This is a genomic window from Agarivorans albus, from assembly GCF_019670105.1.
Taxonomy (GTDB): Bacteria; Pseudomonadota; Gammaproteobacteria; order Enterobacterales; family Celerinatantimonadaceae; genus Agarivorans; species Agarivorans albus.
The window spans coordinates 3,953,530-4,011,200 of record NZ_AP023032.1 but is presented as its reverse complement, the minus strand read 5'-3'; the positions used below and the strand labels follow the sequence as shown (position 1 = coordinate 4,011,200).

55 protein-coding genes (2 of these 55 only partly in view) are annotated in these 57,671 nt (G+C 44.8%); 25 read left to right on the top strand and 30 right to left on the bottom strand.

The features are described 5' to 3' along the window. On the top strand, positions 1–936 hold the 3' portion of the coding sequence (locus K5620_RS18165) for an oligosaccharide MFS transporter (protein WP_016403593.1). 327 nt of this gene lie to the left of the window's left edge; only the last 936 of its 1,263 coding nucleotides appear in the window; its start codon lies off the left edge, out of view; its stop codon occupies positions 934–936. 252 nt (positions 937–1,188) lie between these two features. Continuing rightward, positions 1,189–3,552 (top strand): glycoside hydrolase family 2 protein, encoded by a 2,364-nt coding sequence (locus K5620_RS18160; RefSeq protein ID WP_016403594.1) that lies wholly within the window; start codon positions 1,189–1,191, stop codon positions 3,550–3,552. A gap of 114 nt (positions 3,553–3,666) precedes the next feature. Here the strand turns inward: K5620_RS18160 and K5620_RS18155 are convergent, their stop codons facing one another. Continuing rightward, entirely contained in the window at positions 3,667–4,446 is a 780-nt protein-coding gene (locus tag K5620_RS18155) for an IclR family transcriptional regulator (protein WP_016403595.1), read from the bottom strand. A gap of 314 nt (positions 4,447–4,760) precedes the next feature. Here K5620_RS18155 and mrcB point away from each other — a divergent pair, with 314 nt between their 5' ends. The 5 genes from mrcB to K5620_RS18130 all read left to right on the top strand — a co-directional run bounded on the left by mrcB (position 4,761) and on the right by K5620_RS18130 (position 9,058). Beyond that, positions 4,761–7,160 carry a penicillin-binding protein 1B gene (gene mrcB / locus K5620_RS18150; RefSeq protein WP_084682004.1) on the top strand — a complete coding sequence of 800 codons (2,400 nt, stop codon included), beginning with the start codon at positions 4,761–4,763 and terminating at the stop codon, positions 7,158–7,160. Positions 7,161–7,169: 9 nt separating this feature from the next. Then, entirely contained in the window at positions 7,170–7,823 is a 654-nt protein-coding gene (locus tag K5620_RS18145; protein WP_016403598.1) for a dUTP diphosphatase, read from the top strand. A 612-nt stretch (positions 7,824–8,435) separates the two neighbouring features. After that, positions 8,436–8,627, top strand: a complete 192-nt coding sequence (locus tag K5620_RS18140) for a hypothetical protein (RefSeq protein ID WP_016403600.1) — start codon at positions 8,436–8,438, stop codon at positions 8,625–8,627. A gap of 22 nt (positions 8,628–8,649) precedes the next feature. Next, complete coding sequence (locus K5620_RS18135; protein WP_152784127.1) at positions 8,650–8,844, top strand: hypothetical protein; 195 nt, start codon at positions 8,650–8,652, stop codon at positions 8,842–8,844. 19 nt (positions 8,845–8,863) lie between these two features. Further along, positions 8,864–9,058 carry a hypothetical protein gene (locus K5620_RS18130; protein ID WP_016403602.1) on the top strand — a complete coding sequence of 65 codons (195 nt, stop codon included), beginning with the start codon at positions 8,864–8,866 and terminating at the stop codon, positions 9,056–9,058. A gap of 203 nt (positions 9,059–9,261) precedes the next feature. Here the strand turns inward: K5620_RS18130 and K5620_RS18125 are convergent, their stop codons facing one another. Beyond that, positions 9,262–9,465 carry a hypothetical protein gene (locus tag K5620_RS18125; RefSeq protein ID WP_016403555.1) on the bottom strand — a complete coding sequence of 68 codons (204 nt, stop codon included), beginning with the start codon at positions 9,463–9,465 and terminating at the stop codon, positions 9,262–9,264. Between the two features lie 208 nt (positions 9,466–9,673). On the opposite strand from K5620_RS18125, the gene K5620_RS18120 reads away from it, so the two are divergent. Together K5620_RS18120 and K5620_RS18115 are read left to right on the top strand one after the other, a co-directional pair. Beyond that, the gene (locus K5620_RS18120; RefSeq protein ID WP_016403554.1) at positions 9,674–10,045 is read left to right on the top strand and encodes a YbaN family protein; all 372 of its coding nucleotides are present in this window, start codon (positions 9,674–9,676) and stop codon (positions 10,043–10,045) included. A 57-nt stretch (positions 10,046–10,102) separates the two neighbouring features. Next, positions 10,103–10,381, top strand: coding sequence for a hypothetical protein (locus K5620_RS18115; RefSeq protein WP_016403553.1), 279 nt, complete (start codon positions 10,103–10,105; stop codon positions 10,379–10,381). 33 nt (positions 10,382–10,414) lie between these two features. Here the strand turns inward: K5620_RS18115 and hemL are convergent, their stop codons facing one another. Next, complete coding sequence (hemL, locus tag K5620_RS18110) at positions 10,415–11,698, bottom strand: glutamate-1-semialdehyde 2,1-aminomutase (RefSeq protein ID WP_016403552.1); 1,284 nt, start codon at positions 11,696–11,698, stop codon at positions 10,415–10,417. Positions 11,699–11,972: 274 nt separating this feature from the next. On the opposite strand from hemL, the gene K5620_RS18105 reads away from it, so the two are divergent. The 4 genes from K5620_RS18105 to K5620_RS18090 all read left to right on the top strand — a co-directional run bounded on the left by K5620_RS18105 (position 11,973) and on the right by K5620_RS18090 (position 17,528). Continuing rightward, the gene (locus tag K5620_RS18105) at positions 11,973–12,635 is read left to right on the top strand and encodes a DUF6776 family protein (protein WP_016403551.1); all 663 of its coding nucleotides are present in this window, start codon (positions 11,973–11,975) and stop codon (positions 12,633–12,635) included. A 110-nt stretch (positions 12,636–12,745) separates the two neighbouring features. Next, complete coding sequence (gene erpA, locus K5620_RS18100) at positions 12,746–13,105, top strand: iron-sulfur cluster insertion protein ErpA (protein ID WP_016403550.1); 360 nt, start codon at positions 12,746–12,748, stop codon at positions 13,103–13,105. Between the two features lie 188 nt (positions 13,106–13,293). Beyond that, positions 13,294–14,400 (top strand): efflux RND transporter periplasmic adaptor subunit, encoded by a 1,107-nt coding sequence (locus tag K5620_RS18095; protein WP_016403549.1) that lies wholly within the window; start codon positions 13,294–13,296, stop codon positions 14,398–14,400. Further along, positions 14,400–17,528, top strand: coding sequence for an efflux RND transporter permease subunit (locus tag K5620_RS18090; RefSeq protein WP_016403548.1), 3,129 nt, complete (start codon positions 14,400–14,402; stop codon positions 17,526–17,528). Before K5620_RS18095 ends, K5620_RS18090 begins: the two co-directional genes overlap by 1 nt. Positions 17,529–17,597: 69 nt before the next feature. On the opposite strand, the gene K5620_RS18085 is transcribed toward K5620_RS18090, so the two are convergent. The 11 genes from K5620_RS18085 to K5620_RS18035 form a co-directional block, all read right to left on the bottom strand. Next, positions 17,598–18,704 carry an anhydro-N-acetylmuramic acid kinase gene (locus tag K5620_RS18085; RefSeq protein ID WP_016403547.1) on the bottom strand — a complete coding sequence of 369 codons (1,107 nt, stop codon included), beginning with the start codon at positions 18,702–18,704 and terminating at the stop codon, positions 17,598–17,600. Positions 18,705–18,712: 8 nt separating this feature from the next. After that, a complete protein-coding gene (locus K5620_RS18080; protein WP_016403546.1) occupies positions 18,713–20,368 on the bottom strand; it encodes a peptidoglycan DD-metalloendopeptidase family protein in 1,656 nt (551 codons plus the stop codon). A gap of 338 nt (positions 20,369–20,706) precedes the next feature. Further along, positions 20,707–21,558, bottom strand: a complete 852-nt coding sequence (locus K5620_RS18075; RefSeq protein ID WP_016403545.1) for a cobalamin-binding protein — start codon at positions 21,556–21,558, stop codon at positions 20,707–20,709. Positions 21,559–21,592: 34 nt separating this feature from the next. Then, a complete protein-coding gene (locus K5620_RS18070) occupies positions 21,593–22,540 on the bottom strand; it encodes a cobalamin biosynthesis protein CobD/CbiB (RefSeq protein WP_016403544.1) in 948 nt (315 codons plus the stop codon). After that, positions 22,540–23,238, bottom strand: coding sequence for a 5'-methylthioadenosine/S-adenosylhomocysteine nucleosidase (gene mtnN / locus K5620_RS18065; RefSeq protein WP_016403543.1), 699 nt, complete (start codon positions 23,236–23,238; stop codon positions 22,540–22,542). The genes K5620_RS18070 and mtnN overlap by 1 nt, the downstream gene beginning before the upstream one ends. Positions 23,239–23,301: 63 nt before the next feature. After that, positions 23,302–23,730: a GNAT family N-acetyltransferase gene (locus K5620_RS18060; protein ID WP_016403542.1), complete on the bottom strand. Its 429-nt coding sequence runs from the start codon at positions 23,728–23,730 to the stop codon at positions 23,302–23,304. A 184-nt stretch (positions 23,731–23,914) separates the two neighbouring features. Continuing rightward, positions 23,915–24,661, bottom strand: a complete 747-nt coding sequence (locus K5620_RS18055) for a hypothetical protein (RefSeq protein ID WP_016403541.1) — start codon at positions 24,659–24,661, stop codon at positions 23,915–23,917. A 406-nt stretch (positions 24,662–25,067) separates the two neighbouring features. After that, the gene (gene aldA / locus K5620_RS18050) at positions 25,068–26,513 is read right to left on the bottom strand and encodes an aldehyde dehydrogenase (protein ID WP_016403540.1); all 1,446 of its coding nucleotides are present in this window, start codon (positions 26,511–26,513) and stop codon (positions 25,068–25,070) included. 55 nt (positions 26,514–26,568) lie between these two features. Further along, a complete protein-coding gene (locus K5620_RS18045; RefSeq protein ID WP_016403539.1) occupies positions 26,569–27,900 on the bottom strand; it encodes an RICIN domain-containing protein in 1,332 nt (443 codons plus the stop codon). Between the two features lie 309 nt (positions 27,901–28,209). Next, positions 28,210–29,496: a tyrosine--tRNA ligase gene (gene tyrS, locus K5620_RS18040; protein ID WP_016403538.1), complete on the bottom strand. Its 1,287-nt coding sequence runs from the start codon at positions 29,494–29,496 to the stop codon at positions 28,210–28,212. A 123-nt stretch (positions 29,497–29,619) separates the two neighbouring features. Further along, positions 29,620–29,997 carry a DUF2750 domain-containing protein gene (locus K5620_RS18035; RefSeq protein WP_016403537.1) on the bottom strand — a complete coding sequence of 126 codons (378 nt, stop codon included), beginning with the start codon at positions 29,995–29,997 and terminating at the stop codon, positions 29,620–29,622. A 215-nt stretch (positions 29,998–30,212) separates the two neighbouring features. Here K5620_RS18035 and mnmL point away from each other — a divergent pair, with 215 nt between their 5' ends. Then, entirely contained in the window at positions 30,213–31,121 is a 909-nt protein-coding gene (gene mnmL, locus K5620_RS18030) for a tRNA modification radical SAM protein MnmL/YtqA (protein WP_016403536.1), read from the top strand. A 107-nt stretch (positions 31,122–31,228) separates the two neighbouring features. Next, positions 31,229–33,046: a sensor domain-containing diguanylate cyclase gene (locus tag K5620_RS18025; protein ID WP_084681997.1), complete on the top strand. Its 1,818-nt coding sequence runs from the start codon at positions 31,229–31,231 to the stop codon at positions 33,044–33,046. Here K5620_RS18025 and folE2 read toward each other — a convergent pair whose 3' ends face one another. Then, positions 33,047–33,970: a GTP cyclohydrolase FolE2 gene (gene folE2, locus K5620_RS18020; protein WP_016403534.1), complete on the bottom strand. Its 924-nt coding sequence runs from the start codon at positions 33,968–33,970 to the stop codon at positions 33,047–33,049. A gap of 435 nt (positions 33,971–34,405) precedes the next feature. Between folE2 and arcB the strand changes: the two genes are divergently transcribed. After that, a complete protein-coding gene (arcB, locus tag K5620_RS18015; protein ID WP_016403532.1) occupies positions 34,406–36,748 on the top strand; it encodes an aerobic respiration two-component sensor histidine kinase ArcB in 2,343 nt (780 codons plus the stop codon). Between the two features lie 269 nt (positions 36,749–37,017). Here arcB and K5620_RS18010 read toward each other — a convergent pair whose 3' ends face one another. Both K5620_RS18010 and K5620_RS18005 read right to left on the bottom strand, forming a co-directional pair. Then, entirely contained in the window at positions 37,018–37,926 is a 909-nt protein-coding gene (locus tag K5620_RS18010) for a LysO family transporter (RefSeq protein WP_221077409.1), read from the bottom strand. Between the two features lie 149 nt (positions 37,927–38,075). Continuing rightward, positions 38,076–38,873 carry a sterol desaturase family protein gene (locus tag K5620_RS18005; protein ID WP_016403528.1) on the bottom strand — a complete coding sequence of 266 codons (798 nt, stop codon included), beginning with the start codon at positions 38,871–38,873 and terminating at the stop codon, positions 38,076–38,078. A gap of 99 nt (positions 38,874–38,972) precedes the next feature. On the opposite strand from K5620_RS18005, the gene K5620_RS18000 reads away from it, so the two are divergent. Then, positions 38,973–39,395 carry a GAF domain-containing protein gene (locus K5620_RS18000; RefSeq protein WP_016403527.1) on the top strand — a complete coding sequence of 141 codons (423 nt, stop codon included), beginning with the start codon at positions 38,973–38,975 and terminating at the stop codon, positions 39,393–39,395. 153 nt (positions 39,396–39,548) lie between these two features. Then, positions 39,549–40,742 (top strand): cyclic di-GMP phosphodiesterase, encoded by a 1,194-nt coding sequence (locus K5620_RS17995; RefSeq protein WP_040307596.1) that lies wholly within the window; start codon positions 39,549–39,551, stop codon positions 40,740–40,742. 63 nt (positions 40,743–40,805) lie between these two features. Here K5620_RS17995 and K5620_RS17990 read toward each other — a convergent pair whose 3' ends face one another. The 3 genes from K5620_RS17990 to K5620_RS17980 are packed head-to-tail and all read right to left on the bottom strand — an operon-like array spanning position 40,806 to position 42,330. Beyond that, complete coding sequence (locus tag K5620_RS17990) at positions 40,806–41,252, bottom strand: copper chaperone PCu(A)C (RefSeq protein ID WP_016403525.1); 447 nt, start codon at positions 41,250–41,252, stop codon at positions 40,806–40,808. A gap of 14 nt (positions 41,253–41,266) precedes the next feature. Next, positions 41,267–41,878 (bottom strand): SCO family protein, encoded by a 612-nt coding sequence (locus K5620_RS17985; protein ID WP_016403524.1) that lies wholly within the window; start codon positions 41,876–41,878, stop codon positions 41,267–41,269. Beyond that, positions 41,875–42,330: a hypothetical protein gene (locus tag K5620_RS17980; protein WP_016403523.1), complete on the bottom strand. Its 456-nt coding sequence runs from the start codon at positions 42,328–42,330 to the stop codon at positions 41,875–41,877. The genes K5620_RS17985 and K5620_RS17980 overlap by 4 nt, the downstream gene beginning before the upstream one ends. A 152-nt stretch (positions 42,331–42,482) precedes the next feature. Between K5620_RS17980 and K5620_RS17975 the strand changes: the two genes are divergently transcribed. Further along, positions 42,483–43,433 carry a DUF6279 family lipoprotein gene (locus K5620_RS17975; RefSeq protein ID WP_040307595.1) on the top strand — a complete coding sequence of 317 codons (951 nt, stop codon included), beginning with the start codon at positions 42,483–42,485 and terminating at the stop codon, positions 43,431–43,433. Here the strand turns inward: K5620_RS17975 and K5620_RS17970 are convergent. Beyond that, positions 43,366–43,971 (bottom strand): acetate uptake transporter, encoded by a 606-nt coding sequence (locus K5620_RS17970; protein WP_040307594.1) that lies wholly within the window; start codon positions 43,969–43,971, stop codon positions 43,366–43,368. The two genes, K5620_RS17975 and K5620_RS17970, sit on opposite strands and share 68 nt — an antisense overlap. A 183-nt stretch (positions 43,972–44,154) precedes the next feature. Here K5620_RS17970 and K5620_RS17965 point away from each other — a divergent pair, with 183 nt between their 5' ends. Beyond that, positions 44,155–44,496 (top strand): 5-carboxymethyl-2-hydroxymuconate Delta-isomerase, encoded by a 342-nt coding sequence (locus K5620_RS17965; protein ID WP_040307593.1) that lies wholly within the window; start codon positions 44,155–44,157, stop codon positions 44,494–44,496. A gap of 4 nt (positions 44,497–44,500) precedes the next feature. Here the strand turns inward: K5620_RS17965 and K5620_RS17960 are convergent, their stop codons facing one another. The 5 genes from K5620_RS17960 to K5620_RS17940 form a co-directional block, all read right to left on the bottom strand. Next, positions 44,501–45,487, bottom strand: a complete 987-nt coding sequence (locus K5620_RS17960; protein WP_016403520.1) for a carboxylesterase family protein — start codon at positions 45,485–45,487, stop codon at positions 44,501–44,503. 54 nt (positions 45,488–45,541) lie between these two features. Next, complete coding sequence (locus K5620_RS17955; RefSeq protein WP_016403519.1) at positions 45,542–46,222, bottom strand: MaoC family dehydratase; 681 nt, start codon at positions 46,220–46,222, stop codon at positions 45,542–45,544. A gap of 169 nt (positions 46,223–46,391) precedes the next feature. Next, positions 46,392–47,606 (bottom strand): hypothetical protein, encoded by a 1,215-nt coding sequence (locus K5620_RS17950; protein ID WP_016403518.1) that lies wholly within the window; start codon positions 47,604–47,606, stop codon positions 46,392–46,394. Beyond that, positions 47,603–48,262, bottom strand: coding sequence for a condensin complex protein MksE (locus K5620_RS17945; RefSeq protein ID WP_016403517.1), 660 nt, complete (start codon positions 48,260–48,262; stop codon positions 47,603–47,605). Before K5620_RS17945 ends, K5620_RS17950 begins: the two co-directional genes overlap by 4 nt. After that, positions 48,259–51,978, bottom strand: coding sequence for an ATP-binding protein (locus tag K5620_RS17940; RefSeq protein WP_016403516.1), 3,720 nt, complete (start codon positions 51,976–51,978; stop codon positions 48,259–48,261). The genes K5620_RS17945 and K5620_RS17940 overlap by 4 nt, the downstream gene beginning before the upstream one ends. A gap of 311 nt (positions 51,979–52,289) precedes the next feature. Here K5620_RS17940 and K5620_RS17935 point away from each other — a divergent pair, with 311 nt between their 5' ends. Beyond that, complete coding sequence (locus tag K5620_RS17935) at positions 52,290–52,943, top strand: 7-cyano-7-deazaguanine/7-aminomethyl-7-deazaguanine transporter (RefSeq protein WP_016403515.1); 654 nt, start codon at positions 52,290–52,292, stop codon at positions 52,941–52,943. Positions 52,944–53,002: 59 nt separating this feature from the next. Here K5620_RS17935 and K5620_RS17930 read toward each other — a convergent pair whose 3' ends face one another. Further along, positions 53,003–53,446, bottom strand: a complete 444-nt coding sequence (locus K5620_RS17930) for a DUF2059 domain-containing protein (RefSeq protein ID WP_016403514.1) — start codon at positions 53,444–53,446, stop codon at positions 53,003–53,005. 171 nt (positions 53,447–53,617) lie between these two features. On the opposite strand from K5620_RS17930, the gene K5620_RS17925 reads away from it, so the two are divergent. Continuing rightward, on the top strand, positions 53,618–54,049 hold the full coding sequence (locus K5620_RS17925) for a DUF3859 domain-containing protein (RefSeq protein ID WP_016403513.1): 432 nt from the start codon (positions 53,618–53,620) through the stop codon (positions 54,047–54,049). Between the two features lie 17 nt (positions 54,050–54,066). Here the strand turns inward: K5620_RS17925 and K5620_RS17920 are convergent, their stop codons facing one another. Together K5620_RS17920 and K5620_RS17915 are read right to left on the bottom strand one after the other, a co-directional pair. Continuing rightward, positions 54,067–54,480 carry a VOC family protein gene (locus K5620_RS17920; RefSeq protein WP_016403512.1) on the bottom strand — a complete coding sequence of 138 codons (414 nt, stop codon included), beginning with the start codon at positions 54,478–54,480 and terminating at the stop codon, positions 54,067–54,069. A gap of 73 nt (positions 54,481–54,553) precedes the next feature. Continuing rightward, entirely contained in the window at positions 54,554–54,721 is a 168-nt protein-coding gene (locus K5620_RS17915; RefSeq protein WP_016403511.1) for a PA3496 family putative envelope integrity protein, read from the bottom strand. Positions 54,722–55,170: 449 nt separating this feature from the next. Here K5620_RS17915 and K5620_RS17910 point away from each other — a divergent pair, with 449 nt between their 5' ends. The 3 genes from K5620_RS17910 to K5620_RS17900 all read left to right on the top strand — a co-directional run bounded on the left by K5620_RS17910 (position 55,171) and on the right by K5620_RS17900 (position 56,989). After that, a complete protein-coding gene (locus tag K5620_RS17910; RefSeq protein WP_016403510.1) occupies positions 55,171–55,722 on the top strand; it encodes a cytochrome b in 552 nt (183 codons plus the stop codon). Positions 55,723–55,738: 16 nt separating this feature from the next. Further along, positions 55,739–56,317: a YceI family protein gene (locus K5620_RS17905; RefSeq protein WP_016403509.1), complete on the top strand. Its 579-nt coding sequence runs from the start codon at positions 55,739–55,741 to the stop codon at positions 56,315–56,317. A gap of 336 nt (positions 56,318–56,653) precedes the next feature. Continuing rightward, positions 56,654–56,989 (top strand): DUF3634 family protein, encoded by a 336-nt coding sequence (locus K5620_RS17900; protein ID WP_016403508.1) that lies wholly within the window; start codon positions 56,654–56,656, stop codon positions 56,987–56,989. 45 nt (positions 56,990–57,034) lie between these two features. Here the strand turns inward: K5620_RS17900 and K5620_RS17895 are convergent, their stop codons facing one another. Further along, positions 57,035–57,671: the 3' portion of a glycosyltransferase family protein gene (locus K5620_RS17895; RefSeq protein ID WP_152784182.1), read on the bottom strand. It continues 368 nt past the right edge of the window; only the last 637 of its 1,005 coding nucleotides appear in the window; its start codon lies beyond the right edge, outside the window; it ends in the stop codon at positions 57,035–57,037.

Here is a 57,671-nt window from a genome sequence, read left to right as displayed (position 1 = left end):
GGTATTGTGGTTGGCTCTGTGTATTTGGGAATGCTGTTTCAGGCAGGAAGTGGTGTGATTGCTTCTTACAGTGACCGCTTTGCTCGCTGCCACGCCAGTGACTTTGGCATTGTGAATGGTTTTGGCATTGCAGCTTGGGGCGTGTCGGCAGTGTTAGCTGGCTTTTTGTATAACATTAATCCAGATCTTATTTTCCACGCGTGCAGCGTTTCTGCAGTACTCATGCTGTTGTGTACCTTGCTGCTTAAAGTGCGCCACTTAGACGGCTTAGATAATGAGGTTATTTCCCAAGAGAAGATCCAGAAAGCCGATGTGATTGCTTTACTTAAGCAGCCAAAAATGTGGGCCTTTATGACCTATGCAGGCACCATCTCAGTGGTGTTTTGGACGTCGATGACCCAGTTTACTCGTTACTTTATAAGCTTCTTTCCCACCCAAGAAGAAGGCATTTCATTTAGTTCTAGCATGGATGGCATAACCGCGATCTTTTTGTTTTTCTTCAGTATGGCGGTGCCATTGATCATTAAAAAGGTGGGGGCAAAAGGCAGTTTAGTATTAACTGCTGCGGGCATTTCTGCGGTGTTATTAATGATTGGTTACGCTGGCTTAGGCGAGAAGAATTTTTACTTAGCGCTGGTGGCTAAATTGCTATTTGGTATTGTGAATCCAATGCTCATTATTTCGGTATTTGCGTACACCGCCGAACAGTTCGACAGAAAAGTTAACTCCTTTACTTATATGTTTGGTTTTCAAGTAGTTAACAATGTAATGACCGCCATTGCGTCACCGGTTATGGGCAGCATGTACGACCAATATGGCTTCCCTTGGAGTTATATCTATTTTGGTTTGTTTGCCGCCGCTGCCACGGTGTTAGCCATGTTTACGCTTAGCACAAAGTCACAAGCGCCCGCAGCCAATAGCGCTATAGCTAATTAAATCTATCTGTTTTTGTTCTCCTTGTTTGGGGCCAGCTTTTGCTGAGCCCTTTTTTTGTAGCTGCTAGCTGGCGCACTCCCCTTTAATTTTCACTTGAAGCCAAGCCTTTGAAGAGGCTTATACGTTTGCTTAAGACCCGCTATTTATTTAGAGCAGGATCATATTTGGCGCTTTTTTCAATTGATCTTATTGCTTGGTGAATAATATATTTATATATAAATGTATTGTTTCTATTTGAAGCTTGAGGGCGAAATGACTAGAGAAGTGATTGAATTGAGCGGCTGCCGTTGGCAGATGGAGCGAATGCGGCCCGGTCAAGGTATAAAAGAAGGCTTACATTTGTTACCTGCTGAGTATCAAGGTACGCACTTTAGCTGGAATTTTGCGACCGTTCCTGGCGATGTTTATACCGATCTTTGGCGTGCTAATGAAATTGCCGATCCGTATTTCGGCCGCAATATGCATCGGGCTAAATGGGTGGCCGAGTATGAGTGGTGGTACTGCCATCGTTTTGCGGTTACTGAATCGATGCAAGGTAAAAAGATTGTACTGCAGTTTGAGGGTGTAGATTACAGCTGTGATGTGTGGCTAAACGGCACGCACCTTGGGCGCCACGAAGGCATGTTTTCTGCCTTTGAGTTTGACGTAAGTGATGTGGTTAGCTTTGAAGATTGGCGTGGTGGTGCCAATATGCTGATGATTAAGCTTGATCCTCCACCTAAAAATTACCGAAATTGTGGCGGTAAAAAGGTTAACTTTTCGGGCGACTATTTCTCTGGATTAGTGCCATTTGGCATTTGGCGCCCGGTGCGAGTGGTAGCATCTGAACAGCTTAAAATATCAAGCATCCGTAGTGATGTTCGACTTGAGAATAGCAACACTGCGCTTGTTAATGCCAGCTACGAAGTTACTAATTACAGCTCGGAGCCTAAGCAAGTTACTTTGCTTTCACAGTTGTCGGGCAAAAATTGTCAAACCGAAACAATATACCAACAGTCTGTTCATCAGTTGGCTCCCGGTATAAACACTTGTAGCCACACCATCAAAGTTGAAGATGCCAAGTTATGGTGGCCTTGGGATATGGGACAGCAACACCTTTATAACTTGCAGGTGGAAGTCCAACTTGACGACTCTTCCGTCGATAGCTGCGCAGAGGTGATCGGCTTACGTGAGGTTAGCATGGCGTTTAATCCGGGCTATTCGCGCGAGCAGGCCGAGTTTCCATGGACCTTTGTTATCAACGGCAAAAAGCATTTCTTACGTTCGGCTTGTTGGGGAGGCCAGCCTTCGTTTCTATACGGTCAAAACAGTCTAAGCAAATATGAAGACCGCTTAGCCATGGTTAAACAGGCTAACATCAACAACTTGCGTATCTTTGGTTGGCACCCACCAGAAGTACCGGATTTTTACCGCATTTGTGATGAACTAGGTATCACCGTTTGGACTAACTTTACTTTGGCGACTCAGGCTTACCCTAAAGATCCTGAGTTTATTGGTGGGGTATTACACGAGTGTATCGAAACGGTTAAGCAGCGCCGTAATCATCCGTCGCAAATCTTTTGGATGGGCGGAGAAGAGGTCTTTTTCTCAGGGGCTCACGAAGAAAGTGGTAATAAAGCTTTAATGGAGCGTATTGGCGAAGCGGTAGCAGACCAAACTAACGTTCCTTATGGTTTGGCATCACCACTTAGCTCAGAGTCGGCAGTGAATATGGGCTTTAAGCCGAATGAATCCATCCATGCTAACGAACACTACTATCAAGGTGGGGCAGAGTTTATGGAGGAATATTACCCGGCCTTAGATTGCGCGATTATTCCAGAGCTAACTGCTGCTTCTGCGCCGTCTATTCCAAGCCTTAAAAAGTTTATCCCTGAAGATGAACTGTGGCCGATGGGTCCTAGCTGGGCTTACCATTGGGCAGATATAGATATCCTTAAAAATCTGAATTTTGAAGTGTTTAATGACTACAAAATGGGCTCTTTGGAAGAGTTTGTCGAAGCCACTCAAATTGCCCAAGGTACAGTGATTCAATTTGCGCTAGAAACCTATCGCCGCCGAAAACCTAAAATGAGCGGGGTAGCAATTTGTCACTTTATTACCCATGTGCCAGATATTAAGTGGGGAGTGGTCGATTTTTATGGTGAAAAGAAAATTAGTTTTGATTACCTAAAACGAACCTACCAACCGTTGCTACCAAGTTTGCAGTTTGAAAAGCGCCGTTGGCAAGCGGGTGAAGTATTTTCGGCCAGTTTGTGGGTAGTGAATGACTACCAACATGCCTACCAGCAGTTAAGTTATGAGTGGCAAGTTGTCTATCAAGGGCAGGTTTGTGCCAGCAACTGTATTAACTTGGATGTGCTGGCTGACAGCTCGGCTAAATTTTCTGAGCTGGAATGGCGCTTACCGAACGATGCAAGCGGCGAATTTGAAGTGAGATTGGCGCTAAAAAATCAACAGGGAGAAAGTTTAGCAAGCAATGCTTACCGCTTGTTAGTGGGTGAACAGCTTGCCGCCAAACAGCAAAGTTTGGCCTATTTAGCCGAGGCACAAGCGCGCCTAGATAAATATGGCCACAGTGTTTACCGCTACTGGCCAGAGATGTGGGAGTTTAAATAAGCTCGGATATGGCATGGGCTTAAATTAGCTGTTCTTAGTGAGAGAGATGCGGCTTTTTAAGCCTAAGTTACAACCACAGCGGTGAGCGTTCATCGCTGTGGTTTTAGCGAGCGACTAACAACCCAATTGCTGAGTAATCTGCTTGGCAGTTGCTTGGGCTTTGCTTATTAGCTCTGAACTTTCCGAGTGCTCATCTGTAGCAGTCGAGTTGAGCGTCGTAATGGCTAAAGAGGCGATCACTAAGCCTTCTGGCTCTCCCACCAATACTGCAGATTCATATACCCCTTTTGTGAGCTCATTGGCAGCAGAATAGGTTCCGTTTTGCTTGATTAAAGCGAGTTGCTGAATGAACAGCTTGCGTTGCGCGGCTTTCATTTGTTGGTAGTGCTGGTCGCGCTCCAAAATCATTGCTTGTACATCGGGCTTACTGTTCGCCAGCAATACGCGTCCAGAGGCAGTGGCGCTGGTAGGAAAAAGTGAACCTTCAGCAATATTAATCGACACTGGGTCGTGGCTTTGAGCATGCACTATCACCATGGCTTGGCTTTGATACAACATGCTTAGGTGGCAAGAGTGACCAGATGAAAAAGCCAGGTCTTCCATGTGCGGCAGGGCGCACTGGCGCATTTTATCTATTGGAGAAATGCGGCGAGACAGGTTGTAAATTTTTAACGAGGCGCGATATTTACCTGATACTTCATCTCTAATTAAGTAGCCTCTTGCTTCTAAACCAACCAATACGCGATAGATTTCGTTGGCGCCTCTAGCAAGTGCTGTGGCTATCTCGGTTTGAGATTTTGGCAATTCTTGGCTAACCATGTATTCCAAAATATCTAAGCCTTTATCTAGCGCAGGCACAGCGTATTTGTTAGCAGCAGGCGATTTCTTATCCATTCGTCGTTTAACTTTTACAACCCAAAGTTTGCCTATGTTAACAGCGAGCTGATTTAAAGAAAATAATCGCAGCTTTAGTCATTGAGCTGATTTTTGTTGTGTAACAGCGAGTTGTTTAAACAGCCTTATAAGGCGCGTTTAATTAATAGCTTCGTTTTTGTTTATCCAGAAATAAGTATCTGCGCAGCATGCTTATATTTGTGCTTAAAAAATTGGGCTAGTGGGAGTATCCTAACAGCACTTTTGGCCTGCCTTTTTTCTCGCATTATCTATTGCAGGCCATCCCCTAAGGTTTGATTAAGCAGTAAGGCAGTATGAGTCCTAAGAAGCCCGATAGCTCGGCCAAAAAGCCAAGCCCCAAAAAAGCCTCGGCAAAGAAGCCGGCTAGCAAAAGTAAACGTACTCCAGCTAAAAAGACCACTAAACCGCGCTCAAGCGCTAAAAAAAATACCAAGCCTTCATGGGGAAAACGCTTGTGGGGCATTAGTTGGAAGCTAGCATTAGTTGGCATTGTCATTATGGTTGCCTGGGGTGTGGTACTAGACAGCAAAATTCAGCAGCGTTTTACTGGTGATAAGTGGCAACTGCCGGCAGCGGTGTATGGCCGAGAGCTACAGCTCTATCCTGGTTTACGCCTAAGCAGAAAAGAGCTGCAAGATGAGTTGGCGTTACTAAATTATCGCAAAGTAAAACGTGCTAAACGTGGTGGTGAATATGCGGTATCGGAAACCAAAATTGAGGTAGTACGCCGCCAATTTGAGTTTGCCGATGGGGTAGAGCCCGAGTTGCCGATGCTGCTCACTTTTAGCCCTTCACGTTTGGCCAAAATTCAGCACCGTGATACCGGTGAAGAGATTGCTCAAACCCGACTTGACCCAGTATTGCTTGAACGCCTGAATGTGACAGAGCAGGAAGACCGGTTGTTTGTGCCTTTAAATGATATTCCAGCAAGCTTAAAGCAGGCCTTGATACTTACCGAAGATCGCCAGTTTTATGAGCATGACGGAGTGTCACCCATGGCGATTGCTCGCGCCTTAGTAGTGAATTTACGTGCCGGACGCACGGTACAAGGCGGCAGCACGATTACTCAACAGTTGGCTAAAAACTTCTTTTTAACGCGCGAACGTACCTTATGGCGTAAGTTGCAAGAAGCCTACATGGCGCTATTAATAGACTTTCGCTACAGCAAAGATGAAATTTTAGAGAGCTATTTTAACGAAGTGTATCTTGGGCAAAATGGAAGTAATGCGGTGCATGGCATTGGCCTCGCTAGTTATTTCTATTTTGGTCGCCCAGTGAATGATTTATCGGTGGAGCAAGTGGCTTTGTTAGTGGCCATTATTAAAGGCCCTTCATATTACGATCCATGGCGCCATGAACAGCGCGCGATAAATCGTCGTGACTTGGTTTTACGTATATTAGCCGAAGAAGGTGAATTGTCGGCCGAGCGTTATCAGCTGGCTGTGAAAAAACCATTAGGCTTGAGCAAGCGTGGCAGTATGGGCTATCAGAAAACGCCAGGCTTTGTATCGCTGGTTCGCCGAGAGCTGCAGCAGCATGCTAACAACTGGCGTAATTACAACGGTGTGAAGGTATTTACTACGCTGGATCCGCTATCACAACGTCATGCTCAAAGCGCCGCGCAAAATGTTTTAGAACAGTTAGACAAGGGCGCGAAAAAGCAATTGCAAACTGCCATGGTGATTAGTGAGCGCCATACGGGCGCGATTCGCGCGCTAATTGGCGGCAGGGAAAAGAATAACCAAGGGTTTAACCGGGCATTGGATGCGCGCCGCCAAATTGGCTCCTTAGTTAAACCCTTTGTCTACCTCACCGCGATAGAGCAAGGGCATCAGTTAGGCGAGTTGTTGGAAAACAGCCCCTTGGCGGTGCCTTTAGATGATGGCACCAATTGGCAGCCTAATAACTACGATAAGAGCTTTAGTGAGCCTGTGATGTTAGTGCGAGCCTTGGCTGAGTCACTTAACGTACCCACGGTGCGCTTAGGCCTTGAAGTGGGGGTCGATTCGGTAGTTGATACCTTAAAGTTGGCTGGCTTGGAGGAGAATACTCGCCCTTATCCGTCGATACTTTTAGGAAGCTTGAGCCTGTCGCCATTTCAAATGGCACAGCTTTATCAAACCCTAGGTGGGGACGGTGAATATCGCCCACTTTATGCCGTGCACCAAGTGAACGACGGTCAAGGCAATGTATTGTATAAAGCTGATAATGACGCAGAGCGCCGCTGGTCTGAAATGGCCAACTTCCTCACTCTGTATGGCATGAGCCAAGTGACTCGCAGTGGCACTGCGCGCTCGCTCAAGTGGCGTATTCCCAAGGTTGATTTGGCGGGCAAAACGGGCACCACTAACGATTTACGCGACAGTTGGTATGTGGGTATAGACCAGCGAGAGATTGTTACGGTTTGGGTTGGGCGAGACGACAACAAGCCGGCAGCAGTTACCGGTTCTTCTGCGGCATTACCTGTGTATGCGGCATATCTCAAAACCTCGTATCCACAGTCGCTACGAGCCATGCAACCCGATAACCTTAGCTGGGTACATTTTGCCAAAGCGAATGGGCATCCAACTTCTGCCGGCTGTGGTGAAACAAGCTTACTGCCTGCACCTAGCAGCCAAGCTGAATTAGCCGAAGGCTGTGTGCAACAAAGTGCAACTAAGGCCAAAACGTGGCTACAAAGTTTATTTAATTAAGGATCTGGAATGTTACAAGCAAACCAAGCGCAAATTATGTTGCAGCTACAAGACAACATGAACGCCAAAGTGAACCCAGAGTGGCTAACTACTCGTTCGCCATTTTTGCGTGCGGTAGTTATTGAAGGCGCAGAAGCCATTGAGCATCACGGTTGGAAGTGGTGGAAGAAACAAGACTGCGACCTAGAACAGCTACAAATGGAGCTAGTGGATATTTGGCACTTTGTATTGTCTGAGTTACTGCTGCAATCAGATGGCGAACATGCACCCGCTCAGGCTTACATTTTTGAGAATATTGAGCAAAGTACTGTGCAGTTTGATGGCAAACAATGGCAGTTTAGCCAACTTAACTTATTAGAAAAGCTTGAATTGCTTATTGGTTTAGCTGCCGCTAAGCGCACCAGTATTGGCTTGTTCTCGGCTTTGTTGGTGGATTGTAAGATGAGCTGGCTGGATCTTTATCAGCAATACGTGAGCAAAAACGTGCTTAATTTCTTCCGCCAAGATAATGGATACAAACAAGGTACTTACCGCAAAGTGTGGGATGGCAGAGAAGATAACGAGCATTTAGTTGAACTAATGGCTAACTTAGATGCTTCGGCATTAAGTTTTCAAGACGACTTGTATCAAGCCTTACATCAACGCTACGGCCAATCTAAATAATGTAGCATTTGCTGCAATGTGGCGCAGTTTTGCGCCACATGTGAGTGCATTTGCATTGTGCAACAACTTCTCACTCTTCTGACTTCCTTATAAAAAACTAAATTCATGCGCGATTTCTAGATTATTTCGCTATTGGTAGGCTTTTCATTAGCTTGAAACTGGAATTTTTAGTCTAATCAAAAAAGATATCAAAATTGGCCTCGTTATTGCTCCTTAGTATTTGTGTGGTTAACAGATGAACTTCACATTCACAATTTAAGTAGTAGAGGTAAATATTATGGCTGTTTCAAGTTTTAGAGGTGCATCAGGTGCGAGTTTTTGTCCAAGTAAGTCGAGCGATAAACGAACCCGCAATAATGCTAAATAATCTTTCATTCAGTGATTGTTTAGTTGTTTAAAAGCGCTTAATCATCTTAAGCGCTTAATCTTTACCCCGCATTTAAATCTCACGCGTCTCATTTTTCTGTATCTAACTGCCAGAAAAACCGTAACTTTTCCTTTTTCTCTCACTTTTTTCTAAAAAAATTTAAATTTCTTTGAAATAACCTAGTAGACAGCTAGGTCTTCTTGGTCATGGCTATACAGAGTTAAGCCATTACTAGGAGAAATAAAATGAAAGCCGTTATGTCAGCAATGTTAAGCGTAGTTTTTGGTTCGTTCTTAATGTTTAGCGCTGCGAGTCAGGCGGCGGTTGGTCCCCTAAATGGGGCGCAAGGAAGCACTAATATCGGTACCAGTGGAATAGACCGTCATACCTGTCAACGCGAAGCATTACGTGGCGAAGTACAGTCGCCGTTTTGTTAAGTAGATAAGTTTTAGGAGAATGATGATGAAAGCGTTAACCACCAGTTTAGTTAGTGTAGTGTTTGGTTCAGCCTTAATGTTTAGTGCAGCAAGCCAAGCTTCTTTTACCCCAGCAAATAGCGCGCAAGGTAGTGTGCAAATAGGTACTAGCGGTATCGACCGTCATACCTGTCAGCGTGAAGCGCTGCGCGGCGAAGTTCAATCGCCGTTTTGTTAATCATTAGGGAAGGAGAAGAATGATGAAAGCATTAAGTTCAGCAATATTGAGTGTAGTATTTGGTTCTGCTTTGATGTTTAGCGCAGCTAGCCAAGCCTCATTTACCCCTGCAAGTAGTTTGCAAGGTAGTGTGCAAATAGGCACTAGCGGTAATGACCGCCATACCTGCCAGCGTGAAGCCTTGCGTGGCGAAGTGCAATCACCTTTTTGTTAAGCACTGAGAATACTAAAAAAGGCGATGTAGATTTACATCGCCTTTTTTAATGGGGAGTTTAATACCAATCACACCAAGTAAGTGATCAGAAATAACGCAGGAAAAATACTCGAGAATAAGGCAGGGTTTTTCGATAAGTCGCTATTCTACAATCAAAAATTCTAACGCAGTTATCGAGTATTTTAACCAGATAGAATGAACAGTTACCTAGTGCGATTAGCATAAGCACCAGGTCGACAGCGATCGCTAAACTGGGTTTGCTCAAAGTACTCTACAGGGAGGCTTAGTTCAGCATGATGGTGATTTAGCTGGTTATTGCGCTTGCTGGTAAACCGATAAACGTTATTGCTTGTGCTGCTGGCAGTGTTACCTTGAAAAACAGTTTCTTTTTGGACGGCTTCAAACATGACGAACTCCTAATTAATAGTTCGCGCCCTTAGGCGCTTTAGCGGTATTTGTTAGCCGCCCGCAAGTTGGCGATTAAATCGGCGGCAGAGTTAATTTATTCTTTAGCCGTCTAGATGTCCAATTTTATTTTGATACAAGTCATAACTAACAGTTATTTATCGCGCCACAGGGTAAACTATCTGCTTACTTATTAAAGGTGCTTGTTTAATGCTGAAAGTGTTCTACCTGTTAATTGCGTGGCTAGCGGTATTGCTGGGCACGGTAGGTATTTTTTTGCCTTTGCTGCCTACTACGCCTTTCATCTTATTAGCCGCGATTCTATTTTCTAAAAGCTCTCCTCGGTTTGCTGCTTGGCTTGAGCAGCATCGCACTTTTGGTCCTTTATTAAATGATTGGCAGCAACATGGTGTGGTAAGCCTTAAAGCAAAGTGCAGTGCTACCCTTATGGTGGCTATTTCGGCGGGTTTAATGTTGTGGATGGAGGTCCCTTGGTTGGCCCGTATTGCCGCAGGTACATGCCTGTTAGCAGTGATGGTTTTTCTTTGGACTCGACCTTCAGTAAAAAACTCTTCCCGCTAAGTTATTGCTTACTATACTCATTTTGTGAATTTTAAAATCATCAATAAGAGTCTGGATATGAAAAAACATATTTGTTTGTTGTTAGGCTTTATTGCTGCAGGGGTACAAGCTGGTAATGGCACCGAAGTGGCGAATATAAATTGTAATGGCACTTGGATACGCTCGGGTACCGATAAGCTGGAGTTAATTAGTGCTTGTGGCAAGCCTGAATATGAAGAAGTAGTAAGCGGTGATAACTTCAATAAGTTAGAAGGCGTGCTCTATAACATTAAAGGCAAGAAATACGTGGTGTATCTAAAAACCGGCCAGGTGGTGAAAATTGAATGGCTAAGGTAAAGCCGCACTCTTGGGCAAGTGCGGCAATCCAGCTTATTTTAACTTGGCAAAACAACGCTCTGCTGCAGCAATAGTTGCATCAATATCTGCTTCGCTGTGAGCAAAAGAAGTGAATGATGCTTCAAACGCTGACGGGGCTAAGTAAACGCCTTCTTCCAGCATTAAGTGGAAGAACTTTTTGAAACGTTCTGCATCACAGGCGCAAGCTTGGGCGAAGTTAGTCACGCTGCTTTCTTCGGTGAAGAAGAAGCCTAGCATTGCACCTACTTGATTAACGGTTAATGGAATGCCTTGGCGGTCTGCAGCCGCTTTGAGGCCTTTGGCCAAGCGCTCGGTGATTACATTTAGGTGTTGATGAACCGCAGGATCTTTTAGGGCATTAAGTGCCGCTAAACCAGCCGCCATAGCAATAGGGTTACCCGATAAAGTACCCGCTTGATACACCGGACCAACAGGCGCTAAGTGATCCATAATTTTTTGGCTGCCACCAAAAGCGCCTACAGGCATGCCGCCGCCAATCACTTTTCCTAAACAAGTTAGGTCGGGCTTTACCCCATAATGAGCTTGTGCTCCGCCTAATGAAACTCGAAAGCCCGTCATTACTTCATCAATAATAAATACCGCTTGGTATTTATCACAAATGGCGCGTAGCCCTTGTAAGAAACCATCTACAGGAGGGATACAGTTCATGTTGCCTGCCACTGGCTCAACAATGATACAAGCAATGTCTTCTGGGTACTCGGCAAATAAAGCTTCAACCGAGGCTAAATCATTATAGGTGGCAGTAAGCGTATGTTGAGCAAAGTCGGCGGGAATACCCGGCGAGCTTGGTTGGCCAAGGGTTAATGCACCAGAGCCTGCTTTAACCAGCAATGAGTCGGCATGGCCGTGGTAGCAACCTTCAAACTTAAGAATTTTGTTACGGCCGGTGTAGCCACGAGCAAGGCGAATCGCGCTCATGGTGGCTTCGGTGCCCGAGTTAACCATACGCACTTGGTCCATTGATGGCACCAACTCGCACACTAGATTAGCCATATCGATTTCAGCAGCGGTAGGCGCACCAAAACTCAAGCCTTTAGCGGCTGCATCAACTACAGCTTGGTGAATCGCAGGGTGGTTATGACCCAAAATCATTGGGCCCCATGAGCCCACGTAATCGATGTAGCTGTTGCCATCGGCATCGTAGATGCGCGCGCCGTCGGCTCGTTCAATAAAAACCGGTGTTCCACCTACGCCATTAAAGGCACGAACTGGTGAATTAACGCCACCAGGAATAGTTTGCTGGGCTTGGCTAAAAAGTTGTTCTGAACGAGACATAAAGCATCCTTTAAAATCTGAGTCACGCGCCACAAAGGCAGTAAATTGCGCTCACTATAACAAATAATCTATAGCCAAGTAATAACGCGTAGAAGCTGCATTTAGGCGCTGGTTCAGCTTGCGGGCTGTAGCTATTTAAACTCGATAATTGGGCTGCGTTATCTAACTCGTTTCACCGGCAGAAAGTTAGTGGTATCGCAGAGAGCTAACTGTAGTTTGTTGCCGAGGGGAAATCTGGGTAAACTGTCGTCTTTTCGCGACAGGTGTATACAAAGTGGCAAAGCCAAAGTTGTTAGTTGTAAGTTTAATCGGTGCCTTGGCTTTAACCAGTGTGTATGGTTTATCGGTTGTTGTTGAAGAAAAAGATCAACTAATTAGCCAATTAAAACAGCAGCTTAGTAACTCTCTTGAAAGCCAGTCGGTATTACAACAACGTTTATCGATGGTTCGCCTAGAGCAAGACACCAGCTTGGCAGAGTTAGCTCAGTTAAAACAAAGCATTAATCAACTGACCGAGCAAAAGCTTGCCTTAACTGAAGAGCTGTTGGTGTATAGAAAAATCATGGCCCCAGAACAACAAGCTGGTGGCATGAAAATTGAGCAACTAAACATTGAACCCATGCTTAGCCCCAACTATTACCGAATGCAGGTATTGTTGATGCAAGTAGCGCGCAATAAACGCTGGTTAAGTGGGGAGCTGCAGTTAGTGGTAGTGGGTAGTCAGAACCAAGAACCAGCGCAATATAATTTGGCAGATTTACAAAGTGAGGCCACTCCTCTAGCGTTTAAGTTCCGTTATTTTCAAGAAGTGAATACCGACATTAAGTTGCCCGAAGGCTTTAAAGCAGAGCGGATTGAGCTTACCGCTAAAGTTAAGGGCAATAAATGGAACAAAAAAGCCGAGATTATTTACAAACAAAATTGGCCTGTAGAATAAACACTTAGTGATGGCTTAGGGCTATGGATAAACCCTCTTAGGATAATACTTGAACAAATTACTCGGGTATTAGATAATCTGCGCCAGTTAACATTTTTAAGGAATAGATTGTGTCAGAACAAGCTGTAACTGAACAAGCCGCATTTCCAATTCAATTTACCGACGCCGCAGCGTCGCGAGTAAAAGAGCTAGTTGCTGAAGAAGAGAACCCAGCGCTAATGTTGCGTGTCTATGTCACAGGCGGTGGTTGTTCTGGTTTTTCTTACGGATTTACCTTCGATGAAAAAGTAAATGAAGGTGATACCTTAGTAGAAAAACAAGGTGTATCGATGGTTGTAGATTCAATGAGTTTGCAATATCTAGTGGGTGGTATCGTAGATTTCACCTCCGGCCTAGAAGGCTCACGCTTCCTAGTGAACAACCCTAATGCTAGTACAACTTGTGGTTGTGGTTCATCATTTAGCATCTAAGCTGGTTAGCAAAACACCATACAATTGTATCTTTTTGTAAGCCACCGTCTGGTGGCTTCGTTATTTTTCATACTTAGCTAACGCTTTGTAGCAAATTTGTCAGTAGTCTTCGGCAAAGCATATAGATTGTTTGCACTAACTTGTATACTGATTCACTTACTTGAATCATCGACAGGGAGTGTTTGATTGTGTCTGTTGCCGTAAAACAGTTTTTTGCTGCTCGCCCATATATCCTTTCTATTTTTATTGTTGCTGTAGTGGTGTTTTGGATGCTCTCTGGTCAAATGACTAATGCAGATGAAGCCAAGGCTGAACCTGAGAAAGCCGCTCACAAGCTAACCCGCGTGCAAGTGAAAACCTACACTGCCGAGACCATTGAACGCAGCTTACATTTATACGGCCAAACAGAGGCACGGCGTCAAAGTGTTATCTCTGCCGAAGTATCTGGTCGTTTGTTGGAGTTTTTGGTTGCCGAAGGTCGCCCAATTAAAAAAGGCCAAGCCCTTGCTCGTTTAGATATTCAAGACCGTCGTTCACAGCTACTGCGTGCCGAAGCCTTGTTAGAGCAACGCACCATTGAGTACGCAGGGGTTAAGGCTCTTAGCAAGCAAGGTTTCCAAGGTAAAGCACGTTTAGCAGAGGCCAAGGCCGCGCTGGTAGATGCAGAATCCAATGTTAAATCGCTTAATTTAGCCATTGATAACACGCTGGTATTAGCCCCATACAACGGTATTTTTGAAGAAAATATTGTTGAGGCGGGTGCTTATCTAGGTATTGGTGACCCCATCTTAAGGCTTGCCGATACTCAGCAATTATTGGTGCGTACTGATGTTTCTGAGCGCGATATCTCGCAGCTTTCTTTGGGTGAAAAAGCCTACGTAAACTTGGTTACCGGAGAAGAAGTTGAGGGAAGCATCGACTTTATTGCTACCTTGTCTGATCCCAATACCCGAACCTTTAAAGTAGAAGTGTTGCTAGATAATCAACAACAACAGTTGATGGCAGGTGTGAGTGCCAGTGTGCGTTTCCCACTTGAAGAGGTAGAGGCAATTAAAGTTAGCCCTGCAGTATTAGCCTTAGATGAACAAGGTAATTTAGGGGTTAAAACAGTTGTGGATGATGTAGTGCAGTTTGTACCAGCTAGTTTAGTGCGCTCAGATCCCGATGGTGCCTGGTTATCTGGCTTTAGTGGTGACAACGATGTGATTATTTTAGGCCAAGGTTTTGTGCGCGAAGGCGATAAGGTTGAGCCTGTCACCAAAGCGGAGTTGTTAGCGCAAGAGAGGGCTGAATAATGCACGCTTTTATTGAAGCCGTTTTATCGCGAACTCGAACCGTACTGTCTATTTTACTGTTCTTGTTTGTTGCCGGCATTATTACCTACAACAACATTCCTAAAGAATCGGATCCCGATGTAGAGATCCCGGTTATTTACGTATCGATCCCACACGATGGGATTTCGCCTCAAGATGCTGAGCGCTTGTTACTGCGCCCTATGGAGCAGGAATTACAAGGTTTAGAAGGCATTAAAGAAATGACCGCCACAGCCAGTGAAGGTCATGGTTCGGTGGTGCTGGAGTTTATTGTTGGGGTTGATATCGACCAAGCCCTGTCGGATGTGCGGGCTAAGGTGGATCAAGCCAAACCTAAGCTGCCTGCCGGTGGCGATGAGCCAGAGGTGCATCAAGTAACCTTAGCCACAGAACAGCCTGCTATTACGGTGTTGTTGTCGGGTGACTTGCCACAACGTGCCTTACTAACGATTGCTCGAGACCTCCAAGACCAAATGGAAACCATGAAGCAGGTATTAGAAGTTAACATTGGTGGAGACCGTGAAGACTTTTTGGAGATTACCGTAAACCCGCTTTTGATGGAGTCTTACGGCTTAGACCAAGCCGATATCTACAACTTGGTAAGCCGCAATAACCGTTTGGTAACAGCGGGTACACTAGATACTGGCAATGGCCGTTTTGCAGTAAAAGTACCTGCGGTATTTGAGAACGTTAAAGATGTTATTGAGCTGCCAATTAAGGTAGATGGTGACCGCATTGTTACCTTTGGTGATGTGGCCTCAGCCAGACGTACCTTTAAAGATGCCAGTACTTACGCGCGGGTTAATGGTAAGCCAACCATCTCTTTAGAAGTGAGCAAACGCCCCGGCGAAAACCTGATTGAAACCATTGAACAGGTAAAAGCGCTAATTGCTCAAGAACAAGCGTTTTGGCCAGATTCGGTGATTATTGATTACGCCGGTGACAAATCTAAAGACATTCGCACCATGCTGTCAGAGCTGCAAAATAACATCTTGTCTGCAGTCTTGTTGGTTGTGGTAGTGATTATTGCGGTAATGGGCGTGCGTTCATCTCTGTTGGTGGGAATAGCTATTCCCGGCTCGTTTTTGGCAGGTATTTTAATGCTGTCTTTAGGCGGACTTACTATCAACATGGTGGTGTTGTTTTCGCTTATTATGGCGGTGGGAATGCTGGTGGACGGAGCCATTGTGGTTACCGAGTTTGCCGATAGGCAAATGAGTGAAGGCGTTCCTCGCCATCAAGCATACTCGCTGGCCTCACAGCGCATGTCGTGGCCAATTATTGCATCAACCGCAACTACCTTAGCGGCGTTTGCTCCCTTATTGGCGTGGCCAGGCATGGTGGGGCAATTTATGGGTTACTTACCCTTAACCTTAATTGCGACCTTAAGTGCTTCCTTGGTGATGGCGTTAATCTTTGTACCTTCTTTGGGCAATATTTTTGGTCGCCCACGTAAATTAACTGCCAAGCAGCAACAGGCACTAATTAAAGCGGATAAAGGAGAGTGGCAAGGCCTTGAGGGGGTTACCGGTGTTTACTTACGGGTGTTGCACAAAGCGGTAAATGCACCGCTGCGCGTGCTGGGTTTGGGCATTGTTATTGCGATTGCAGTAATAATGGCTTATTCCAGTGCCGGTAAAGGGGTGGAGTTTTTTCCTGAAGTAGAGCCTGTGGGTTACAACATTATCGTTCGTTCGCACGGGGATTACTCTACCGATGAAAAGCTACAAGTAATGCTTGAGGTTGAGCGCCGCATCATCGATTTAGAAGATTACGATACTTTGTACACCAAAGTAGGTGGCGATCAGCTGGGGGATATTCGAGTTAATCTTAAAGATTGGAATGAACGTCGACCAGCTAACGAAATCATTGAAGACATGCGTTCACGTTTAGCACCTATTGCCGGCTTAGAAATTGAGTTTCGTAAAGACAAAGCGGGACCGCCGGCGGGCAAAGACTTGCAGCTTGAGCTGAGCTCGCGTTTTCCGGAACGCTTAGAACCCATGGCCAAGAAAATTCGAGAGTTGGTGAATGACAACCCGCATTTTGTTAATGCCGAGGACTCTACCACCAAACCTGGGATTGAGTGGCAGCTTAAGGTTGATCGTGCCAAAGCCGCTCGTTTTGGCGCCGATGTTACGTTATTAGGTAATACCGTACAGTTTGTGACTAATGGCCTAAACATTGGTGATTATCGCCCTGATGATGTAGACGATGAGCTAGAGATCCGAGTGCGTTTTCCAGAAGAGAATCGCAGTATTAGCCGCTTGAGTGAGTTACGGGTGAAAACGGCTTATGGCTTAGTACCCATTACTAACTTTGTAAGCTTAGAAGCTAAACCAAAACAAGACGTGATCAACAAGGTGGATGGTCGCCAAGTACTAACGGTAAGTGCCGACGTAGCAGCTGGGCAAAACTTAAGTATCGAGTTACCTAAGATCCAGGAGCAACTTAAGCAGCTTGAGCTTGATCCCTTGGTTGATATTAAATTGCGTGGCCAAAATGAAGACCAACAAGAGAGTATGGCCTTTTTAGGCAGAGCCTTTATGGTGGCGCTATTTGTAATGGGTTTGATTCTTATCACTCAGTTCAATAGCTTTTACCAAGCCTTGTTAATACTCTCGGCAGTATTGTTCTCAACCATTGGTGTATTGCTTGGCTTGTTAATCGCTGGGCAAGCATTTGGCATTATTATGAGTGGTTTGGGGGTAATTACCTTAGCGGGGATCGTGGTGAACAATAACATTGTGTTGATTGATACCTACAACGTTCTGCGTCGCCAAGGCATTGCCGCCCAAGAAGCTATTATGCGCACTGGTGCACAGCGTTTACGCCCAGTAATGTTAACCACTATTACCACCATCTTAGGCTTAATGCCCATGGTGTTGGAGCTGAACATTGATGTGTTTGAGCGCAGCTTTGAAGTAGGTGCGCCTTCTTCTCAGTGGTGGTCACAACTGGCTACAGCGGTTGCTGGTGGCTTAAGTTTCGCCACACTGTTAACCCTTATTCTTACGCCGTGTTTGTTAATGCTTGGTGCTAAATTTAGCCGCAAAGATAAACAAGCTGCGATAGAAGAAGCGAAAGAACAGGAGCTGTTGGGGGCTTAAAACTCAAGGCAGTTGCAGACTGTTAGTCTAGCTTGTCAAAGAATCAAGGAGGGATGTTATCCCTCCTTTTTATTTTGCGGGGTACAGGGCCCCAAGAATGGCTGGGCGGCTTGCTCCGGTTACCGAGCTGGCGTTGCCAGTTTGTTGTTGTTTAAAACAGCGTGCTAACCAAGCAAAAGCCATCGCTTCTAAGGCTTGCTCTGGAATGCCTAATTCTGAGGTGCGGCTGAGTGTTAACTTAGGTAATGCCCTAGTTAGCAATTCTAATAAAAAGCCGTTTTTGTCACCGCCGCCACATAAATACACCTTGCCCTTATCAGCATCAAATAACTCTTGAGCAATACTCTGAGCGCTTAGGTGGTGCAAAGTACATTGCACATCTACAGGTGTTATTTGGGCAAATTCTGGCTGTGCGAGAAAGCTATCTAACCAAACTAAATGAAAATACTCACGACCAGTGCTTTTTGGGGCAGCTAAGGCAAAGTACTTATCTGCTAGCATTTGTTCTAGTAAGTTTTGCTGGCAGCGGCCGCTTTTCCCCCACTGACCATTATCATCATAATCCAAGACATTAGGATGATGACGTTTAAAGTGTTGATCTAACAAAGTATTGCCTGGTCCGGTGTCATAGCCCAATAAGCTTTTCCCTGGAACTAAGCGGGTAACATTGGCAATACCACCTATGTTAACAATAAAACGAGCTTCATTAGCATGGCTGAACATTGCCTGATGGAAGGCCGGTACCAACGGCGCTCCTTGGCCGCCTAGCGCCATATCTTTGTTTCGAAAATCTGCCACCACATCAATGTTGGTTTGTACTGCAATGTGGCTTGGGCTACCAATCTGCAGGCTAAAGGCTAACTCGGGAAAATGTCGTATGGTTTGCCCGTGGCTGCCAATAGCAGCAATGTCGCAAGCCTTGAGTCTAGCCTGAGCAATAGCTTGAGTTGCGGTTGCTGCAAATAGCTGGGCAACCGCCACGCTAGCCTCTGCCATGGTGGCTAGTTCGTTGGCTGCTGGGCTGCATAAACCGTGTAGTTGCTCAAGTAAGGATTGTGGTATTGCCTGTTGGCAATGGGCTAGCAGAGCAGGTGTTTGCTGGCTAAAATCAACCACCACTGCGTCTACGCCATCCATGCTGGTGCCCGACATTAAGCCCACATAAATGTCTGTCATTTATTTACCTAATTCATGGCTAGCAATACTCGTTTGGTATTGTCTAGCTGCTTGATTCTGGCCTTAGCAATCGGCAAGAAAATGTCTTTTTGCTTACCTTTTAAAGGTGTTGAAGTAGGTAGTTTCACGGTACGTGGGTTTTTGTGTACCCCGTGCACTAAAAATTCGTAGTGTAAATGTGGGCCGGTTACTCGCCCTGTCGCACCAACGGTGCCAATTTTCTTGCCCTGTTTAACCCGTTGGCCAGTTTTTACGTGGCGCTTATGCAAATGTAAGTACTTGGTGACGTAAGCGCTGCTGTGCTGAATAAATACATAGTTGCCGTTGTATTTGCTGTAACCTGATTTAGTGACTCTGCCATCGCCGGCAGCTTGCACTGGCGTTCCCACTTTAGCCGCATAATCAATGCCGTTGTGAGCGCGCACTCTGCCGGTTACTGGGTGTAAACGGCGCGGGTTAAAGTTAGAGCTAATGTATTTGAAGTTAACTGGCGCGCGCAAAAAAGCTTTACGCATTGGGCGGCCTTCTGGGGTGTAATAGTTGCCATCTTCGTGACGAACCGCTCTAAATACATCACCTTGGTTAATAAACTCGGCGGCAATAATATCGCCGTTTCCTGCAAATTGACCGTCGATATAGTGCTCTTCAAACAGCACCATAAAGCTATCATCTTTACGAATGTCTAAAGCAAAATCGATATCCCAGCCAAAAATAGCCGCTAGCGCCATAATTTGGCCCTGACTGAGTTCAGCGCTAATACCGGCATTCCAGAAGCTTGAATTGATGGTGCCTTGGGCAAAGTTAGTTCTTACTTCTAGCTCTTGGGTATCTACTTTTACCGCGAAACCATCTTGCTTATCTCGCTCAATAATCAGTGTTTGATGTTTCGATTGTGGATAATGTAGCTCCATTAATCGATCTTGGTCATCGAGATAAAAATCCAGCGTATCGCCAGGATGAACCGTACGCAGCTTTCTCGCTTCCCCGCCGAGTTGGTCGATGTCGTGTAAAGTGCGAGCACTTAAACCCACCCGCGAGAAGATAAGCGCCATGCTGTCACCCGATTTAACGGTTTGGCGTTTAAGGGTGTAGAAGTGCTCGGGTTCTTCGAGGGCTTGTTGCGGTTCTATCTCCAGTTGCAGGGGATAACGAACACCAAGGTTAAGTTCTTTGCCTTGCTGCAGTTGCGCAATTAACTCGGCGGCATCGCTGACCTTAACGGCATTATCGGTAGCGCTAGTTTGCGGATCTAATGAATTTGATTCATCAGCAGTTTGGGTAATTTCGCTTACTGCATCAGTTGCTGCAGGGGATTTAGCAACAGTATCTACGGTTATGTGTTGCTCTTCAGTTTGCTCAACCGCTTGGTTTGGGGAAAGCTCCGCCACTTGTTCAACTGCGGGTTGGCTAGCTGGCTGTTTCTCTTCTACTTGCTCAAGCTGAGCGGCTGTAGATTGTAGCTTGTCTAAACTGGGCTCGTTAGTGCTGGCGGCGTCTGTTGGTCGCACTTCTTGGATGTTGTTGGCCTTGGCCGAAAGATCGATAGTTTGTCGCTGGCTAGCACTCACCGACTTTTTTTCACTCGGGATGAGCAGTGCGGCTATTACCAGCATTATGGCAACAAACAACAGCCGACGATGACGTTTAGGTAATAAGCTTTGCAATCTACTTCCAACATACAAACACAGTGATTACCGCGATTGTAGCCAGATGCTAGTAATAATGCCAGATTCAGCGGCGCAAGCCGTGAGCTAAACAGGCTACAGAGCAGTTGCTGACCAAATTGGCGCAAGCTGGTTAATAGTAGTGCAAGCGATTGAATAAGCAACTTTTGGCTGTGCGAAGGCTTATCGAATGACTAAAGCATATTTGTTGGTTTGTTTGGGATTTAAAAAAGGTAAAGCGACATAAAATATCAAATACCTCTTTAGGGGTGGTTTTGTCTGTCGAAAATTTTATAAGATCTTTAGCTTGCTTAAAACTGGCACAACACTTTCATTACTTATATCGAAGATTTTTCTTCACTCGTATATGCTCTCGTCCCACTCAGTTTATCTGGGTGGGTTTTTTTTCGACTTTTTTCCAGCATGCTACAAAGTTGCTTTAGGCTCTCTAGAGTGCGAAGTGTTAAGCGATGGGCCTTATCTGGGTCTAGATGGTAAATGTGTTGCTGCTGCACAGCTTGAAGCTGTGGCCATTGCTTCCAAGAGTGTTCAAATTCCCATTGGGCAATAATAATGGCTTGAGGATCAGCTTCTAGTACCCACTCTTCTGACAGCAATGGATAGGGTGCCACCGCTTCGGCCATAATATTTTCTCCGCCACATAAGCGAATGCCATCATCAATCCAGCTTTTCGCAGATATGCTACGCAGCGGCGTGTGCCACATCTGATAAAACACACTCACTTTGCTTTTAGACTGATACTGCTGCGCCAATTGAGCTAGCTGTTGCTCGGCAAACTGGCTTAAGCGTTGTCCGGTTTCTTGCTCACCTAAAATACTACCCAGCTCTGCCAGTTGTTTAGGTAGGTTGTCTAGCCGTTTGGGTTTGGACACAAATACTTGAATATTTAAGGCGCGTAGCTTTTGCGCCAAACTTTGCTGATTTCCTTGTTGCCAGACCAAAACTAAGTCGGGCTTTAAAGAAATGATGCTTTCGAGGCTAATGTATTGATAGTTACCAATGCGTGGCAGCGCTTTAGCGGCTTCTGGATAATCGGCATAATCTACTGTGGCAATCAGTTTATCACCGGCACCTAGGGCATAAACTTGCTCGGTTAAATGTGGGGCTAAAGAGATAATGCGTTGAGGTTTAGCGTAAAGCGCAGTGCTGAAAAAGGTCGCTAGCAACACGACGATGATCTTAACGGTATTGGCTCTTGTAGCCTTAAAGATAGATAACACGCGCAAGGTAGATCGGACTAAGAATAAGTAGATACAGTAGCGCACTCATATTGAGTTTTAAGGCAAGTCTGTCTAACTCAGCCGCTTCTGGGTATTGCTGGCTTGGGCCAAAGCGAGCTTGTTCAACTTTTTGCTGTTGGTAATGGCGAGGTCCACCTAACTCACTTTGTAAGCTACTTGCGCTTACGCTAATCAGCTTACCACTGCCGATATAAGGCCAACGGAAGCCTTCACTAAGCGCGGCCTTGTTACGAGAGAGTTTGCCATAACAACAGATAATCAATGCTAATAGTTGGAAGGGCAGGTAGCTAAACAGCTGATAGAAGCGACTTGCTGTATGACCAAACTGGCGAAATTGCACGAGTTTAGGGTTCCAAGCAAAGTGTAACTCGGTAACGATGCGGTAGATTAAGGCCGGTACAATGCCTGCCAACATAAACCAAAAAATCACCCCAAACCAATTGGCCGCTAGCCTCAGCAATAGCATTTCAGCAGACGCTTTAGCCACGCCAACCGCAGACAAACTTTCGCAATCGCGTAATACCCAAGGGCGTAAAATATTGCGGGCGGGTTTGTGCAAATGTTTGTTGAGAAGGTGAGTAATACGATGGTAACTGTGCATTGGGGCTTGCCATTGAAGCAAGCAAAGTAGCAGTAAACTGTCTACTAACACGGTGAGGGGATTAAGTTGGTTAAACAAGGCTAAGCCTAGGCTTAGTGGCAGTAAAATCGCCAGTAAAGCCAAACCGCCAGCAATGCGCTGCTGGCGAGGACCATTGCCGCTGCGATTTACTTTTATTGATAGTTGCTCGGCAAACCAACGAACTAGCAGCATTACCTGACCAAATCCGCGGCCTGGTATTAAACGTTCTAAGGCTATACCCAAAAAGGGCAGGCTGAGGCTAAGCCACAGCCAGGAGCTTTCGTCCATTAGTCAGTTAGCTTCTCTAACATGGCTAGTACCAAGGCAGTAGAGTGCTTGGCTGCTGTTTCTAAGAACTCATCAAATGACGATGGAGACTCTTTACCAGCAATGTCCGACAGCGCTCTAACCACTACAAATGGTACTTTGGCGAGATGACAAACTTGCGCAATAGCGGCGCCTTCCATTTCTACCGCAGTCATATTCGGGAAGTCGGCACGGGCTTTAGCAACACGTTCAGGATCAGCCATAAAAATATCGCCGGTACAGATTTGACCACGGACAATTTGATGACCTGAAAGCTGCTTAGCAGCCTGTGCGGCAATCTCGATAAGCTTAGCGTCAGCTTTATAGGCGGCTGGGTTAGCGGGCAGTTGGCCCATTTCATAACTAAAGGCTGTAAGGTCTACATCGTGATAGCGTAATTCGTTAGAGATAACCACGTCGCCTACTTTTAAAGCGGGGTCAAAACCACCGGCAGAGCCAGTATTGATCACTTGAGTGGGTTGGTAGCGTTGCAGTAACACGGTAGTGGCAATGGCGGCAGCTACCTTGCCGATGCCAGAGCGGGTTACTACTACTGGGTGCTGGTTAATTTCACCACTGTAGAATTCACAACCAGCAAAACTATAGGTATCACAGTTATCGATCATTTCGCGAAGTGCTACCACTTCTTGTTCCATTGCACCAATAATAGCTGTAGTCATAACCGTCTCTTTATCAAAAGGAAAAATCAGCGGAATATTACCATAAGCTAGTTTAAGGAACAGCTACAGATCGCGCACAAACACCCGTTGTGTTTTACGCTGTTTAAATTTGATGTGCTGGTAAAACTGATTTGCTTGTTCGCGGGTAGAGTCACAACGTACTCGAATTTCGCCTACGCCGCGGCTAGTCGCCCAATGACGGCATTGTTTAACAAGTGCCCGGCCAATGCCTTGATTTTGTGAGTCTTGATCTACCACCATACCGCTAATCTCGGCAAAGGGTAGCGAGCCTAAACGCAAGGCAACAAATACGTGCACCCAACCTACTATTTGCTCTTGCTCGTTGAGGTAAACAAAGGCTTGGTGGGCAGGGTTTTCTAAAATAGCGTGAATATTAGGTAGTACAGTTTGTGCCGTTGGGTTGTAGCCTAGCTGCTTTGCCAGCATGGCCACGTCAACCGCGTCTTCTTCATGAATAGGGCGAATTTGCATAGCATTCCTTAATCGTAGTGGAACTAACAACTGGTTTGATAATAAACCATAGTTACCGACTTAAGCGGTTAACTGCAAGCAGCTTAGGTAAGATTTATGACTTTTTTAAGACAAAGTGTTCGATTATATTAATCAAGTTATCAAAATAGGCCTGACTTCATCGATCAAACCAATACGCAGCGAGTTAGATGAGGGCCTCTTTCAAAGACTGTGCTTGGCAATATACTTCGCATAAAGCTTGCTCGGTGAGACTCAGCTCTTCAAATTCCCATTCCGTATAAGATTGCACTGCCTGAGGATGCTGCAGGCTAAATTGTGCTAGCCAATTGCTAAGTTCTTGTTGCAAGCATGGCTTAACTTCAGCTTCGTTAAACTGGGCAATGGAGAGAGCTTGAGTGTAGGCATTAATCTGTTGCAGCATATATGCTAGCGGTGGCTCCACATCGCAGACTAGCGGGCAAACAAAGTAAATACCGAAGGCTTGCTTTGAGTTGCACTTACCTACTTTTACTTGCCAGTCATCGGCAAACTCAAACAGGCAGTAATGTTCGCCTATATTGGCCTGATCTGGCGCTGGTAGTGAGAGATTTGCACTCTCTTTTCGTTTTTGGCTTAACGAGTTTAGGTAGTCGCCAAGCTTAGTGGACAAGCGCTTGGCAGTATTTAGGTCATCAGGTTCCAATTGCTTTTTTTGTAGCCAATAGTTAATTGCACCTAATACGGCTAGAGCCATATATTCTTGGCTAAATCGACTGCTTAGCGGGCCTTCTATATTTCCTTCCATTAAATCTGCAAGGTGATGAAAATCTTCAATTGAGACCAAGCTTTGGATGGAGAAGTATGAGTGGCCAAGTTCAACAATTTGGTAGCCAAGTTGTAGCTGAATTTGCGGAACTATCACTGCGAGGGTGTTGTTTTCTATCACATTCATTCAGCCATTTTCCATGGTAATGCCAGCGCATTAAAGCATCGCATATCATGGGCTTAGAGTAAAACTAGTGAGAAGGGTAATGCTTGTCCAACTATCCTTAATATTTAGTTGAGTGAGTATCTTGCTCTTATCCCGCACCAACCTTTTTATAGCGGTGTTGTTGGCTACGACCCTAAAGCAGAGGATGCATGATTATGAGTGTTCACGTTGCCGCTGAATGATTTCTAACACGCCTAAGTAGATCATTACTAAGCTTAAAAAGAATCCGATGTAGAACATAGTATCCCCTTGGTATTTGCGTTTAATTATTATTGCTATTGAGTATTGCGGTCTCCATTTTCAAAACTGCGGGTAGCAAGCAACTCACCGCTAATAAGTTGCTTGCTCACTTCCTAAGAAAAGAGTGTTATTTTGAGAAATCTACGTAGAAGGTTTTCTTCTCTAGGTATTGCTCAAAACCATATTTACCATCTTCACCGCCGGAGCCACTTAGTTTGTAGCCATTGTGGAAGCCTTGATGTTGCTCGCCATGACCGCGGTTTACATAAATCTCTCCGCATTCAAGGTCGTTTACCAAGTCCATCACTAGTTTGATTCGGTCGGTGAAGATCATCGCCGACAAACCGTACTCAGAATCGTTAGCATAGTTAATCACTTCATCAAACTCAGTAAATTTAACTACGGGCAAAATAGGGCCAAAGATCTCTTCATGAACGAGGCTCATCTCTTGGGTTACGTCGGTAAACACGGTGGGTTCAAACCAGTAGCCTTTTTCAAACTCCTCGCCGCTTAAGCGTTTACCACCAGTGACTAAGGTGGCACCCTCTTCTATGGCTTTAGCAACCATGGCTTCCATATTGGCTAGCTCTTTAGCGCTTACTTTTGGCCCCATGTCGCTATCTTCGTTCATTGGGTCACCTACCTTTATGGCTTTCACCTTGGCAAGCAATTTGTCCATAAACTCGGTGTAGATGGCTTCGTGAACATATAAACGTTCGTTACAAGTACATACTTGACCACAGTTATCGAACTTAGAGTTTAGCGCTGCGTCTACTGCCGCATCTATGTTAGCGTCGTCGAGCACGATAAAGGGCGCTTTGCCGCCTAGCTCTAGTTGTACATGAGCTAGGTTGTCTGAGGCTGCTCGCACAATGGCTTGGCCAGCAGGAGTACTGCCTGTCATTGATACCATGGCTGTCTTTGGGTGGCGAACCAGTGCATCGCCCAAAGAGCGACCAGGACCGGTGACTACGTTTAACAAACCTTTTGGCAAGCCAACTTTGTCGGCCAGTTTTGCTAGCTCAAGTGTTGCTAATGGTGTTTCGGTAGTTGGCTTAACAATAATCGCATTACCCGCCACTAAGGCTGGGCCAATTTTGCGACCAGCTAGCGCTAGTGGAAAGTTCCATGCAGTAATAGCTACCACTACACCACGCGGTACCTTGTGGATCCAAATGTGCTCGTCAGGGTTGTCTGACTCAACTATGTCACCTTCAATGTGGCGAGCCCACTCGCAGGCGTATTCAATAAACGAGCAGGTTACGTCTACTTCCATACGCGCCACTTTTAGTAACTTGCCTTGTTCTTGCACAAGCAGCTCGGCTAAGAAGTCACGGTTAGCTTTAATCTCTGCCACTAACTCATACAGTTTTTCAGCACGTTTGCGAGCAGGTAGCTTACGCCATTGCTTTTGTGCTGCAACTGCTGCGCTCATGGCTAGCTCTGCATCGGTTTCATCGCCATTAGCGACAGTGGCGATAACTTCTTCAGTTGAAGGGTTAAGTACCTCGGCGCGTGCTCCTGATTTTGCATCTAGCCAGCTACCATTGATGTACATCTGATAATTTTTCATGAACAACCTATTGTTTAAGCGAAGTAAATGGCCAGCTGTTAGGCTAGCCTTCCCATTAATTTACGAATTTAAAGCTTTGATGCTCTGAGCCATCACATTCACCCAATGACAAGTTTTTGCCATTTTTCTTGGAGCCTTTCGCCATTTCTAGGCATTCACCAGTGGCAAGGTTTTTAATGCTGAACCAATTGTGGCCTTTGTTTGATAATAGCCAAGACTGGGCAGCTGATTGCTCATCACAGGGTTGTTGGCGTAAGTCTTGTTTGCCTTCTCGTGCTGCAACACAAAAATCATTTGCGGTGTTTTTGATGCTAACTTGCTGGCCCTGTTCACTCACTTGCTCGGTAAAAGTAAACTTCTGCTGTTGGCCACGATGGCTGCAGTAGCTTTGGCGATAACGCGCGCCTTTTTCAGAGCGAGGGTTTCTAATTTCAAAACACTTGGTGCTGTGGCGCAAGCTTAAGCCGGCTACATCGGTCGGAAGCTTTACCGGGCCTAGTTCTTGCTGGCTTGCGTCGGCTTTTACTGGTACGTAAACACGCACCCAATCCACTAGCATCTTGTTTCTAGTTTCATCGGCTAAATCTTCATCGCTAGCGATGTGACCAACACTTGAGCGCCAATCGTGATCTTCCATGTCGATGATCATGAACATCTCGCGGTCTAGACCAAGATTTTCTGGATCTTTAAGTGACGTTTTGTTTAAGCGACGAACTAAACGTCCATCAATGTAAAACTCGACATTCCATGGATCGATCCAGTATGCGCCAAAGCGATGAAAGTTATCGCGATACGGCGCTTCGTTTGGTAAAAAGTGATGCTGTTGAGAGCCTATGTCTCGGATAATTTCGTTGCTTTCTTCGTCACGAATAAATACATGGTAGTTGGTATTAGCATGGCGAGAATGCTTGTGGTGGTTGGCGCGATCGCTGCCGTATATCTCCAGTATATCTAGCTCGCGCTTGTCATCGGCACTTAATAACCAAAAGTTAGACGATAGCACTTGGTTAGCCACTTTAATTTTGGCTTCCATGTAAACTGGGTAGATGATTGGCGTTTTAGAAGTTACTACACCTAGGTGAACCTTATCGGTATCTGGTTTTCTGGCGGCTTTAATAACCAGTTTTCCGTCTACTACATCAGAGTGATCAGAACTCCATATGGTTAATCCTGGCCCAGTCCAAGCATTATGGTAATGGTCGTTCCATTTTTCACTAAACTGTTGGTTTTTTCCTTGGTAGTTAAAATCGTCAGAAAAGGCGTCAATTAATTCCCAAGTATTTCCAAATCCAGGGTCTGCAGGTACGTCGTAGTCTGCCCAATCTTTAGCTTGAAGGGAAAAAACCAGGCTAGTGGCGGCAAGTAATAGAGTGTTTCTAAACAGCATTTTGGCTCATACAGTAAAAATTTGTAAACCAATTATGCCAGACATTTTTAACTTAAACTGCAAACTGGTTAACGTTTATTTGAATTGGTTGATAACTTAATTTCGTGCAGCTAGATTTGAATTAAAGCTTTCTAGGGAAAATACCAGTGCAATGAGGAGTTTATGAAGGGTGATTGAAGCCAACAAGAAGTGACATCGGAATACGTAGAAAAGGTTGTTCTGGCAGATAACAACAGCAAAGGTGGTGGAGAATGTGTTGAAGGGATTAAATCGAGCAATCAGCGTGGCTGATTGCTCTTAACAGCAAAATTATTTAGCCCAAATGATCAAACTGAATAATTTTTTACCGCGCTTAACTACTGAATACTTACCGTATAAGGCATCGCTGGCTTGCAAGGTTAGCTGAGGGTCGTTTAGCTTTTCGCCGTTTACAGACACTGCGCCGTTACCAATAAATTCGCGCGCCATTTTATTTGATTTAGCTAACTCACTCGCTGTAAGTAGCTCAACTAAACCAGCTTCGCTTTGTTCAAGTTGAGTGGTAGGCAAACCATCTTGGGCTAGCTGCTCTAAATCTGACTCACTGAGAGAGGCTAAGTCGCCAGAGAATAGCGCTTGAGTAATCCGCATTGCTGAGGCTAAGCCTTCTTCTCCATGCACTAAACGAGTTACTTCTTTGGCTAAAATACCTTGCGCTTCTGGGCGACCTTGGGCGGCTTTATCACGCTCTTCAATGGCTGCAATTTCGGCTACGTCGATAAAGGTGAAGTAACGCAAGAACGAATATACGTCGGCATCCGCCGTGTTAATCCAGAATTGGTAGAACGCGTAAGGCGAGGTACGCTTAGGATCTAACCAAATGGTACCCGTTTCGGTTTTACCAAACTTAGTGCCGTCGGCTTTGGTCACTAATGGCATTGTTAGGCCATATACTTTGTTGCTGTACATGCGTCGAGCTAGGTCAATACCGCCAGTGATGTTGCCCCACTGATCAGAGCCACCAATTTGTAAGGTGGTGTTTTCTTTGTCGCTAAGCTCGGCAAAGTCGTAAGACTGCAGCAACATGTAGCTGAACTCGGTGAACGAGATACCCGACTCATCACGGTCGATACGCTGTTTTACCGATTCTTTTTTGATCATGGCGTTAACGCTAAAGTGTTTACCTACGTTACGCATGAAATCAATTACGTTTACTTTGCCAATCCAATCTAGGTTGTTAATTACCTTGGCTGCATTTGCTTGGTCGCCAAACTCAATAAACTGGCTAACTTGCTTCTGCAGTTTGCCTACCCAGCCGGTAACTACGTCATCACTGTTTAGTTTACGCTCTGCGGCTTTAAAGCTTGGGTCACCAATTAAACCGGTTGCACCACCCACCAAGGCTAAGGGCTTGTGACCAGCTTGTTGGAAACGCTTAAGCATAAGTAGTGGCACTAGGCTACCAATGTGCAGGCTGTCGGCAGTTGGGTCAAAGCCACAATACAGGGTGCGGGCTCCACTAGAAAGGTGTTCGGCCAGTTCTTCGTCGGCAGTGCATTGAGCAACTAGGCCGCGCGCCTTCAAATCTTCTAATAATGGATTAACCGTTGTCGTCATAATTTAACCTGTATGTATTTCTGTACCCGTTTGGGCGCTATGAACAATTTTCGAGCCGAAGATTCTACACTTAAGTCCTTACTAAAAAAACTGCTTTGGACTTAAGCGCGGTAAATACTCGGCTTACTTGATTTTTCCGCTGCTTAGCTCGTCGGCAAGATCTAAGGGCGCAACAATTGTGCCTTCACCGGCAAAGCTAGGAGCCACTGCTAGGTCAAAACCATCGTTGGCCATTCCTGGGAGCCACTTCTCGGTCAAGTCACTCAAACTAATGGCTAGGGCTTTAAAGTTGGCGTGATCTTTACTGGCCCAGTGTTCGGCAAGTGCTTGCTCGCTCCACAGCAGTAATACTTTTTCGTCACCGGTTTCGATAATCAAACAACCCTGTTCGTCACTTAAGGTCCAAACCTGTTGGGCCTTACGGGCTTGTTCGATAAAGCTTTGATAACGCTGTTTAGTGGTTAGACGGTCATTTGCGTCGATTAATGCTTGAGAGCTCATGTTGATTCCTAGGTGCGACTGTATTAGCGGCACGCAGTATAGCAGCTTCAAGAGGTGCTGTTTATCTTTGCTGAGGAGCAATTGAGAGCGCTGTTGTTGATCATCTAATGTCTAAATGTTGTGCTCTCTTGATCTACAACTAAGACCTAGCTGGCTCCTGCCAGTAGACTAGCCGCCGTTTTGGGTTTTTCCCACCTTATTAAAGAGTGAAAGCTGTGCAGCTAGATTTATATGTAAACACCTTAGGTCGTCATATTAAGCAACATTTTAGCGGGCGAGTGCGCAAGCTAAGTGTGGATGGCGATTTCACCTGCCCAAATCGCGATGGCAGTATTGGTAAAGGTGGCTGTACCTTTTGCAACGTAGACGCTTTTGTTAAACCGCAACAGCAAATGATGTCGATTGGCGAGCAGCTGGATGCACGCAAGGCTGAGCTAAAACATAAAGATATCCGCTATTTAGCCTACTTTCAGGCCTATACCAGCACCTATGCCGAAGTAGAATATTTGCGTGGGATGTATCAGCAAGCTTTAGCCGATGAGTCTGTGGTGGGTTTATGCATTGGTACCCGCCCAGATTGCGTACCCGAAGCGGTGTTAGAAATGCTGGCAGAGTATCAGGCTCAAGGTAAAGAAGTTTGGCTAGAGCTAGGTGTTCAAACTGCCCATGATGAAACTTTAAAGAAAATAAACCGTGGTCATGATTTTGCGGCGTTTCGAAAGGCTGTAGCCCGTGCCCACCAATACGGTTTAAAAGTATGCGCCCATCTTATTTTGGGTTTACCGGGCGAAGAGCCTGAACATTATATGCAATCACTTGAGGCGGTACTTGCCGAAGATATTGCTGGTATTAAGTTGCATCCTTTACATGTGGTTGAGGGCAGCACCATGGCTAAAGCGTGGCGAGCAGGCCGCTTAGATACCATGAGCCAGCAGCACTACGTTGAACAAGCGGTAAATCTTATTCGCCATACCCCTGAACATGTGGTTTATCACCGTGTAAGTGCCCATGCTCGGCCGCCGGTTTTACTGGCGCCAAATTGGTGCCAAAACAAGTGGTTAGCCCTCACAGATATTGCCAAAAAGTTGGCCTTTGATGGCCCCCAAGGTAGCGCATTAAGTTAGAATGTGATGCAGTAAATGTGAGCTAATTGCTTGTTTAGTAAATGATTATTTTCTTATGTCATATAATCAGGTAAAGTAGCAGCGGTTGCAGAAAAAATGGACAATCGATGCACGAAAACTTTTATCCAACAGTCTGGATGCAGGCAACAATAGCATTACTTAGCATACTGCTAGTCATCGTTATTGTTATGTGGGCCTTAGCTCGCAGAAAGGTGCGTGCTCAGCGCGCGGCAATGGTGAAGTCACCGGCTGCTCAGCTGATGATTGACCTAGAAGCCAAACAGGTTATTTTTGCTAATCCTCGTGTCTGTGAATTACTGCAGCTAGCTAACAATGGTAAACATTGGCAGTTCTTCGATTCTGCCCACCTCGAGCAATTGTTAGAGCTACTAAAGCCCCATCAGTCTTCAGCTAGTATTGAAGGTGTTCACTGGCTGGTTAATTTCCCCCAGCAAACTCGGGTTTTGCTTCTTTACGCTAGCTTAACTGCGCATAATGGCCGAGAGGTTTGGTTCATTAATGCTTACGAAAACGCTCAAGGTTATTCTTATTTAAATCGAATTGAGCAAGAGCAAAAATTGTTTGCAAACGTGCTTAATTCCATTCCAGAATTTATTTACTTTAAAGACGCTAATGAGCGTTTGCTTGGCTGTAACCAAGCATGGGCAGGCTTTCATGGCTTAAAGCCTGGTGAGCTTGCCGGTAAGAAGCTGAGTGATTTTTTAACCCGTAATGAGTTAGAGCGCAGCCAAACCTATGACAACCAAGTATTGGCGGGCGAGCCTTGCCAACATACCGAATGGTTTAGTGCGCCAGATAGCCGACAAATCCTGCTGCAAAACAATGTCTATCCGCTTAAGAACCAACAAGACGAAGTGACAGGTGTGCTTAACGTGTCTTACGACGTAACCAAGTGGCACGAGCTTAACCGTAAACTGGAACATGAAAACCAAAACCGAATCAGCTCCGAGAAAGAGTTAGGGCGGCAAAACAACCTTATTCGCACCGTGTTTAACTCAACCCCCGATCCATTGGGCTTTATTGATGATAAAGGTAACTTTGTTGGCGGGAACGAACCTTTCGCCAAAATGTTTGGTTTTACCAGTGATGAGTTGTTAGGCAAACACCTTACCGAGGTTCTTAGTGAAGAACAGTTAGAACAACATCAGTTGCAAAACCGTCAAATTTTAGAAGATGGCAAGCCGATCCGGTATGAAGAATTAGTGTACTTGGATGATGGTCACCAGATTTGGTATGAGGTGATTAAAGGCCCTTATTTTGATGATGTGAGTGGCGAGCGCGGCATTATCTTCATCACTCGTGATGTTACCGAGCGTAAAGCCACCGAGCAGCAACTGGCCGACGCGATTATGCAGTTACAGGAACTCAGCTTTATCGACAGCCTAACTCAAGTAGCTAACCGCCGTAGTTTTGATGAGAAATTATTGCAGTTGTGGCTAACTCATCGTCGTGAAGGGGTAGAGCTAAGTTTGTTATTGCTGGATATTGACTGCTTCAAGCAATATAACGATAACTATGGCCACCAACAGGGCGACGAAGCTTTGCGCCAAGTGGCTAAGTTAATCAGTCGCTCAGTGAAACGTGGCTCCGATTTAGTGGCCCGTTATGGCGGTGAAGAGTTTGCCATATTGCTACCTAATACTGGCTGTGAAGGTGCTAAGCAAATCGCCGAAACCGTGTTGCGCAATATGAAAGAAGCTGAAATTCCTCATGAATTCTCAGATGTGAGCGACTTTGTATCGGTAAGTATTGGTGTGGCCAGCGTTATTCCTCAACAAGGTGTGGATTATGGCGAACTGGTAAGGGTGGCAGATTTACAGCTTTATCGTGCTAAACATCAGGGTAAAGCCCGCTACTGTAGCGCCGGAGACAGCGCTATAGAGGATACAAAAACAGCGCCCTAGCTAGGCGCTGTAACCTTGCTCAATACCTTTAGTTACAACACATACAGCATCATGCGCGTGTAGGCTTTCTAGGTGGTTTACCCTTACCCAAAAATCAACTAAGTCTGCTCGGTTATTCAAGCTGTGCTGCAAACGGCGAGCGGCATCTTCACAGAACATCAAGTTTTGCCCATTGAGGCGAGCAAATTCTTGTTCATCCTCGCGCTTAACCGCGGCTTGTACTGGGGTTTTTAAACTACTTTCCACTTCATCAATCAAACTGATAATGGGAATATCCTGATGTTCAGTGGCAATTTTAACTTTTAGCTGAGCGATACTACGCTGGCTGTGGGGGGTAGCAACAATGCCTTCACTGCTGCCAAGCCATTGATGCACCGCTTCACTTGAAACTTGCTCATCGGCAAATTGTTGTTTGAAGGCCTGCTGAATAAGCTGGCGTGATAGCGCGGCCGAACAAGGGCAAGTGGATGAGTACGGAACCTCAACTTCAAGCTCAATAGTGGTTTGTTGTTGGTGACGAGTGGCAGTGATTGCAACGGGATAAGCCTTCCAACCGGTTTTGCCAGATAACAGCGATTTACGGCGCAAATGGTAGTCGAAGCTAAAGCGAACCTGCGCTTGCTCACTCAAATCTTGATGACTTTCAATAAACTGATCCAAAACGCGGTGTAATCCAGCATAATCCAATACGCCTTCGTTAGATAATTGATCCAATATCAAATATAAACGAGACATATGAATGCCTTTGGCTTGTGGGTCATCTAAGCTGACAAAGGCCTCAATTTTAGCACTCACGCGGCTAGCTGCTTGTGCTTCAAATGCCAGCATTATGGGCATTTCAATTTGGCTCATACCTACCCAATCGAGTTTTCCTTCGGTTTGGGCACGGCTTGAGTTTGCTACGTCAGGCATTGCAGTAGACATGCACTTAGTACTCCACAACAGGATGCGTGAGCTAGGGGCTGTTTATCTTTCGCGGTTAAATTTTGTTCGCGAAAAAATCGTTTTAGGCGCGGCAAGGAATGTGAAGCCTAGCATTCTAGGTAAACATGCCTTAACAAAGCATACAACGATTTTAGCCGAATCCTTCGGGCAGCGTTTGTGGCTTATTTCTACTGCGTTATCAGCTTCTCATGTAGACTAACTACACATTAAAGCTTCTGCCTTGTATAAATAAGCCACAAATGGCTGCAAAAATCAGCTCGAAAGAAAAACAGCCCCTAGGGCTCATTGCATTTATATGACACAAAAAGATGGGCTGTTATACCACAAAAGCTAGGTTAATATTAACCATCTTTATTTTATGGATTAGCTAACATTTGCTTAGCTTGCTTCGCGCTATAAAAGGAATCTGGCTTAATGACGCCACTGAAAAATCTTGCCACCTATTACGTTCATTTATTATCTCGATTGGGCGTAGTTAAATTTACCATAAGCTTAGCTAGCGCCATTATTTTAGTGGCTTTGGCAATCCAAATGAGTGTTACCTTCGCGCTTACTGGCCAGGTGTCGTCGGTGGATTTAGTTCGCTCTGTGTTTTTTGGTTTAATTATTACGCCGTGGGCGGTGTTTTTTATGTCGGTGGTAGTAGAGCAAATTGAAGACTCGCGCCAACGCTTAAGTAAGATGATCCGTAAGCTTGAAAAAATGCGCTCTCGAGACCTGCAGCTTACTAATAAACTTAAAGCCAACATCAGCCAGCTAAATAATGAGATTGATGAGCGCGAGAAAGCCGAAGCTGCTCGTGGCCAAGCCATGGCCAACTTAGAACAAGAAGTAAGGCAACGCCAGCAAGCGCAGCAAGAGCTAGAAGAACACTCTGCCTTGTTGCGTAGTTTTATCGATAGCTCTCCCGATTTAGTTTATTACCGCAATGAGCAAGGCCAGTTCTCGGGTTGTAACTTAGCGTTAGAGCAGTTGGTTGGGCGCTCTGAAAAGCAACTTATTGGCCTTACTCCCTACGATGTTTACCCGGAAGATATTGCCGATAAAATTGTTGAGACCGACCACCAAGTATTTGATAACGATGAACAACTTACCTACGAGCAATGGTTAGAGTATCCCGATGGGCGCAAAGCGTTTTTTGAACTACGTAAGGTGCCATTTTATGGGCGTAATGGTAACCGTTTAGGTCTGTTAGGTTTTGGTCGAGACATTACCGAGAGAATGCGCCATCAAGCTAATATTGAGAAGGCCAATCGAGATAAAACTCAGTTTATCTCGACGCTGAGCCACGAATTGCGCACACCGCTTAATGGGGTAGTGGGTTTAAGCCAAATGTTATTAGACACCCCACTTAATGATGACCAGCGCAAACACGTAAATACCATCTTATTGAGTGCGACTACCCTAGGTAATATTTTCAACGATATTATTGACTTAGATAAGCTAGACCGGCGCCGCTTTGCAGTATCGCTAGAGCCAATGGACTTTAAAGCCTTAGTCACCGACATTGAAACGCTTACTGAAATGCAGTTACAAAGTAAGGGCTTAGATTTTCGTTTCGAGCAAATTGGTCCTATCCCTAATAGCATCATGGGCGACCCAACGCGCCTGCGCCAAGTGCTTTGGAATTTAACCCACAACGCGGTTAAGTTTACCGAGCAGGGCGAAGTTGCTTTAACCATAAAATCCGAGCCTTTGTCTGAGCAAGAAGTGCAACTTGAATTGATGATTGAAGATACCGGACCAGGCATTCCTCAGGATCAGTTAGAAGAGATTTTTGCCATGTACTACCAAGTAGAAGGCAGTAAATCAGCAACCGGTACCGGCATTGGTTTGTCGGTCTCTCGCCAGCTAGTTCGGGCAATGGGTGGTGACATTAGCGTGAGCAGCAAAGAGGGTGAAGGCTCATGTTTTACCGTTACCCTAAAGGTCACCTTAGATGCTATTCCTGATGAAGCAGAACAAATTGATCATCCTCCATTAGATATTCTGCTGGTTGAAGACGTAGAGCTAAACGTCACCATAGCTAAAGCGCTTCTCGAAAAATTGGGTCACTATGTTGAGGTGGCGATGAGCGGTGAGCAGGCGTTAGAAGTATTTGACCCAGATAATTTCGACCTGGTTTTATTAGACATTCAGCTACCGGATATGACGGGCTTTGATATTGCCAAACGTTGGCAGGAGCAGTTTGCCGAGCAGCATTTGCCACCGTTGGTGGCCCTTACCGCCAATGTGGTAAACAGCAAAAGCGAATTTGCTAAAGCGGGCATGGTTGATGTTATTCATAAACCGATTAATCGCAATGCGGTAGTACATTGTTTTAATAGTGTGTTTGCGATAGGTGAAGAGCCAGAAGCAGAGCCTGCGGTAAACCCTAAACAGGCATTAAGTCGCAGCTCTATGCCGATCTTAGATTTAGATCTAGTTGAGCAGTTTTGCGAGACCATTGGGGTAAAAGTGCTTAACGATAGCATCAATTTGTTCAAGCAAGTGATGCCTGATTACATGAAAGTACTCGAGAGTAACTTGTTTGCAAAAGATCAGGATGGCATTGCCTCTGAGGCGCATAAAATTAAGGGCGCTGCGGGCTCGATAGGTTTAGCGAGAATCCAGCGTTTAGCCAACAAAATTCAATCACCAGAACTTCCTGCGTGGTGGGATAATGTTGAAGACTGGATCCACCAACTTAGTCACGATTACCCAGAAGATTTGAAGCTATTAGACAAGGCCATTGCCGACTTTAATAACAATGATTAGGGTCTGTTGCTCTTTGGTGTTGAAATTTTGTTCGAGATAAGCGGGCTTTAATCGCGGCGAGCACTTAGAAGCCTAGTGGGCTAAGTAAGAAGTGCTTAACAAAGAGAAAAGTTCGCTTATCCGAACCCTTCGGGCAGCATTTCTTAGCCATTTATTCAGCGTTAGCGAGTGATTATTAAGCCCACTTAACTGCACACTCACTGCCTTGCCTAAATGGCTAATAAATTGCTGCAAAAACCATCAGCAAAGATCAACAGACCCTAATGCCCTTAGACAAAGTTAACCAGTAGTAAAATCATTACCGGGCAAAGTAGGCTAAGAATAAAGCCGCTGGCAATGGCTACTGGCACTAGTTGGTTGCCGCCAGCACGCTGTAGCATAGGCAAGGAGAAGTCCATGGCAGTTGCACCGGCATAACCAATAGTGGCGGCGGGTGAGCGCTGCATTAAAACTGGAATTAATAGCAGGATAATTAGCTCGCGGCTTAAATCGGCAAAAAAGGCAGTACTACCAATTAATGGTGTTGCTGCTTTACTTAACAAAGCGCCCGATAGTGAATACCAACCAAAGCCACTGCTCATGGCTAAGCCTAGGTTTAGCGGTAAGTCGAACAAGTAAGCAGTAATAGCACCTGCAGGTAAGGAGCTAAGCACCATCACCACCGCAATAATTAAGCCGCGTCGATTAAGTAGCATCTGGCGAACACTAATACCGGCACTTCGCAGCTCGATACCAATACAAAAAATTAGCAGAATAAGTGCGTATTCGGCCAATACTGACTGAGCGGGTAATTGTTGCTGGTAAGCCAAGCCCGAAACTAAACCGATTATCAACAGCGCGATAAGCAACGCAGGTTCTTTAAACATCGCAAGCTTGTTATTGCTTTTTTTGTGGATAGGTTCCGCGGCTGGCATCGCCAAATAGCGCCCCACAAAGTACAAGGCACTCAGGTTGAAGGTGAGCAATAAACTCACTAATACTGCGCTTTGACTAAATAGTTGAATAATATTTTGGCTAAGGTTATCAATAAAGGCCAAGCCATAACCCATCAAAAATAGAATCAGATATAGCATCCAGCTACTTAGTCGGCGAATAGTAAGCAAGGCCGAGGGATGTTTTACGGGAATCATGTAACCGACAACTAATGCCCCTAAAATCATCAATAAGCTGCTATACATCTCTATTTCCTTATTCGCGCGGAGCTGAAATATAGCAAGGAACCGAGACTCTCACCAAGTGGAGTTTTGTAAAAGGTTTTTTGGTGATGCTTTGGGTATGTAGGAGCTGTTAACTTGAGCTGATTAAGCTATTGCTGATTGGCTTTAGCTTATTTGCTCGGTGAGCGAAACGGCAGGCTTAATAAACCTTTGAGTTGGCGGTTATCTTTAGCATTAGGCCAGTGACTGAGGCCAAATTTTAGCTGGCTATGTCCATCTTGCGGTTGAGCGACATAACTATGAAACAATCTATCCCAAACCGCCAAATTAAAGCCGTAGTTGGCATTATGTTCATGGTATCTTTGCGAATGATGTACTCGGTGCATATCAGGAGTGACAAGCAACTTTCTTAAAAATGCATCTAGTTTTAGGGGTAGCTTTAGATTGCTGTGATTGAACATCGCCATGCCATTTAGTATCACCTCAAATAAAAACACCGCCAATACCGGCACGCCAAGCAATGTAATTAAGCCTAGTTTTATCAGCATCGATAAGGCTATTTCGATAGGGTGGAAACGTAATCCAAGGCTTACATCATAGTCTGGGTCAACATGATGCATACGGTGAATTCGCCACAGCCAAGGCAGCGAGTGAAACAACCTATGTTGCCAATAAATCGCCAGATCGAGCAAAATTACACACAAAGGTACGGCAATGGCTGCGCTAAGGTTTAGCTGATTAAACAAACCCCATTGCTGATGTTGTGTCCAACTAGCAAGCGCTAAAGTGGTGATAGGAAATAGCAGCTTTAAACATAAGCCATTTACTAGGATTAACCCTAAGTTGGCTGGCCAGCGTTGGGAGCGGGGAATGCTGCGTTTGTGTCGTGGCCAAGCTATTTCTAGCAGCATAAAAAGGGCCAGCAGCCCAACAAATATCCCTAAACGCCAAAACTCGAGTGTTTGCATGGACCAAAGTATACTAAGCATTGTTAAAACAACAACCAAATCTAAGCTAAGATTAGCTTATTGTTAATAAGCTTTTTTTGAAATTGTTTGGAGTGAGCGATGGACGTGCAACAGTGGTTGAAGGATGCAGCTCAAGCCTTTGATATGCAACTAGGGATTATCAGCAATATCCAAGATAATCGTTACGTAGTGCTGGCGGCCTATTCTAGCCTTGATTTAGTGCGTGCTGGCGATGAGTTTCCGGTAGATATGACCTATTGCGCTGATGTGATAAGCCAGGAGAAGGTATTAGCTTATCACCAAGTGGGCGCCATGACCGAAATGTGCTTACACCCTTGTTATCAGGCTATGCATTTAGAAAGCTATATTGGCATTCCTTTAGTCAAGCATGGCGAAATTATAGGAACACTTAATTTCTCCTCTTTAGAACCAAAGAAACAAGGGTTCTCAGATAAAGATATGGAAAAAATTCAAGTGCTAGCCAATGAATACTTAGAACTGGCAGATTTAGCAGTTGATTAAACTTTCGAAAAAATTTACATTTCGTTTCCCTTTTTTGATAGCGATAACATTCTACACTTCTAAGGAAGGCTATTTTTTTTGATTGCTTTAGTATTATTCAAGCAGTGTTTTTCTACCTTTAGCCGTAATTTGGATGAGTGATTGCCAAGCCGTATGACAAGCCCTAAAGCCGATATAAGAACCATCAACATTGATGCCCTAAAAGAAGGTATGTTTGTTGTATCCATCACCAGCCAAACCGGCAAAACCAGCATTGCTCAATCTGGGCGTATTACTCAGTCTAAGCAAGTTACAGTTCTAAAGAATAAAGGGGTAAAAGTTGTAAATGTAGATTGGTCCAGAAGCGTGTTTGCAGAACAGGACTCGGAACAAAAATCTACCGAAATAAGCAGCTCAAGTAGCAAGCCGAAGAAGCGTAGCGGTGAAAGCGAGAAGCAAGCTGCTAAAAAGTTGTTTAACGAAGCTAAAAGCTTACAAACCAAATACTTTAAGCAGTTACAACAAGGCGAACCCATTGATATTGAACCAATGGAAAAAGCCGCTGAAGGTTTAATTGACTCCCTAGAAAACCAAAGCAACGCCATGTTGTGTTTAGCCAAAATTCGCGCCAAAGATAAGTATTTGATGGAGCACTCTCTTAACGTGGGAATGCTACTGGCATATTTTGGCCGTTCTCTTGGCATGAACCGGACTAAGCAAAAGCAATTGCTAATGGGCGGAATGTTACATGATATCGGTAAGATCAATACTCCCGATGAGATCTTGCACAAACCTGGCCGGTTAACTGACGACGAGTTTGTGATTATGCGAGAGCATGTGGTGCACAGCCACAATATTCTTAAAGAGCAAGAAGGCATTAGCAAGATCATGCTTGAAATTGCTAGTAATCACCACGAACGTTTGGATGGCCTGGGCTATCCCAACCAGTTAAAAGGCGATGAGCTATCAGCTTATACTCGCATGGCCAACATTGTAGATTGTTACGATGCGCTAACCGCCGACCGAGTTTACAAAAGTGGTATGCCGCCTACAGCAGCATTCCGAATATTGTTATCAGGAGTTGGCACTCAGTTTGATAAAGCCTTGGTTGAAAAGTTTATCCGTTGCATGGGCGTCTACCCCGTTGGCACCTTGGTCAAACTAAAATCGGGTAAGTTGGGCGTAGTGGTTGAGCGTAATGAACTTAAACCTCTACAGCCTGTGATTAAGCAAGTATTTAATACCCTAACCAACACCCATACTGAGGTTAAGTTAGTAGACCTAAGTAAGTATGCGCATGAAGAAATAGAAAGTGCGGTATCTGCGCGTGACTACGGAATATCCTTAGACAGATACTTGTCTGAATAGCCAAATATTAAATGGGATTAAGCGCAGATTTAATCCCAATAAACTCTTTAAATAGTCGATATTTTAGTGATGGTGCTTCATTTTGTGCATCACCTTTTTAACTGGCACTGTGAGCTGTTGCTGACTGCCATCGGAAAACACCAGCGTTAATTCCACTTCTTCACCTTCGGCAAATTTGCTCGCTAAATCAAATAGCATTAAGTGCAAACCGCCCGGCTTTAGCTCTACCTGTTTACCTGCAGGAACCTCGATCTTTTCCACTTGACGCATTTGCATAACATCACCGTCCATCAACATGGTGTGTAATTCCACACGACCTGCTGCAGGCGTGCTGGCCGATACTAGGCTAACCGTTTGCTCACTATTGTTGTTCATTTGCATGAAGATAGCGCTGGTGGGCGCATTAGGTGGAGTGGCTCTCGCATAAGCCTCGTTAACGGTAATAGCGGCATCATTGGCTGCTAGGTGAACGCTAAATAAAAGACTGAGAGCGAGCAAGATTGAGCGCATGGTTAATCCTTATTTTATTGAGGAAGTAATTGTTGAATTTTGGTGACTAAAGGCTCTGGGTCTAGGGTGTGTGGCACTTTTGCCAGTAACTCGCCTTGAGCATTTAAGAAATAAAAAAATGAGTTGTGGTCAACGCTGTATTCAAGTTGTGAGTCGGGAATATCTACATACTTATAATACACTCCCAAGCTTTGGGTTAAGCCTAATAGCTGGCCTTCTTGTGGGCTTAAGCCAATGATATCTGGGTGAAAATAACCTGCGTAAGTGGAAACCGTTTCTGGGTCATCACGTTTTGGGTCAACACTCACAAACAAGCTTTGCAGTTGCTGGCGTTGTGGCTCTGATATTCCCTGCAGCGCAGCGCTAAGTACCGCTAAAGACGTTGGGCAAACGTCTGGGCAGTGGGTAAAACCAAAGTAAGCAATATAGAGCTGTTTATCGTTATCCAGTTCAGTAAAGCGCCCGTCACTACTGGTAATTTTGAACAAGTTTGTGGGCACTGTAGCAATCACTTTATTGCTTACCGCCGCTTGTTTAGGGCTAGAGTCTGCAGAAAACCATTGAAAACTCATAACTCCGGCTAATCCACTAACAATAATTAGAGCAATCCATGCTAGGTATTTCATTGGCTATCTACCTCAAAACTAAGAGCAACAGGTTGGGTGGGGTCTAAAGAAACAATTTCTGCTCGCCAGCGCATTTTTCCAGTGTTACAAATCGGCAGCAAAATATCCGATTGATAGTGACCATGTTCGTTGGGCTCGAGCAGCAGCTTGATTTCCCCCATGTACATTTCTATCCCTTGTAAACGGAGTTCTAGGCTTGGAGGATTTTCCTGGTTAGTGATTAACTCAAGATGCTGGCTTAACATGGCGGGAAGTTGGTCACTAGGTAAAGTTAATTTCCATGTTTGCTCATCAACTTGCCACTCACAGCGACCATTATGCAATTGTTGGCAGTGCTCAAAGTCTAGTGCTTCAAGCTGTTGTTGCTGCCAATAACTTACACCGATGCCAAGTCCAAAAGCGCCAGCAATAACTGCTAATACCAGTAATAATTTCTTAGTTAAACCAACCAATTAACCATCCATTGCGTGCTTGGTTTCACGCCACCATTGCAAGTAGGGCTAATCTACTCCGCTTGAATTAATCTCACAAGCCTTAATAATTAAATAGCTGCAGAGTGAGAACTATTTCCGGTTCTTTGGGTCTGTTTATTAAAGGAGGTGTTATGCAAACGAAGCCTTTTAGATGGATACTGATATTGATACTCAGCGGCTTACTGAGCGCTTGTGGTATGCGCTTTGTGTATAACAACCTTAACTGGCTGGCTTACTGGTACATCGATGATTACATTGAAATGAACAGCGAGCAAAAAGCAGCTTTTAAGCCCATGTTAAAAAGCTGGCTGGTATGGCACAGGAATGAACAGTTGCCGGTATACTTGGCTCAGCTTCAGCTGTTTCACGCTCAAATCAATAGTGGTATTAGCCAACAACAATTATTAGAGCAAGTTGACGCTTGGCAAGAGCATTATCGAGTATTGGCTGGTCATGTGTATCTTGATGTAGCGCAGCTCGCACAAACTGCTTCTTCGCAGCAACTATCAGACTTTATGGCTAAGCTAGCCGAGCAACGCGAAGATAGCGACCGCCAACAAAGCCATTATGATTACCGTATTGAACACATTTCTAACAGTGTTGAGCGCTGGCTTGGCGATGTATCTCCCAAACAACAGCTGGTAATAGAACAGCTGGCTAAGCAGCTAATTGATACTCGCGCCGATTGGCACAACGTGCAAAGTCGCTGGCAGCAATATCTGGCTTATTCTTTAAGTGGACAAAATCAGTCGGAAAATTTTGAGCAAGAATTTTATGTATTGATGGTGAATTCAGAATCACTCTGGCCGCCGGGTTTAGCTGAACGTTTCTATCATAATCGGCAATTGTGGGCACAAGGCATGAGCGAAATATTAGCCTTAGCCAATAAACAACAAAAGCGTCATATCTTAGCCAAGATAGACGCTTATATTGAAGATCTTCAATCACTTATAGAAGACAATCCACAACCTGCAAAGCCAGTTGTGGTAGCAAAGCTAGTTACGCAATTAACGCTTACGCAGCCACTTTTAGTGGCGCACTGTTGTCTTCAAACTTCATTGGACGACCAACAGGCAAAATAGTACGGCCATATTCAGCATTAAGTACTTGGGCCATTGCAAAATAGATAGCCGACAGACCACAGAAGATGCCTTCGTAGCCAGCAATAGTGCCAATCAATTCACTGCCAGTGAAATCGCGAATTGCCAATAACGCAAACAAAATGGTCAAGCTGCCGAATACTACTTGTTTAGCTGTTGGGTAACGTAATGAGCCCACAAACATGAACGCAGTGAACAAGCCCCAAAGTGCTAAGTACCAACCCATAAAGGTGTGAGGGCTAGGCTCGGCTAAGCCCATTTTAGGTAGTACCAACAAACCGACTAGAGTTAACCAGAATAAGCCGTAAGAGGTAAAGGCAGTAGTACCAAAAGTATCACCGCGTTTAAAGCACATAATACCTACAATTACTTGAGATAAACCACCGTAGAAAATGCCCATAGCCAAAATCATTGCATCAATTGGAAAAAATCCGGCATTGTGGATGTTTAGTAACACGGTAGTCATACCGAAACCCATCAATCCAAGTGGGGCTGGGTTAGCGGTAGTAGTATTGCTCATAGTCGATGATTCCAAGTAAAAGGTTAAAAAAAGCACAGTGCTCCAAGGGCCGTGCATTATCTGAGCGAGCATACTTGATAGGTGTGATCTAGATCAATAAAAGCTTGGTTTTTATAAATTGTATTACTAAATAAATTTTTCTATCGTAAAGCTTAAATTTTTAGCATGTGTGAAGTACCGAAAATGCCGCATTGTATTGTTGAATATTCTCAAGACTTGAGTGAGCAAATTACTATTAGTGAGGTTTTAGCTAAGGCTTTTAATTTACTGAAAAATAGCGGTGAATTTGAGCCCGCGGCAATTAAGCTACGAGCCATTGCTTATCAAGATGTATTAAGTGGTTTAGACGATCACAGCTTCTTACATCTGCGTTTGCACATTCTTTCCGGAAGAACGACTGAGCAAAAGCTAGCCTTAACCACTGCGCTAGTAGAGGGACTCGGTGCAGAATTGCCCATGGTAAAAAGTATTAGCGCTGAAGTGTTAGATATTCAGCGCGAGAGCTACATAAAACGAATTAGTTAGCGGTTTAACCTAACTCAAATTTATCTAGTAGGGTGAGGCGAGTAAGGGCTAGCTGAGTGTGCTTGGCTTGCTCGATAAAGCGTAAGCAACCTATTTCACAAAACAGTAGATCTTTGGTCACCGGATAAAGAGTGAAGCTGAGCTCGTTGTCTTGTAAGTCTTTACAAAGCAGCTTAAGCCCCTGTTTTTCGCAATAACTAATGCTGACATAGTCATGCTGATTACCGTAGTCACCAGCAAGATGACTTAAATCTTGAAGACTTTGCCGCTCACTTTTTGGCCTTGGATTCGTTTGTTCGAATAGCCAGGTCCAAAAACTGCTAGTGGCGTAAAAGTCGTCCCAAATATTGTGCTCATGCTGCGGATACCACGTGCTTTGTAGCTGAGCTTGCCGCTCCATTTGACCAAGCTTATGCGCTAGCTCTACAGAAAAATCTGCTGGGATTACTTCGTCTTTTAAGCCGTGAGCTAACCAAATTGGTAGCTGGTTAAGGCGTTGGTATAGCTCTTCGCAAACGGGGCGAGCTGGCAAGTTTAATGACCACGGCGCTAAGCGATTAGGATCTCCCGCCGCCAATATACTTAAGGCAGCAAAGCGCTGTGGCTGTGCTAAGGCTAAATTGGTAACGCCAAAACCGCCCATGCTTAAACCCGTTAAATATATTCGCTGTTTATCGATGGAAAACTGCTGTTCTATTTGGTCGAGCAAGCTGATCAGCTCTGCGATGGCCCAACCGTCGCGACCTTCCGGCACATGTGGGCTAATACAAATAGCGTCTAGGTGATGCTGTTGTAAGTAGCTATTGGGGCCAAAATTGAGTAGCTTTTCAATCTCACCGCCTATTTCCCCACGACCATGCAGAAACAGGACTAAAGGGTAATGTTTAGCGCTATCTAGCGAGCTAGGCTGACTCAGCAAATACTGGTAGGAAGGTTTATTTTGATGAGTATGCTGCTGAACAGAGATGGAATGAGAATGCGCTGTGTTCACGTTAAGCTCCTTTAACTAAACCCTAACGTGAACCATCATAGCGAGTTGTGGCGACTAAAAATAGAGACGAACTACCGATTCCACCACACAAGCTGGGCGACGACAGCCTTCAATTTCGACGGTAATTTCTTTTACTAGCTCTAAACCTCGCTTAATTGGTACAACCTTGGTCAAGCGGGTACGGGCTCTAATTCGATTATTTACCTTAACCGGGTAAGGAAAACGAACTTGGTTAATGCCGTAATTCACCATCATTTTTGCCGATGGATAAAGCGGTTTGTCTGGGTCAACACTTTCGGTAAGTGCTGGCAGCAAGGACAAGGTTAAAAAACCATGAGCAATGGTAGTTTTAAACGGTGACTCTTCTGCCGCGCGCTGCGGATCGGTGTGTAACCACTGGTGATCTTTCGTGACATCGGCAAACTGATTAATTCGCTCTTGAGTAACATTGAGCCAATCGCCAATGTGGATTTCTTCACCCAGTTGCATCGACAGCTCTTCTAACAAGGCTTCAGCTTTTGGATGTAACTCTATGGTTTCTTTAAAACTGGCTTGTTGCTCACCATTGGAGCTTAATTGGTGTTCTCTTACCCAGTTAACTAATTGACTATCATGAGCTTTATTTAGAAACTCAATCCAGTGATCGCGAATTGCAGGCGATAGCCAATCTTTCAATTCAAATGGGTTTTGGGCTAGCATTTCACGCTTTTTCTTAATAAAATCAACTACTTTCATATTTACTCTCTAATGCGTACCGGCCCAACAACTGGCATATTCTAAAATAATGAATTAGTCAGTCAAATATTTCTATAGGTAAAACGTAAGTGCTTGTAATTAAATATAGGCACTGCTTATTTAGTCGGCAAGAGTGTGCTTAGTTAGCTAAGCACATTTGTTGGCTGAATTAACGTAACCATACCTGTAAATCGCGAACAATCCGGTTGCCACTAAAGATTGGGTGTGGGTCTTCAATGGGATCAAGTGCAAAGTAGTCACGCTGCTCTTCTGGCAGAGCATGGTAGCTGCCCCATACTTGGTATAACCAGGCTTCGGCATCCCATTCTAAGTGCTGTTCTTGATAGTACTCTAAGGCCGTTTGGCCCGCAGCACTTTCTATTACGCCCAACAGGTAGTTCTCTACATCTTGTTTAATCTTTTGCTCTTGCAGGGCAAACTCTTCGGCGCCTTCTAGAGATACCGCATGTTCGGTGTCGGTTTCGCTAACTTTAGTGTGACGTTGCAACTTGAGCTGGCTAAGCGATAGCAATAAGTCGTGTTCATGTTCGCTGTTGTGAATATCAACACTGGCCTTGGATAGCAGTGCAGGGGCTTGGTTAAATAAGCTCGCTACATCGAGTTGCTGAGTTGGGTCTTTAGGGCTGAAGTCGGGATGCTGAGCATGAAATAGTTGCAAACCTTTAAGCAGGCGAGACTTACCACGTAACTCGCGAAAACGGCCGAGTAAGGTGAGTAGGCGTGTTTGCACAACGGCCAGCTCTTGGGTGCAGTCGTAAACCGCTTGGCTTAGGTTCAACACCAAGATCCGGCGAAGCTCGCGAATATCGCCAGCTATTTGGCTCAAAGTATCAAAGTTTAATAAGGCAAGGCTATTGAGCAGTTCGCTCACTTGCTGCTGTGCTAATTCATTTTCACGGATTTTGGCGCTTAAGCTGGGCACATAACCAAACTCATTGTTGATTCGGCTCCACAATACCCGCGAGCTATGGCGCAGGCTTTCGGTGAGGCTGTAACTGTGTTCGCTTAAATCGCTGAGGTAAACGTCGGCTGCGGCTAAATCGCCAATATGTAAGGCTTCTTTGTAGTGTGCTGCCAAGGTTTTAATGGTTTCTAAGCGTGAGCCAACATTAGAATCAATTTGCCGATTACGAGTATCACTTAAGGCTTCTTCCAATAATGAGCGCAGGTTAGAGCTTAAATGCAAGCCTTCGTCGGCGGATGGGCGCCAAATAACGCCAGCTTTGAGTAAGGCATCAATCTGTTTACTGTCTAGCTTACTTTCATCTAGCTTGCCGTTAACGTAAGCATGCATCAGGCTTTTGCCATGACGCGCAAGCAGCTTAAATAGCTTTAAGCCAGCTTGTTGCAAATGTTGGTTCACAGTAAGGGCTCCTGCTGGCCAATGGCATCCATGGCTTGTTGTTCTAAACCTAGACCTTCTGCTTCGTCAATAAAGCTAATCACTTCAAAAATGTAATCCACTTTTGCTGTGGCAATGTAGATCTGTTTTTCTTGGTTTGGTCGAACTAAGTAGCCTTGTTCACATAGGCGCTTAAACACTTGCTTAAGTTGACCATCTACTTGGCTACTGGTTGAGCCAAACAACTTGTATTGAGATATTTTTGCCAGTTGTTCACGCAGCGCTGGGGTGTCTTCCACCACGGTTTGCAACTCGCTTAAACGCAGCGCCACTCCGGCACTAATAGGGCTATCTTGGCCTTGCGCTTCTTGGCTGAGAATTAGCCATTCGGTGAGTGGCAATAAGCTACCTGCTATTTCGCTAAATTGCTGGCTTATCACTTTGTGTTCATTGTCGCCTAGCTCGCGATAGGCACAAAAATACAGTTCGCCTTCGCAAGCACTGGCAAGGCGACGATTAAGCACATGTAAGTGGCTGTCGATGCGCTCGCGGTTAGCTTCTTCGGCTAAAAAGTGAAAACCATCTTCGTCACTCACTTGGCAGATAAATTGGCCACTTAACAGGGCTTCTAAAATCCGCCCGGTTTCGCTCATGCCGGTGGCGTTTAATTTACTCATAGCTCAGCCTCCGCTTGTTTAGTACTGGCTTTTGCCGCTTGGGCTGCTTTTAGCTTTTCTTGTAAAGGATTAATTCGCGGCTGCACAACCTGCAGTTGGCGCTTGTCACGGTTGATGATGTAGCGGTGGGTGAACAAGTCCAATACTTCAGATTCTGGGTTAGGAAAAGCCCCCAGTATGCGAATTTGGTTATGGTCACAGGCATCAAAGATCTTTTTCACGTTGCTTTGGTGCAGGGTGCCTAATTCATCAATTGGCCAGTGAATGTAAGTATCGGCATTACCACGCAATAGGCGGGTAAAGGCCAATAAGAACTTACACAAAATTAAGTAGGCCATGCCGTGGCTACTGGATTCATTAAGCTGGCGGTCGGTGCGGATCACTAGGTCGCTATTGCCTTCGCGCAGGGTTAGCTCAATCAGCAATAACCGAGATACCCCTTCTTTAAGTGCGCTGCGACCAATAATGTCTAGGGCTACCCGCATGCTGGTGGCGTAGTCTTCGTCGGGCAGTTGATTAAAGCCTTGCTGTTGCCACGCTTGGAAGTTATCTACAAAGGTTTTTAGTTCGTCCCAAAACTCTAGTTCGCTAATCTTAGAGCGAATTTTTACTGCTGAATCAGATACGCCATCTAGGCTTAAGTCTTCACCAATTTCGCGGGTAATACGGCGGCTTTGGCTCAAAATTCGTTGGTCAATGTCGCTTAAGTTTTGGTAGAAGCTGCTAATGCTCATGCCTAGGTTGCGACCGTGGTCGATTAGGCCTTGTACTTTTTGCGGCACTAAACCGTTTAACAGTTCAGATAGGTGTGGCACTAACTCACGGTAGGCGAGGGTGCTTTCTCCTTCTTCGTTGGTGCGCCGGCATGCGGCACGCGAACGCTCCCAAGTTTCGCTTAAGTCTGAGCCAGCTTGTTGCGCTAATAAGCTATCAAAATGGCGAACTGATTCATTAACTTGCTCAAGCTGCTGGTTACGCTGCACAATTTGCTGCTCGGCTTGGCGGGCTCGCTCGGCGGGTGTACCGGCAGCTTCTGCTGTTTGGTCTGCTTGGTTTTGTTTGGGTAAAGCCAATTGTTTGATTTTTCGCAACAGGTTTTGAGTTTGGCTGTATTGTTGCTGTAGCTGTTCTAGCTCTTGTTTAAGCTTGCTGAGCTCAGCTTGCTGGCTATCGCGCTGCTGTTTGAAGTGAGCCAGTTGCTCGTTAAGGGCTTGTTTAGCACTGCTTTGTGCTTGGCGAGCATTGGCAAGGGCATCGTTAAGTTGTGGTTTTTGGTTTAGCCACACTTGCTGATGCCAAATTTTGTATTCGCTTACTTCATCACGGTACTGCTCGGCGTCTTGAATTTGTTGATTAAGTTGGCGCTTTTGCTTGGCTAAATCAACAATTAGCTGGTCATCTAAGCCCTGTGCCTGCAACTCGCCGCGATACCATTGTTCCGACTGTTTTAGCGCTTCTTTCGCTTGTTTCTGGCGATTGCTAATGGCGTCTTGAGCTTGGCTTAGTTGCAAGGCTAATGCATCAATCTTTTCTTCCCACCAGGCCATTTTTTCTAGCTTGGCTTCTTGGTGTTGTTCGCGTAACTCGTCTAGGTATTCTTGATGCTGTGTTTGCGCATTGTCTAAATAGGTTTTCAGTTTAGTTTGTTTTTCTAGTCCCACGCTTTGGCGCTGTTTAAGCGCGCTAGAAAAGCTCTCTTTGAGTAGCTGTTTTTCTTCTTGTAGACGTTTGAGTTGATCTTCACTGTTGTGGTGAGCTGCTGTGGCTTCGGCAACTGACAAATCTTGCTGCTGCACGGCTTTGTTGGCGTCACTTAAGTCAAGTTCAGCTTGTTTAAGCTGTTTCTGCACTTCGTTAACGCTTTGCTGAATTTGCTCAATTTGCTGTTTGATTTGCTCTTCGGTGGCGGCACATTCTGGAGCATCGATGGCTTTTAAGTCTAAGGCTAAGCCAAATACGCTTTGATGGTTGGTTTCGCTATGAGGTTTTAAATCACGACGATTGAGCAGCTCAGGGTTAATTAACTTACCAATGCTTTGCTCCCACTGTGGGTGCTCGCTGCGTAAGTGCGCCAGTAGGCTGCCATCGGCCGGTTGCAGGCTGTCTTTTAGCCCACTTAGCTTTTGTTCTAGCTGGCGAGATTGTTGGCTGGCGTTGGCTAAGGTTTGGTCGGCTTGTTGGCGCTGCTGCTTTAGGCTGTGCAATTGTTCGTTGTGTTGGCGTACTTGCGCAGATAACAACTGTTGCTGCTGGTTGGCCTCGTCGAGACGATTATCCATGATATTAAGCTGGCGGCTTTCTTCTTCGGTATAGCCCATTTGCAGGGTGCCGGCCTCTAGCTGCGCCAGTTCTAGCTGATTTTTATGCTGCTGTTGTTGGAAGCTTTGCTCAACCTGGTTAATTTGCTTTTGTTGCTGCTGTTGTTCGTTATTTAGCTCAGCTTGTTGCTGTTGTTTCTCTTGGTTGAGCTGTTGCTGCAGCTGATCTTTGTTTTTATGCAGTTTGTTTAATGCCGAGTTTAGCTGCTCATTGATTTCGCTTTTGCGTTGGTTGAAATGAGCTTCAATATCGCTGTGTTGCTCGGTAAGCAGCTGGTGGCGTTCGCTAACTTCTCGCACTTGCTCACGCCAAAGTGGTAGCTGCTCAACCGCGCTAAGTGCTTGCTCGATATTTTTATCTTGCCAAGTTTGGTAATCATCTTCGATGTGGTTAAGTTGCTTGTCGAAACTAGAAACATCGGCATTGGCACTAGAGACAGCTTGGTTAAGCTGTTCGCGTTGATTCTGCCACTCTTGCTCTAGTTCACTTAACTGTTGTTTTAATTGGTTAAGCTGGCGTTGGCTATGTTCACTATGGGAAAATAGCTCCGCTTCATCGTTTTGTAGGTTTTTATCTAGCTGGTGTAACTGAGCTTCACTGCCAAGCAGTTGTTGGTTGATTTGCTCTAGTTTTACGAACTTAGGGCGAATCGCTTCAAACTGCTGGATTAAGCGGGTTTCTTGGATCCATGCTTGCGCTTTATTGGCATCTACCCAAGTTGGTTTTAAGGTAACGCCTTCTTCTTCCAAAATGGCGGCAATCATCGATTTGATGGTTTCCATTTTGCCTTCTTTGGAGTGCACTGCTTTGGCTAGTTTTTCAATGTGGCGCAGGCCATGCTTTGGATCGCACATAGAAAATTGACGAGCAAACGCTTTTAAATCGCTGTCGCCGGCATTTTGTAAGCTGCGATCGTTTTGAATAATTGCACGAAATTCTCTGGTATTAAGAAAGCGGGTAGTGGCTAGGGCAGCGCCGTTGAACTCTTGCTTTTTAAGTTTTTGGCCTAGTTTAGCGGGAGCCAAAAACCAAGTACCTTGCTGGTCTTGTTTGTCGATAAAATCTTCTAGTTCAAAAGGCTTACCAATAAAGCGGTATTTTACCCCTTGGTCTTCGCGACCCGATGACAAGACTACTTGGGCAACTTGGCCATTGTATTGCTGGTACTCGTAGATGATGTAGCTGGCTTCTCGTGGTAGGTACCAGCGCTCGAAACTGTCGCGGGTACTTGGCACTACGCGGCTGGGGTATTCGCCATAAAATACCGGAATAAGACGCTGTAATGTGGTTTTACCTGAGGCGTTAGTTCCACATATATTGCTGTGTTGGTCGAGTTTAAGTTCTACCACACCTTTTAGGTGAGTATCGATCAAGATGATCCGCAATAAGCCAGACAAAGTGCATCCTTTTAAATTAACTAAACGTAGCACTCACCGCTGAAGCAAGTGCTGCTGCCATAATCAAACAACAAACCACAGATGGGTTTGAACGCGGGCAGGGCAATAGCTCAGTTTAACTAAGAACGGACAGCGAGCGAAGCCTTGAGAGGTGTGTTTGCTTAAAAACTGTTAGTTATCACCAAAAAAATCAAATAGCGATGATTTCTTGACTAATCGTTTAGCTATTGCAGTTAGCTTATAGTTGTGGAATACTCCGCCGCCCTTGGGTTCTCTCACCCCCAATTAACAAAAAGATAGGTAGTTCTATAATGTGGTTTTTACAATTAACTGAGGCCGAGCGCCGCAGTGTTATTATTCTCGCTTTATTTCATATCGTTACTATTGCCGCTAGTAATTATTTAGTGCAATTGCCCTTCACTATATTTGGTTTTCATACCACCTGGGGTGCGTTTACTTTCCCATTTATATTTCTAGCCACCGACCTTACGGTTCGCTTGTTTGGTGCAAGCAGAGCTAGAAAGATTATTTTCACTGCAATGCTGCCAGCCCTAGTGGTGAGCTACATTGTGTCGGTACTGTTTTACCAAGGTGAATATCAAGGTTTAGCCGGCTTGTTAGCCTGGAACGCTTTTGTTGCGCGTATCGCTTTGGCGAGCTTTTTGGCTTATTCGGTAGGTCAATTATTGGATGTAAAAGTGTTTGACCGTTTACGCCAGCTTAAGCACTGGTGGGTAGCACCTGCGGGCTCAAGTGTGTTTGGCAACTTGGTGGATACTTTCTTATTCTTTGCGGTGGCCTTTTATGCCAGCAGCGACGCCTTTATGGCTGAGCATTGGGTAGAGATAGCGTGGGTAGATTATGGCTTTAAACTTGCGGTTAATCTTGCTTTGTTTGTTCCGCTGTACGGCATGTTATTACACTTTTTGCAAAGCCGTTTAAAAGCTAATAAAGCACTAGCGTAAAGCTTGCTGTTGTAATGCCAGTTTGTTGATGCTGGCATTACAATGAGATACGCCGTCGTTTAGTTACCTGTTTGCTGTTTTTGTTTGGCTGCGGCTTGCTGCAACATTTCCTCAAGTTTTTTGTGATGCCCCTTAGCCACCAAAGCGCTAGCCAGCGCGCTTTCACGAATTAATGTAGCGTTTAGCTCTTGGCTCTTTTTGCCTACCGGAGTTTTATAAAATGCGACTAACTGCTCTAGCTCTTCATCTGTAAAGTGTTTTAGATAAACCTCAGCAATCTTTGGTTTCATCTCTTCCCAAGTAAGATAGGTGTTTGCCCACTCGTCCAGTACTGGTCGAAAGTTCTCTAAAGGAGGGTTTTGACGAATTAGCGCTTGATTGAGATTGTTACGAATTATCTGCATTTGCAATTCACTGTCGTTGAGCTCCAACAATTCATTAATGGGCGCTGCTTGCAGTGAACAACTGGCAAAAACAAGGGCTGCTGTCAGTAGCTTTTTCATAGGTTCATCCTTGAGAAGATTTAGCTAGTGGCTTAAAGGCCAAGCTATGATTCATTTATGCTTTTAGCCTACACCTTAAGTAAAGCGGGGGAAAGGATTGTAATGGCAGCTAAAGCTAGGTCTAAGGTAAAATAGACAATTTAGATATTCTATTAGGCGAGTTTTACAGCAATGGCGAAGGCAAAACCCCAAGTTAAGTTACACAGTTACGGTATTTACAACAAATGGGATAGCGATGCTAAAGCACTGCCGCAGGTTAGCCGATTTACCACTCAAGTTGAAGCTCAAATAGATGTTGAATTCGGCTTGATTATTAAGATTAAGAAAGCCAAAGGCCAGAAGGTTCGCTATTGCATCTACCACCCCAATATCCCAGATGAAGATGGCGAGGTTATGGCGCCTTTTGATGGTGAAGAGTACATTCGCAGCAACGATTGGGATTTTTATTTAGGTGACACCATTTGGGCTCCCATTAGCAATAAGCTAGGAACTTGGCGCATGACCATTGAATTAGCAGGAGAGATAATTGCTGAGAAGTCATTTGAGTTGTACCAAGAAAGCCCCGGTGATCCCGCGCAGTTTTTCCGCAAACGTGGCATGTAAATAACATCATCAATTTCTTAGTTGAGAGGGCAATTTAGCATCCAGTTGATGCCAAACTGGTCGCACACTCTAGCAAAACGCGCTTGCCAAAACGTATCTTGTAAACCCATGGTGATGCTGCCGTTTTCAGAGAGTTTTTCGAACACCTGTTGTTGCTCGGCCAAGTCTGAAAAGTTTAAGTTGAGCTCGATATTACCCGCGCTTTTTAGCTGCTCTCCGGGCATACCATCGGATGCCATAAACTCCAGTTCTCCGGCTTTGAAGTGACAATGCATCACTTTATTCAATAACTCATCGGGAATTGGCATGTCGGTTTGATTATCGCTAAAGCGCATTAATGCAATAACGTCGCCTTTAAAGCAGTGCTGATAAAAAGCTAAAGCTTGTTCGGCTTTACCTGAAAAATTAAGGTAGGGAATAATGGCTTGCATAGCTAAATACCTTGTTGTGATGGTAATAGAAAAGGGGGAAGTGCCAACACTACCCCCTCCGCGATTACTGTGACTAGTTATAGTCTTCGTCTATGTAGCGTTCTAATTGTTTCCGCTCGTTGTATTCGTCGATGCGGCGACGAGCACGTGCTTTGTCCCGCTGGTTTTTATGACTTTTTGCGTTATGGACCAGGTCTTCTTCATCCCATTCATCCATATCATCAAAGCGTGATCGTTTCATAAGCCTACTCCAAGCCTTACTTTATTGGGCTCAATATACCTAGTGTTTTGTGCCCAATGTGATTTCTTCTCGCGGCTGCGAGACACGCAAAATGTGCAGTAAAAAGTATAGTAGGTAAAATGAATATTTTATTACTGTAATGTGACGTTAGCCTGCCGCAAACAAGCTATGCCATAGCGCATAGGTAACTTTCCACTTGGCTGATTAAATCTTGGTTTTTAAGGCGCTTTTAAGCTTTATTTAGCACTATGCTTTAAGACTAAAAGTACAAATAAACTAAGATCTTTTGCTGATGTTTTGTTGCTTTTTTGAGAGAGAAGTAAAACTTTGAGCGGTTTTCTTTCTAATTGTTCGAATGGTTTTTCACATAAAATTCAATTTTTTTCATTGTGGATTTAAGCGATGCTAGTTTCATCGACGTAATATCAGAAGATATTTAAGGGGACCGAGTGAGTATTCGCAATACCAAACAGACTTATGGATGGGTAGCCATTGTTATCCATTGGTTGGTGGCATTAAGTGTTTTTGCTTTGTTTGGGCTAGGGTTATTTATGGTTGATTTAAACTATTACTCTAGTTGGTACCAAACCGCCCCGATGATCCATAAAAGTGTTGGGATATTGTTGTTTATGTTGATGCTATTCCGGCTGATTTGGAGAATGTTGAATCCACATCCAGAGTCTCCAGCTAACCATAAAGCTTGGGAAAAGCAGGGAGCTAAAGTCGGTCATTGGCTGCTTTACGCACTATTATTTTGTTTAATGATTTCGGGTTACCTAATTTCTACCGCCGATGGACGTGCCATTGTAGTGTTTGAATGGTTTGAGGTTCCCGCCACTATTACCGGTATTGCTCAGCAAGAAGAGCTGGCTGGTGATATTCATGAGATTTTAGCTTGGGCACTAATTGTATTGGCTGCAGGTCATGCCTTTGCTGCTCTAAAACATCACTTTATAGATAAAGATAACACCTTAGTTCGAATGCTTAAGTCGACTAAATAACCTAAAGGGACAGACAATGAAAACACAACTTAAAGCCGCATTATTGTTAGCCAGTACTATGGGCTTAACCTTACCGGCTAGCGCTGCCGATTACACCATTGATACTCGCGGTGCACATGCTTCAATTAACTTTAAAGTTAACCATTTAGGTTACAGCTTTGTAGTAGGCCGCTTTGATACCTTTAGTGGTGACTTTAGTTACGACCAAGCGGCGCCAGAGGCGACTACCGTTAGCGTTAAAATTGATGCTACTTCGGTGAACTCTAATCACGCTGAGCGCGACAAGCACATTCGCAGTAAAGACTTCCTAGCGGTAGACCAATACCCAGAAGCAAGCTTTACAAGCAGCAAATATGAAGCGAATGGTGACGAAGGTGGCAAGCTTTATGGTCAGCTTACGCTGCGTGGCGTGACGAAAGACATCGTGATTGATGTGACTAAAGTGGGTGAAGGTAAAGACCCATGGGGCGGTTATCGTGCTGGTTTTGTTGGCTCAACAGAATTAGTGATGAAAGACTTTGGTATTCCTACTAACCTTGGTCCTAAATCTACTACCGTAGCAATGGACTTAGTGATCGAAGGTATTAAGAAGTAAGTTTAAGGTTCTCGCTGTCAGCTATGACAGCGAGTCTTTTCCTCCCGCCTATTTTTCACTCTTAATGAGCTGGTTTTCTGTACGTTTAACTTAATTATCTAGTTAACTATTGTTCGCTTTTGTCAAATTATTGAAAATGTTTTCAAGTTGTTGTTTGTAAACATTTTGTTGATCAAGCTATCAAAACAAGCATAAATTACTGATTGCTATCAAAATTTTGAACTTAAACCTAGTCAATTGAAGCGCATAATATTACCCTTGTTGAGTTTATTCACTTCAAGGCTCAATAACGCTTTGATTTTACTCGGCTAGCAACTAAACACAGGGAGTGTTCGTTTGACTATCAGCATAGTGATTGGCTTTATTGCTTTAGCAGTTTTGGTGTACCGTTTGAGGCATATTCATTACACCTTTGTGTGTGAATTGCGTTCCGGAAAAGTCACCGTGGTTAAAGGTCATGTGCCAAGTTCATTCGTTCACGATTGTCGTCAAATGATGCGCGGCCGCAAGGTTGTTGGCTTGGTTAAAGGTATTAACAGTGACGGAAAAATGAAGCTGCGCTTTTCTTCTTCCATTGCCCAGTCTGACCAAATCTATTTGGAAAAACAATTTCCTCATAAACTGTATGACAGCAAATCTTCGGATATAAACGGTAGTGTTTCTTTAGACTAAGAATTTACAATAAATAAAAAAAGCCCGGTTTATGCCGGGCTTTTTTTATTTGGCTTTAGAAAACATACTGAGTGGGGCGGGGGAGGCTTTTTGCTCCACACCCTTGATGGGGTCCCACACAGGCTTTATATACGAACGAAGCTTGGCGGCAATACGCACTGCCATATTTGCCCCATTAACCGGAACGTATAACCAACGGGCAAATAAAAACACCTTACGTCTAAATACCCATAAGTACATAGCTTGTTCGGAATAGAAGCGGTATCCCCAGCGCTGTTCAAAAAGGCGTGAGGAGGCTTCGGTATATTTAGGGTGCCAACGGAAGAAGAAGAACTTCATGTCGTACCAAGCCATTCTGGTGCCTAGATTATCAAAAATAATGATTGATTCAGGCTGAGTGACAATTTTGTAAGCCTTTTGACGAAGTTGAATGCCTATATCGATGTGTTCACGAATCACCATATCTGGCAGTTCAATGTCTTTTAAGGCCTTGGTGCTAAACAACACGCCATGTAGCTCGAACATTTCACTTTCTTGGATACCTTGAGGAAGCTCCTCAGGTAATGAGCGGCGAAAAGACTTATGTTCAATAAGGTAATCTTCACCTTGATAATCAATGGTATGAACTGCATTTGTGAATAGGTGATTACGTAACTCTGCGCCTTTATCAACACCTTCTTTC

Excerpts from the sequence above, each read along its gene's own strand:
- K5620_RS18045 (WP_016403539.1), bottom strand. The coding sequence starts at position 27,900 with ATGCTGTTTAGAAACACTCTATTACTTGCCGCCACTAGCCTGGTTTTT.
- K5620_RS18000 (WP_016403527.1), top strand. The coding sequence starts at position 38,973 with ATGGACGTGCAACAGTGGTTGAAGGATGCAGCTCAAGCCTTTGATATG.
- K5620_RS18005 (WP_016403528.1), bottom strand. The coding sequence starts at position 38,873 with ATGCAAACACTCGAGTTTTGGCGTTTAGGGATATTTGTTGGGCTGCTG.
- arcB (WP_016403532.1), top strand. The coding sequence starts at position 34,406 with ATGACGCCACTGAAAAATCTTGCCACCTATTACGTTCATTTATTATCT.
- K5620_RS18140 (WP_016403600.1), top strand. The coding sequence starts at position 8,436 with ATGAAAGCCGTTATGTCAGCAATGTTAAGCGTAGTTTTTGGTTCGTTC.
- K5620_RS18135 (WP_152784127.1), top strand. The coding sequence starts at position 8,650 with ATGATGAAAGCGTTAACCACCAGTTTAGTTAGTGTAGTGTTTGGTTCA.
- K5620_RS18130 (WP_016403602.1), top strand. The coding sequence starts at position 8,864 with ATGATGAAAGCATTAAGTTCAGCAATATTGAGTGTAGTATTTGGTTCT.
- K5620_RS17995 (WP_040307596.1), top strand. The coding sequence starts at position 39,549 with ATGACAAGCCCTAAAGCCGATATAAGAACCATCAACATTGATGCCCTA.
- K5620_RS17975 (WP_040307595.1), top strand. The coding sequence starts at position 42,483 with ATGCAAACGAAGCCTTTTAGATGGATACTGATATTGATACTCAGCGGC.
- K5620_RS17965 (WP_040307593.1), top strand. The coding sequence starts at position 44,155 with ATGCCGCATTGTATTGTTGAATATTCTCAAGACTTGAGTGAGCAAATT.
- mrcB (WP_084682004.1), top strand. The coding sequence starts at position 4,761 with ATGAGTCCTAAGAAGCCCGATAGCTCGGCCAAAAAGCCAAGCCCCAAA.
- K5620_RS18010 (WP_221077409.1), bottom strand. The coding sequence starts at position 37,926 with ATGTATAGCAGCTTATTGATGATTTTAGGGGCATTAGTTGTCGGTTAC.
- K5620_RS17925 (WP_016403513.1), top strand. The coding sequence starts at position 53,618 with ATGGCGAAGGCAAAACCCCAAGTTAAGTTACACAGTTACGGTATTTAC.
- K5620_RS18025 (WP_084681997.1), top strand. The coding sequence starts at position 31,229 with ATGCACGAAAACTTTTATCCAACAGTCTGGATGCAGGCAACAATAGCA.
- tyrS (WP_016403538.1), bottom strand. The coding sequence starts at position 29,496 with ATGACGACAACGGTTAATCCATTATTAGAAGATTTGAAGGCGCGCGGC.
- K5620_RS17955 (WP_016403519.1), bottom strand. The coding sequence starts at position 46,222 with ATGAAAGTAGTTGATTTTATTAAGAAAAAGCGTGAAATGCTAGCCCAA.
- K5620_RS17985 (WP_016403524.1), bottom strand. The coding sequence starts at position 41,878 with ATGAAATACCTAGCATGGATTGCTCTAATTATTGTTAGTGGATTAGCC.
- K5620_RS17990 (WP_016403525.1), bottom strand. The coding sequence starts at position 41,252 with ATGCGCTCAATCTTGCTCGCTCTCAGTCTTTTATTTAGCGTTCACCTA.
- K5620_RS18155 (WP_016403595.1), bottom strand. The coding sequence starts at position 4,446 with ATGGATAAGAAATCGCCTGCTGCTAACAAATACGCTGTGCCTGCGCTA.
- folE2 (WP_016403534.1), bottom strand. The coding sequence starts at position 33,970 with ATGTCTACTGCAATGCCTGACGTAGCAAACTCAAGCCGTGCCCAAACC.
- hemL (WP_016403552.1), bottom strand. The coding sequence starts at position 11,698 with ATGTCTCGTTCAGAACAACTTTTTAGCCAAGCCCAGCAAACTATTCCT.
- mtnN (WP_016403543.1), bottom strand. The coding sequence starts at position 23,238 with ATGACTACAGCTATTATTGGTGCAATGGAACAAGAAGTGGTAGCACTT.
- K5620_RS18125 (WP_016403555.1), bottom strand. The coding sequence starts at position 9,465 with ATGTTTGAAGCCGTCCAAAAAGAAACTGTTTTTCAAGGTAACACTGCC.
- K5620_RS17920 (WP_016403512.1), bottom strand. The coding sequence starts at position 54,480 with ATGCAAGCCATTATTCCCTACCTTAATTTTTCAGGTAAAGCCGAACAA.
- K5620_RS18120 (WP_016403554.1), top strand. The coding sequence starts at position 9,674 with ATGCTGAAAGTGTTCTACCTGTTAATTGCGTGGCTAGCGGTATTGCTG.
- K5620_RS17915 (WP_016403511.1), bottom strand. The coding sequence starts at position 54,721 with ATGAAACGATCACGCTTTGATGATATGGATGAATGGGATGAAGAAGAC.
- K5620_RS18145 (WP_016403598.1), top strand. The coding sequence starts at position 7,170 with ATGTTACAAGCAAACCAAGCGCAAATTATGTTGCAGCTACAAGACAAC.
- K5620_RS18055 (WP_016403541.1), bottom strand. The coding sequence starts at position 24,661 with ATGAATGTGATAGAAAACAACACCCTCGCAGTGATAGTTCCGCAAATT.
- K5620_RS18070 (WP_016403544.1), bottom strand. The coding sequence starts at position 22,540 with ATGGACGAAAGCTCCTGGCTGTGGCTTAGCCTCAGCCTGCCCTTTTTG.
- K5620_RS17905 (WP_016403509.1), top strand. The coding sequence starts at position 55,739 with ATGAAAACACAACTTAAAGCCGCATTATTGTTAGCCAGTACTATGGGC.
- K5620_RS18115 (WP_016403553.1), top strand. The coding sequence starts at position 10,103 with ATGAAAAAACATATTTGTTTGTTGTTAGGCTTTATTGCTGCAGGGGTA.
- K5620_RS17945 (WP_016403517.1), bottom strand. The coding sequence starts at position 48,262 with ATGAGTAAATTAAACGCCACCGGCATGAGCGAAACCGGGCGGATTTTA.
- K5620_RS18085 (WP_016403547.1), bottom strand. The coding sequence starts at position 18,704 with ATGACAGACATTTATGTGGGCTTAATGTCGGGCACCAGCATGGATGGC.
- K5620_RS18160 (WP_016403594.1), top strand. The coding sequence starts at position 1,189 with ATGACTAGAGAAGTGATTGAATTGAGCGGCTGCCGTTGGCAGATGGAG.
- aldA (WP_016403540.1), bottom strand. The coding sequence starts at position 26,513 with ATGAAAAATTATCAGATGTACATCAATGGTAGCTGGCTAGATGCAAAA.
- K5620_RS18090 (WP_016403548.1), top strand. The coding sequence starts at position 14,400 with ATGCACGCTTTTATTGAAGCCGTTTTATCGCGAACTCGAACCGTACTG.
- K5620_RS17935 (WP_016403515.1), top strand. The coding sequence starts at position 52,290 with ATGTGGTTTTTACAATTAACTGAGGCCGAGCGCCGCAGTGTTATTATT.
- K5620_RS18035 (WP_016403537.1), bottom strand. The coding sequence starts at position 29,997 with ATGAGCTCTCAAGCATTAATCGACGCAAATGACCGTCTAACCACTAAA.
- K5620_RS18060 (WP_016403542.1), bottom strand. The coding sequence starts at position 23,730 with ATGCAAATTCGCCCTATTCATGAAGAAGACGCGGTTGACGTGGCCATG.
- K5620_RS17930 (WP_016403514.1), bottom strand. The coding sequence starts at position 53,446 with ATGAAAAAGCTACTGACAGCAGCCCTTGTTTTTGCCAGTTGTTCACTG.
- K5620_RS17970 (WP_040307594.1), bottom strand. The coding sequence starts at position 43,971 with ATGAGCAATACTACTACCGCTAACCCAGCCCCACTTGGATTGATGGGT.